The organism is Aeromonas sp. Y289-2 (assembly GCF_027705925.1).
Taxonomy (GTDB): Bacteria; Pseudomonadota; Gammaproteobacteria; order Enterobacterales; family Aeromonadaceae; genus Aeromonas; species Aeromonas veronii.
The window spans coordinates 805204-862874 of record NZ_JAPDCH010000001.1; the positions used below are offsets into that span (position 1 = coordinate 805204).

Genomic DNA, 57671 nt, shown 5'->3' on the forward strand with positions numbered 1-57671 from the left:
GGTAGTCAGCTTTGAAGAACTCCCACGCCTGCTCGCTCACCTTGGCCAGCTTGCCGGCACGGTTTTCTAGCGCGGCCTGCTGCTGTTTTGGCACCAGCACGGCCAGCCAGTCGCTATCGTCAAAGCCTTTTACGGCTGAGCAGTGGCGGCGCAGGGTCGGCATGGCGATCCCGAACTCGTCAGAGATATGCTGATAGGCCTGCATCAGGGTGCTACCACTGGCAACCAGGGCATGGACGGCCTGCACGGCCTTGACCCGTTCCTTGGCGGTGGCGTGCGCCTTGTCGTTGGCCTTCTTCCAGTTGGCCCACAGCTGCTCTTTGCAGTAGCGCGGGGCCTTTGGCTTTGGCAGTTCCAGCGTCATGCCGCCGACCTTGACCTTGCCAGACTTGCGCAGCAGGGCGGCTTGGACGACAGGGGGCAGAATGCTGATGTGGTATTCGAACGCCTTGGAGCCTGCTTTTTTGCGCTTCTTGTCTTCATCGCAAGAGCACAGGCGATCAAGTTTTGCCCTTGTTTTGTGGACGTCAGTTGGCATCACTGAAATGCCAACGCAGTCTTTTGCAGTTACCCATTCCATAACCTGCTCCTTTACGCGCACTTGCTTTCGTAACGGGATGGCCAGATCTGGTCAGGTGTTTTGCCAATTGCTTCGGCAACAATGCGCTCGTACTTCGGGCATCTGAAGCGGAAAACATTGCGAAGAGTTGAAGGAGCAAGGTCATTTTCTCTGGCCAGTTGAGCCAGATTCGTCCCTGCTTTTGCCAGCGCGCATTTCACATCCGCGCTATGCCAATCTGTATTGCCTTGAATCATTTTGATACCCTCCGAAACTACACCACTGCGCAACTTTCTAGTGTTGCGTTAACGTGTAACACATCATTGATCAGAAAAATTCGCAGCGCAACCCCTTTGCGAATTTTTCTATCAGTAAGCGCGCAGATAAATAAACAATGGTATTCGAAATGAAATCAGGCACTTACGAAGAAAAATCCCAAGAGTGCGAGAAAAATCCCGAAGGGATTTTTCTTGGTATGCGAAAAATTCCATTTGCCGAGAGGTTGAAGGAAGCGATCGGAGAAGAGACGGTGCGCAGTTTTTCGCGCAAATGCGGATTATCTGAGGCGACACTGAGGGATTATTTGAAGGGAGCAAGCTATCCGACCATTGACAGGCTCCAGAAGATAGCCAGCACGGCCATGATGCCGATGACTTGGTTTATTGATGAGGCATTCGCTGTAAACGAAATGCCTGCTTCATACATGGCTGATACTGGATTTTCAGACGAGTTCGCGCTGATTCCTGGATACAGGGTGCAGGTATCGGCAGGCCACGGCAGCCTGACGCAGGGCGAGCTGGAGCCGTGCAGGCATTTGGCATTCAGGCGTAAGTGGCTGAGATGGCGCGGGTTTGACGAGAAAGAGCTGGCGATCGTCTGGAGCAAAGGCGACAGCATGGAGCCCACCATCAGCAACAACGACACCCTGGTGGTGCACCTTGGCCGAACGCGGCCGGTGGATGGCCACATCTACGTGGTGCGCAACGATGACCAGCTATGGGTGAAGCGCCTGCAGGTGCTGCCGAGCGCCTGGCTGCTCCTGAGCGATAACAAGCACTACCAGCCTATCGAGGTACCAAAGGACGAGCAGCACACCTTCGAGGTGATCGGCCAGGTCGTTCACATTGCGCATGATGTAGGAGAGTGAGATGGAGAAGAGAATAGAGAGAGCAAAGCAACAATGGCAAAGAATTCAACGTACTAAGCGCGCATTTCCATACCTGATGTATACCCTTGGCCCAAGCAAGGTGCCTTGCCATCCTCAGTGGGATGGCGTGGTGCTGCCTGTTGATGATCCATGGTGGGAGACGCATTTCCCGCCAAATAGCGATGAGTGCAAATGCGGGGTGCGGCAGATCTCAAAGTATGAGTACCAGAAGCTGCTGGCATCAGGCAGTGTAAAGACCAAAGTTTAAAGCCCGTTTAAATGCCGATTCACAAAATCTCCAGTGATCAATCTACTAGGAATTTTCGGCTGATTTTGGATCAAGTGATCAATCTTGCGATCCACCATAACGAACACGGCCTGAAGAGTCTCAACAACTCTGCAGGCCGCGCCACTTCTGATTTGATCCCATTTTATCCCTGCTGATCCCACTTATTCCCTAACCTATGTCACCAGTGATCAATTCAATAGGTTCTATACATCCCACAACAAGGGGTGGATGCACGCCTGCGCTCACGATGGCCACACCGCCATCGGCATGGGGCTGGCCAGCAGCCTGATGGGGATGAAAGAGCAGCTGTGCGGCCGTATCAAGCTCTTCTTCCAGCCCGCCGAAGAGGGGTGCCGCGGTGGCAAGGCGCTGGCTGCCGGTGGCGCACTCGATGACGTGGATGCCCTGCTCTCACTCCATATCGGTATTCACGCTGGTAGCGGCGAGCTGGTGATCAACCCCACCGAGTTTCTCTGCTCCACCAAGTTCGACGTCCACTTTATGGGCACCGCCGCCCACGCGGGACTCGAACCCAATGCCGGCAGCAATGCGCTGGCAGCCGCCTGCATGGCCACCACCGCCATGCTCGGCATTCCCCGCCACCGCGACGGCATGACCCGCATCAACGTCGGCCAGCTTCACGCTGGCAGCGGCCGCAACGTCATCCCCGATCATGCAGAGCTACGCGGTGAGACCCGCGGCGCCGACAGCGCGCTCAACGACTACATGTTCAGTCAGGTACAGCGCATCGTCGAAGGTACCGCCCTCGCCCACGGTGTCACCTATCGCATCATCAAGCAGGGTGAGGCCATTGCCCTCGACAACAGCCCGGCACTGCAGGCCGAGCTGGCGGCGCTGGCCCGCAAGCAGGGGCTCGCCACCATCCAGACTCGCCGCTTTGGCGCCAGCGAAGATGCCGGTTTTCTGATGGAGCGGGTGCAAAAACAGGGGGGCGAAGCGGCTTACCTCATTCTGGGGGCCGATCTGGCGGCACCACACCATCACAACGAATTCGATTTCGATGAGCGGGTGATGCAAAGCGGGGTCGAGCTGCTGGCCGCCTGGGCACGCGCACGGCTGGGTGTGGCAGAAGCAACCCTCTCTTGATATCCCCTCGGCCAGCTCACCGGCTAACGGGATCAAAAAAAGGCGCCTCGGCGCCTTTTTTCTGCAAGAAAACCTGAGCGCTACTCGCGGTGCTTGCGATGCACATCGGGGCGACCACCGGTCACGCTATCTGCTCGCCCCTCCTCTTTGGCCTTCTCGGCGCGCTTTTTGCGCATCTCGCGGGGATCGGCGATGAGCGGGCGGTAGATCTCGATACGATCCCCGTCGTGCAGCGGTTCGCTCCCTTTCACCGGTCGGCTGTAGATGCCGAACTTGTTGACCGCCAGATCGATCTCGGGGTGCTTTTGAACGATGCCGGACTGCTCGATGGCCGCCAGCACGCAGGTCTCGGGCGCCACCCGCAGGGCAATCACCGTCTGCTGCTGTGGCAAGGCATAGACAACCTCGATATTGAGCTGGTCAGACACCGTAGACCTCCTTCGCCCGGTTGGAGAAGGCGGAGACCATGGAGCTCACCAGATCGCGGAATACCTGACCAAAGGCCACCTCGATAAGCTTGGAGGTGAACTCGAAATCGAGATCAAACTCCACCTTGCAGGCATCCACATCGAGCGGGGTAAAGGTCCACCAGCCCGCCAGCTTGCGGAACGGGCCATCCACCAGCTCCATCCTGATCTGGCGGTTCACATCCAGCTGATTGCGGGTAGTAAAGGTCTTGGCAATCCCCGCCTTGGCCACATCGACCGACGCCATCATGTAGTCATCGCCAGCCTCGTGGACACGGCTGCCGACACAGCCGGGCAAAAACTGCGGATAGGCATCCACATCGTTAACCAACTTGAACATCTGTTCTGCACTGAACATCACCAGGGCACTGCGCGTAATTCGGGGCATGGCTTTTCCTCATCCAATCGGCGCGATTTTATCACCATGTTTGGGGTTGTGGAGGTAAAACCTCAGCCAAACCGCTCAGAAAGCCACCACTTGACCTGCTGCGCGTTTTACAGCCGTCCCTGCCTACGTATAATACGAGCCTCCTAGTCATTGCCGGAAATCGCCCGTCATGAGCAAAAAAAACAGTAAAAACAAAGCCGGGTCCAGCACCATTGCACTCAACAGAACCGCGCGCCACGAATACTTCATCGAAGAGAAGATCGAAGCGGGTCTGTCCCTGCAAGGGTGGGAAGTCAAATCCCTGCGGGCGGGCAAGGCCAACATCAGCGAAGCCTATGTCATCTTCCGCGATGGCGAGGCCTATCTGTTCGGCTCCAGCTTCCTGCCACTGCAAGCGGCCTCCAGCCACGTGGTATGTGACCCGACCCGCACCCGCAAACTGCTGCTGAGCCGTCGTGAACTCGACAAGCTCGAAAGCCTGATTGCCCGTCAGGGCTACACCATAGTTCCCCTCGCCCTCTACTGGAAACAGTGCTGGGTCAAGGTCGAGATCGGCCTGGTGAAGGGCAAGAAAGAGCACGACAAGCGCGAAGATACCAAGGCCCGCGAATGGGATCGGGAAAAAGCTCGCATCATGAAGAACAAGCATCGCGGCTAACCTGCGACTGGCAGGATCAGAACGCCAGTTCACCTTCCCCCGGCGCAGCTGGCTCTTCAGGCTCAGCTGCGTACAATAAATCGGCAAACAGACTGGCTGCCAGAGGGAATGGGTATCAACGCCTTGCTATGACAGCATTTTTGCGTACAATCGCAATTAACAACTTGGGGCTGATTCTGGATTCGACAAGATTCACGAAACCCAAGGTGCATGCCGAGGTGCGGTAGGCCTCGTTAATAAACCGCAAAAAAATAGTCGCAAACGACGAAAACTACGCACTAGCAGCTTAATAACCTGCATAGAGCCCTTCTACCCTAGCTTGCCTGTGTCCTAGGGAATCGGAAGGTCATCCTTCACAGGATCGTGTGGAAGTCCTGCTCGGGGCGGAAGCATTAAAACCAATCGAGCTAGTCAATTCGTGGCGTGTCTCTCCGCAGCGGGTTGGCGAATGTAAAGAGTGACTAAGCATGTAGTGCCAAGGATGTAGTAATTTTGGACGGGGGTTCAAATCCCCCCAGCTCCACCAAATACCGGTCCAACAGTGACCAACGAAGTCCAAGAAACCCGCATAGCATAAGGCTTTGCGGGTTTTTTGTTGTCTTACGCTGTCCAATGGGGTGCGTTGCCATCCAGCCCTTTTAGGCATATCGTTAGGCATATCGTTTTGTATGCCTTCCGGAGCGTATGCCTATGCCTCGTATCACCCGTCCCTTATCCCCAACCGAGATCAAAGCAGCGAAGCCCAAAGAGAAGGAATACACCCTCTGCGACGGGGCTGGTCTGGAGCTCGTCATCAAGCCTAATGGCTCCAAGTTGTGGCGCCTGCGTTACTACCGCCCCCTAACTAAACAGAGAAACATGATCAGCTTTGGTTCCTGGCCGGAGATGTCGTTGGCTGAAGCGAGAGAAAAACGCTCCGAAGCCAAATCTCTGTTACTGCAAAGCATTGATCCCCAGCATCACCGTGATGAGCAAGCATCCGCCGCATTATCACAGAGCGAGCACACCTTTGAAGCCGTCGCCAAGCGCTGGTTTGATGTTAAGCGTCCTTCCGTCACCCCGGCCTATGCCGAGGATCTCTGGCGTTCGCTCGAAATGTATCTGTTCCCCGAGATTGGCACTGTGCCTGTTATGGAGATCAAGGCTCAGAGAGCCATCAAGATCATCGAGCCCATCGCCGCTGCTGGTAAACTCGAAACCGTGCGTCGTCTCACCCAGCGGGTGAACGAGATCATGACCTTCGCCGTCAACTCTGGTCTGATCGATGCCAACCCTTGCTCGGGGATAAGCAAGGTCTTTCAGCGGCCAGCCAAACAGCACATGCCCAGCATCAACCCCAACCAGTTGCCAGAACTGATGAACCGGCTTTCCAAGGCCAGCATCAATTTGCAGACCCGCTGCCTTATCGAATGGAGCCTGCATACCTTGGCTCGCCCCAGCGAGGCGGCCGGAGCCCGGTGGGCAGAGATCGATATGGAAAAGAAACTCTGGCGGATCCCACCAGAGAGAATGAAGAAGCGCAGAGGTCATGACGTGCCCTTGACGCCACAAACACTTGCCTACCTAGACCTCATGCGGCCAATCAGCGGTCATCGTGAATTTATCTTCCCAGGACTACGAAATCCCAAGACGCATACCAACGAACAGACAGCCAATGCCGCTTTGAAACGGATGGGATATGAAGGGACCTTAGTCGCTCACGGCCTGCGAGCCTTGGGCAGCACGACCCTTAACGAGAGAGGATTTGATCGAGATGTTATCGAAGCCGCTTTGGCGCACTCTGACAAAGATGAGGTGCGTAGCGCCTATAACCGCACGGATTATCTGGAACGACGTAGGGAAATGATGATCTGGTGGTCAGAGCACATTGATGCAGCAGCGAAAACTGGCTCTGCACTGACCTGGCTGCCATCCACAAAAGCAGGTTGAGCATAATTCGGTGAGGTCTCGCAGGAAGTCCTCACCGCCCAATTGCGCGGGTGTGTCCTGAAATGACTGCCCTTTGGCTCTAACCTAAAGAAAAAGAATTAATTGTGAACATTTCCTATCAGGTTACTACGCCCGAAATTACGTTCACCTTCTACTTTCGAACGCAATTTAAATAAATACCCGATCCTCACCAAGAAGTCATAAAAAATCTCATTGTGCAGATCTGCATCTCTGCGATCAAATCGATACTCTGCGTCAGGAGGGAAATGAACCAAAGACGCATAGTCAGGGTATGCAAGCCTCAATGCTCTGCACCAAGCTTTACGGATACGCGTAGCCATGTTATCCGCATCAAAATTAGAGTAATCACCAAGATAACCGTAGTCATCTCGGTTAAATAGTAGCACCACGTGATAATGAGGGTACTGGCTTGTTACTTGCTCCTTTACCCAGATATAACCCAAGAAGAATCGTTTACCAGTCTGACCCTTACGGTGACGTAACGCCTGAATCTGGCTTTTTAGTGAAGCAAAAAAGCGCGTAATAACCTCTTCCTCTTCTACGTCCGGTGGAAAGCCTGTCGGCATGTCCGGATCATCCATAACTGGTATATGAGGGAAACGCAGATCAACGCGTACAGCAAATACTCGTGGATGTTTATTCAAAAAGCTGGCGATCACCTCCACGGATGTTTTCAACTGCTCAAAGGATATTGAGCCATACTTGGCCTCAGCCACAACTCGCAAGTTGTCTAGCTCGTTGCCGATTAAATAATATCCGCCATTTGATTTCATATACGGCCCTATGATTTACATGGAACACCCATGCCAATTGGTTAGATGCTCAGGTGACAGTACTCATCGTCATTAATGAGAACCGCTGCGTAAAACTTTACGGTCAACTGATACCTTGCTCTCTTATCAAGCCACTAGGTTGATATACCAACCTGCATTTAGCACTCTGTGCTTTGCATATGCTGCGCTATGTCGATGTATACGGCTAATGGCTTGTATCTGACGTACAAGCCTGATGTACATCTGATTGGTATACACTTCGCGCATATATCTCATGCTCTCGTTGGTATACTCGTTGATACACTCTGACGGTGTATCACTCTCTCCCTCGATATATCTCCTACACCCCCTACCTTGGTATACACCTTGGTGTATATATTACTATTACCGAACTTAGCGACCTCCTAAATAACCGGGAAACATGTGATTATTTTAAATAAAACCACAGTAATACCGGTTATTAAGGAAAAAAGTTACTCTGAACTTAGCTTGCCCTCTGCTCTCTGGTTGGAGCCATAAAATCGCTCAGACTATTGCAAAGTGACCGTTATAGATATAGCTAGAGCTAGATTCTTATTTTCAGCTTAAATCCCGGTCACGATGCCGTTATTCTGGCTGATGTGGACGAACCAAGTTCTTTTGATTTTATAAACTCGGACCTTCCCCTTCATCTGCAAGCGCTCCAGCGTTCGAGTCAGACGCTGACTATCCCGGAGTCGATTCGGGCCATGCTGGCGAATATAATTCTTAGGGATATCGAGATAATTAAAGCGGCGATGGTTTGCTTGCAGCCAGGTTTCCAATTTCACTTCATCTTCCATCTCTTCTGGCAAAGCATCATCAGCCATCAGGTGAATAAATGAATCCAGATAGTAACTAGCCAACTGAATCGCCGCGTGCATAGTGTGCTCAGATATGACCACATTACCCGTTACAAACACCTCCAGCACACCCGCAATTCTGGCCACATGTTCGAGCTGTTTGGAGGCATAGTCACGATATTCACGCAATGAGCCCGTTTGGCCGCACATCAGTTCAATCCGGTTGTACTCGGCATGCCACTTGGCTGCCGCCTCAGGTGACAGTGTCAGACAAGTACGCACATCATCTTCTTCCCGACGTTGAAATGATTGATTCAAAAGCTCCAGGACTCGCGCATGGAACCATTCCAAATGTTTGCCAGAAACGGGGGGCGGCAAAACTTGTTGCGGACCGTGGAGCCGTGCGCCAATGGTTGATGTCGGCTGGCACAGCAGTGTTCTGGCAAAGAAACCAGAGGCCCGTGCATGTCGTCCCTGGCGGTTGACATACTCCTTGAACAAGCCGGGTTGCACCATCAACATAGCCCCAAAGCGGGCATCTTCGATACGAAACGTATCGCCGGTTGCACGGTCCACTTCAATCGGCTGGGCGCTCCACAGCGAGTTCAGGAGCGGCGTATCGTGGAGCAGTTCGCCATTGAGGATGCTGCCCGCTTCATCCGAGAGCAGAACCAAAGAGGGCCAGCCTTTACCCAACGCCAGCTTTACCGCCGCTCGGGTTGCATCGCTGACCAGCAGGCGCTTACGCAGTGGTGCTATCGGTTGACGGCCCAAACACTCTGCCAAGCGCTGTTCACTCTCTGTCTTGGCCCCCCCTTTGACCACCTCTCGCTGGAACGCCTTCTCCAATGTTTTTTGTTCGCTCTGCCACAGACGCATCGCGATATTGTATCGCTGCTTATCCTCCTGATACTGCTTCTCCAACACTCCTTCGAGGTCACGAACAGGCTTCATCAGCATCTTGTCTACCGTGGACTTGCGCTCCCCGGATTCAGCCAGCACCACCTGATACAACGACATTGGAATGCGCAATCCAGCCTTGGGAGAGACGTCATACAAGTCCTGACAGGATTGTGCCATCCCACCGAGCAACGAGGTGGCAATCAAGTCCGCTGATGCCTGGGTTTCCTGCTGGACATAACGAATGATCTTTTGTAATTCCTCAGGCATTACGTAGACAGGGAACACAGGTACAGGCTTTGTCCCAACATTCTGCGAAAGGGGGATTTTCGGCGTAATGGGTGCTACAGGTTGAAGAGAGTGGTAATAATTCATCATGCTTGGTCCTTGAGTACAGGGATCGGATTAGCTTGGGGGCGTGCGGCGATCCAAGCCATGACTTCGTTCAAACTCCAGCCCACTGAGGCTGCTCCGAGTTTGATGGGTCTGGGAAAACTCGGATCAAAGCGCTTGGACTTGGGGTTGAGGCGATCGTAGACAGTGGCCCGGCTAAGTGCGATCAGTTGGAGCAGCTCTTTAAGCCTGATAATCCTGTCACAGACTTCGGGCTTAGGTGCTGCACATTTATCTTTGGTACTCACCAACATCTTCTTTGGCTCTCCTATACAGGCCTGTGAATTGATGAAGTCAGAATAATTTTTCGCAACGCCTTTAGACACGAGGATCTGGTGGGGTACCAGATCCTCGTGTCTAAAAGTAATCATTTCATTTTTTAGGCCAAAGCGATCACATTCCCTGTGTCTTGCACAGATGTCCATGACTGGTTGTTTTTTGTTCAGCCATGTAATGCCACATCCTCTGGTGAGGCTCCTTATTTCGAGCACCTACCTAAACGCGCACATTCTAGATATCCAATGCTGGATATATTTGGTATTTTAGGACTAATTAATATTTTTTCATCAGAGGAGTTAAGTGTGAAAATTGTGGATACTATTAATGCATCTCAGTACCAGCATATACTCATTAACGTGTTAGACAGACTAGTCGATTTTTATATCACTCTATATGTCGCAAGGAAGAGCGATCATGAAGTAGTTTCTGTGCTTACCGCCATCAGAAATGGTACCGAAAGCTACCTTGTTGATTCGGGATTTACTCAGAAAGATCTAATTGATATAAATGCTGTTGACGAAGCCTTGGACATTTTCCAAGTTAACTATTCTTATAGCCGCCCTATATCTAAAAAACTGATCAATGCGAACCCTAGGCTAGACGCCATCAACAAAAAATTCGCAAGATATATGTATGAAATAAACTCTGGCAATTCAGTTGAGTTAGTTGAAGATGAACTAGTCATTCATAAACTTCAATCTGAACAACAATCTATCATGAAAGCTTTTATTTCTTCCCTTAAAGAATATCACCCGTGCCTTCACCTAATCAGAATTGTTGACATCGTTAATGCGCCTAAAATAGAAAAATTAATCCCCCTCATTAATAACGTTATTCAATCATGGAAAGAGCTCAACCATATTGGCAATGATAATAAAAAACATGATAATGAATGTATTGTTGAGGCAGCTATCGATAACATAATCAAACTCGCAGCCTTCTACCCTGAACGTCTCTATCCTGGGTTGCGCTATGCATTCCCTCAATACGAAGATGCAGAGAGTTACGATAGCCTTGCCATTTCGTTTAGCCATAAAACATCCACAAAAGATATGCAAAGCGCACTAAATGATATCAATTTTCAATTTGAAAGATTCAAGATGTACTACCATAATCACGAAATTAATTTCATCGATGAAATTCGCCTTGAAAGATTAAAGCCATTCATATCCAAACCTGTTAGGGATAATGAATACATAAAGCAATTAAATAGCATTGAGGGTACATTCCATGCTTTATTTGCATGGGAGAGGTGCCATTTAGATGGTTTATCTAAAGCAGGCGCGATTAATGAAGCTCACCTTTTACTCAATGAATCCAGAGACCTAACCATTCCGGCTGAAGATTATAAAAGAAAAGTAAGAGAAAGATTCAAAACCATTGAAGGTTACATTAAAGATAAAGAATCTTACATACACTCCTTAACCTAAGCGTTGAGATCAGCAAGGTTTAAAATCCAACATTCAAGAGTTTTTTAAACCTTGTCTGATACAGAGTCTACGCAGACTTCTACGCAGAAATATTACACCTACCCCAAGCCTACTCCTCATTGCTAATCCGCTACTAGTAGCAACTGTAGCGAATAATTTTACATGTCTAACACCTTGCTTTTTCTTTCTTAGTGTGACAGCACACCTTTATTTAGACTGCCACATCCAAAAAAATTCACACCTATATTCCCATCTTGATTTAACCAATGAATGGGATTTTAAACATGGCACACTTGATAGAAACCATGGCCTACACCGGCCAAACCCCTTGGCATGGGCTTGGTAATATATTGCCCCCGAAACAATCTCTCGATATCTGGCTGCAGGCAGCCGGGATGAATTGGACTATTGAGCAGAGTGACGTAATGTTTAACGTCGCCTCCGATGCACTCCATATTCGTCCTTATTCAGACAGCAAGGTTTTGTACCGCTCTGATAATCTGGAACCTCTGTCGGTTGTTTCACGGAGATATAATGTGGTCCAGCCTCATGAGGTGCTGCACTTTTATCAAGACTTGGTAGAAGTAGGCGGCTTTGAGTTGGAAACTGCAGGCTCACTCAAGGGTGGCCGAAAATTATGGGCGCTGGCTAAAACAGGTCAAGATATGAAGCTGAAAGGTGGCGACAGGGTAAAATCATACCTGCTGCTCGCCACCAGTTGTGATGGTACGTTGTGTACTACAGCACAATTCACCTCGCTACGAGTCGTCTGCAATAACACCCTGCAAATAGCACTACGGGATAATACCGGGGCGATCAAGGTTCCCCACTCCACTCAATTTAATGCTGCTACCGTCAAAGAGGCATTGGGCCTTGGTATGGCAAATTGGGATCGTTTCCAGCAAGAGATGGCATCGTTAAGCAATCGTCCGGTATCACCCGTGGAAGCCCTTAATTTCTTCGGTGAGCTACTCAATGATCCGGCTGGCGATGATGAGAATATTATTCTCAGCCGTCCCGCCCAAAAACTGCACGAGCTGTATATGGGCGCAGGCATGGGCTCAGAGCTTGCCAGTTCCCGCAATACCGCCTGGGGGCTGGTCAATGCGGTCACCGAATACGTGGATCACCACCGCCGTGCCCGCAGCCAAGATCACCGGCTTGATTCCGCTTGGTTCGGTCAGGGTGCCCAACTCAAATCCCAAGCCTTGAATCAGGCACTCACTCTACTGCAGTAATTCCGCTTCTCCATTCAAACCGCATAACGACCTCACCCGGACTGGCACAAGCCAATCCGGGCGTCGCCATTTATGCCGTCAACAAGGAATAGTCATGAAAGCAAAAGCCAAATACGGCCAAGCCCTGCGGCTGGCCTCTACTACCCAATTAACCCGCGAGCAGTGGCTCGCTATCCGCAAACTCGGCATTGGCTCCTCCGATGCCGCCGTGGCAGTGGGGCTCTCTCCCTACAAATGTCCGCTCAGCCTGTGGTTGGAGAAGACTGGTCGTAAGGAGCCGGAAGATATCTCCCACAAAGAAGCGGTGCTGTGGGGCATTGAGCTAGAGCCGGTCTTGGCGCAGGTCTATGCCAAACGCACCGGCTTTCGTGTACGCCGGGTCAATGCGGTGCTGCAACACCCCGAGCATCCTTTCATGCTCGCCAACCTCGACCGGGAGGTAATCGGCCATCCCGATGGGCCGGGCATTCTGGAGATCAAGACCGCCAGCTATCACAGCGCCCCCCAGTGGGAGGAAGGAGTGCCGGTGGCTTACCAGTGTCAGGTACTGCATCAACTGGCCGTCACCGGCCATGCCTGGGCCGAAGTGGCAGTGCTGATCGGCGGCCAGGATTTTCGGATTTATCGCATCGAGCGCGATGAGGAGAAGATCCAGGATCTCACCGAGCGGGAAGCGCAGTTCTGGCAGATGGTGCAACAAGATCAGCAACCTGAACCTGACGGCTCCAGCGATGCCGCCAATGCCCTGAGTTGGCTCTTTCCCCGCGATGATGGTCAGACGCTGGATCTCTCGGATTCTCCCGAGTTCAACCAGCTGTTTGGGGAGCTATTGCGATTGCGTCAGCAAAAGGAAGCCGTCGAGCGACAGGAGTCACAACTCAAGCAGCAGCTGCAAGCCACCTTGGGTGAAGCCACTGCCGGGTTGTTTGCCGATGGCAAGATCACCTGGAAGCGCAGCAAAGACCGGCTGGCACCGGATCTGGATAAGCTCGGTCAGGATCATCCCGACCTGCTCACCCGTTACGTCAAACCGGTACCCGGCGTGCGCCGTTTCACCATTCAACCCTTGAGGCAAACACCATGATCAAAGGACTGGCGATTACCCCGCCCGTGATCGGGCGGATCTGCATCGGCAAGCTGGTGCAAAAACAGGATAAGTGGGTACCGGAGAAGGACGACAGCTTCACCCTCACCACCCAGATACAGCAAAAGGGGGGATGGTTACTCCATCCCCTGCATCAACACTACTCATCGCAAAAGAGTAGCCAAGGGCAGGAGCAGACCAAGATCCGCGCCATTCCGGTAAGGGTGCTGTTCAACGATAGCGACTTGAATCTGCGGGCGGAATACAGTGTCTTTGACCGGCACACCGGCAGGCCGATCTGTGTCGGGAATGGGGAGTTGGCAAGACGTGTGGGGGCACAAGGCATGGAGGAGGTCAGCTGCTCTGGACCAGAGCGCTGCGCCTTTGCAGGCCAACAGGGTTGCAAGCTGTACGGGCGACTGAACCTGTTTGTGGAGGGGCAAGGGGATGAGCTGGGTAGCTTTATCTTCCGCACCACCGGCTACAACTCGGTGCGCACTCTGGCGGCGAGGCTGAAGTACCTAGAGGCTGTGAGCGGTGGCCATACCCGCTATCTGCCGCTCACCCTGCGGCTGCGAGCCAAGAGCACTACCCAGTCCTACCGCACACCGGTCTACTACGTGGATTTGACCTTGCGGGAAGAGACCAATCTGACAGAGGCGGTCAGACAGGCGCAGGAGGCCGCCCAGCGTGATCAAGAGGCGGGGCTCGCCATCGACCAGATGGAGCAGGCCGCGCGTGAATTGCTGCGTAACGGCCAATTTGAGGATATCGATGAAGAGGTGCCGATGCTGCTGGAGGAGTTCTATCCCGAAGCCAACAGCGACGAGACGGCGAATGGAAACGCAGGGTCAGAGGCGGCTACCTCGCGTAACGCCCCGCAAAGCCAAGCGACCAGAACACCGCAGAAGCCGCAACCACGAAGGAGCCCACTCACCAACAAATTGGGGAAAGGGAGCCCATCCCCTCCCCCAGTAAATGGCGGGTGATCAGCGGGGACGAGCCAATCGCTCTACCAACCGTTCTACCGTTTCCAGCAACAGGGTTCGGTCAGCATCATCGAGCCGAGCCAGTTGCAGGCTCAACACAATGCCCTGCTCGGTGGGGCAGTTACTTGTTTCGCGCAGAAAATCCGCCAGCTCACAACCAAACAGCTGATCGAGCTCCGCCAGCCGCACCACGGTCGGCACCACAATTCCTCGCTCCATTCGAGAGACGGCTTCCATCCCGATACTGAGGTGTTCAGCCACATGCTCTTGCGTGAATCCGGCCTGAGTTCGCTTGTGGCTAATCGCCTTGCCGACGCTCTTGACTAACAGCTCAAGGTTGATATCTGTCATGGGTCCTCCAGTCAACGTCATGGTTGACCATGGACCCATTGACGATAAGGACTCAAAAGATAAACTAACGATTCAATGAGTCCACTCAATAGCAATTTTGCAGATTTGACAGAGATGTGAGGCCCTCGGCCAATAAATCATCGTGACCAACTCGCAACAGGTGGGCTCCATAAGACGCTTTCACTACACAACCAAGGAAACAAAACATGGAAAGACTGACTTATGAAGACCTGGATACTGACAAGCTGGCCTCACTGATCCGTGCACGAAAATCTTTCGAAGTCGTTGGGCTGTCGGGGCGAATGAGCGCCGCTGTCACAAAACTTGAAAACACCATCGAACCTGCCGGGTTGAAATGTCGGGTCTATACCAAGGGCCGGATCGCCGCTGCAGGAGCCAGCATCTTTGGCGGTATTACCGGTCTGGCCGGGATCGCATCAGCCGTCACCATCGCGGCACATAATCTCGCCACTTACAATCCAGACTATGAAATCGTCAAGCACTTGGTGGATAACTCCCTCAGCGTGCTTTACCAAAAATAACCATTCTAATGGCTCATCTAAATCCTTGAGCCTTCAGGAGTCACAGGGATGAACAAACTCTTCATTACCTCAACAGCACTGCTGCTGTGCGGCAACGCCCTGGCCTATGGCGAGGCCGGACGCTGGAGCAGTGGCTGGGGTCAGGGCACCAGCGAATACACGGCGGTGGTCAACGAGCAGAACCATCTCTATATCGCCTGTAGTGACACCCGCAAGGTCAGCATGACGGCCACCGTGCAGGGCAAGGAGTTCGGCTCTTATGCTGGGCAGGCTTTCTCCATCATCGTCGATGGCAACCAATACGATGCGCCCTATGAGACCGAGTCCCGTGTCGGTGAGAACAATTTCTTCGACATGTGGGGCAAGCTACGTAAGGCCAAGTCGATCCGCATTTTGACGGCTGATGGCAAGCAGCTCGTACTGCCGACCCAAGAGGTCGCATCTGTGCTGCCAGCCACCAACACCCCCGAGTTTGACTGCTTGATGTGGGACCAATAGGTCACACCCATTCCCATCCAAGAGGAGGCATTTGCCTCCTCTTTTTATTTCTGCCATTCACCCACTCTTGAAGGAGACGCACTATGCCCCCCTGCATTCCCCCTGAATGCGAGCCGTTCGATCACCAAGGCTTTTGGCACAAACTCTGGGCCTTTGCCAAACGTGCCGGTCGGCCCTTTATCGAGACCAGCCTGTTGCTCTACTACACCAGCCAGAAGGATGATCTGCCGCTTTGGGCCAAACTGCTGATCTACAGTGCGCTGGCCTACTTTATATCGCCCATTGATGCGATCCCGGATGTGTTGCCGATGGGACTCGCCGATGACATCGCGGTACTGAGTGCAGCTCTCGCCAGCATTGCCGCCTTTATTGATGAACAGATCCGTGCCTGTGTGGCCAGAAAAATGCGCGAGCTGTTCGGCCAAAATTAACCCCCACAAGGAGTACACCATGACCATTCCCTTTTTCCGGGACGGCTTTGCCATGCCCGTTGCACAAGCATTGCTGGTTCTGCTCGACCAAGAAGTCGCTAAAACCGAGCTCAATCTTGAGCGCTTAACCCAACTGACTTTCAACTTTCGTAACCCCGGCTACAGTGCCGAGCAAGGCGGCGTGCACCCAGTCGAGATCCGCCTGATCCGTGGGCTCGATGGCTGGCTGTTCGATTACGTCACCGACTTTAGTTACCAAAGGCTTGGCCAGGATGCCGAGCTCTGCAAAGAGCTCGATTTCAACTTCCTCGATGGGGAACACACCATGTTGGGCTGGGGACCACTGCGGCTGGCAGAAGCGCGGGAGCTGTTCGATATCTGGCAGAGCAACTTCATTGCCTACTGCCGGTTGGAGTGTTTCAGCGTCACGGTCGCAGGAGATTAGGAGGACACGATGAGCCAAGAATTAGCGCTCTCCCACTACTCACGTCAGTGGCTGGGACGAGTAGCCACCAGTGCAAAGCTAACCCCCACTCACAGTGGCCAGCGCTGGCTGCTACACCTAACCCCAGATAGTCCACACATCCGCACAGTCACCTTACAAGTGCGCTGGTCTGGGGCGCAGTGGCAGTTGCTCACCCTCACCAATGCGGAGGACTCGCACACCATGAACCAACCTAGAGATGAGATCTGCATCGACCCCAAACGCAGTTGCTTCTGGCATTGTAAAGCAGGGCCAGTGCCGCTCACCGAGCAACCCCGCGTGCTGGCAAGCTTCTTGGCTGACCTGCAACGCATCTGCATCCATCGCGGCTATGCCGTGGAGAGTGACCCCATCCCTGACAAGGAGACCGAAGATGATTAACGCCGTGATCGCTATCGAGCTGGAGGCTTACCATTGAGCACAATGGCCAAATTGAAGTGGTGCATGACCAAGGCCAGCCGGTGAACGGTTATGCCCTCTACCTGCGCTATGAAAACGAACGGGGCGACGCCCTGGCACAATGGCTGTGCGACCACCCGGATCACCGCTGGCTAATCCAGTTCGGCACCCTGCTGGCGACCAGTTACCACGTTCCGTTGCACGACTACACCCCGCACACCTTGGCGGCCTGAACACTGCCAACCAAGCCTGCGATCACACCCCATTCAGTAACCCATTAACCAAATAGCTCGCCTACCCTGCTGCATCCAACGCGGTGGGGCGATGGCGTATGGAGCCTAATCATGTTGCATCACAAACTGATCGCCGGGGAGACCCCCGGCACCTATCTCCTCACCGCGCTGGTTAACGAAGATGGGCTGTTGACGATCGCCAGCCAGACTGATCTCCAGACATAGGCAAAGAGTACGGTTATTATCGATGAATATTTGTTACAGTAGGAATTGTAAGTGCGATAGAGGTCATAACCCTTTTTCGCCTTCATTACGGATTAAACATATTAAAGTATAAGTTAATATCAAAGGGATATAAAATGGGCAACACTAATAAAATTGACATGCTAAACCAAAAATTTCCTATGGTCGGTTTATCTGCTGATTGGATATTCCAGACATGGTTAATAAATGGAAGTAAAAACAATGGGACCGTTATCTTTGAAAATGAGGACAGAGAATGCTATGAAGTTATTGATTTCTATTATAAAAACGAAGACCGCCATGAAAGAATATTATATTCAGGGGGGTTAACAGATGTTATAAATTATTCCATCCACATCCTTAAAATTTCTTTTTAAAAACAACATAATTTTTCATACAGATGGAATTTTCAAAAATATTATAAATGCATAACCATTACAATAAATTCCAAGTTGCTATCAATCTGCCCAATTAATCGTGCGAAAACATGGCGAAAGCAACGATGTAAAGCCCCCAATATACATCAAGCTGGGCGAATACCTACCAGCTTAGCTCAGATAGATAATTTAACACTTGGTAGTAAGCAAGTCATAGCGATGTTGTCCCAAGAAAGCCTTCATAAGGCCATGGCACCGACGCCATGTATCATACGGAACCGATTGAACAGCCTTCTCCGGCATACATCCGATGTTACCAGCCCCCGCCATGAGCCTTACGCAAGGCTTTTTATCGACAAGAGCCACGCTTTGGCTTCCCGTTCACGCATCTTCCTGGTATCTTTGTTAGCTGATCAAAAACACAGTATTAGACCATGAACACCGTTTTATCACCTATCCCAATTATCGATTTATTTGCTGGTCCAGGAGGACTAGGCGAAGGTTTCTCTTCACTTAATGAAGGTTCTTCCTTCCAGATTATGGTCTCTGCAGAGAAGGATCCTGTTGCTCACCAGACTCTAAGACTCAGGGCTTACTATCGATTACTCAAAAGCAACTTTCCTGATGGGCTATCAGATTACTATCAGTTTTGCAATGGGAAATCACCTAATCCTTTCACTGAGAGAACCTATGAGTATTGGGAGCGAGCAAATCATGAAGCGATGTGTATTGCTATCGGTAGTGATAAGGGGAATGCAGCCCTTGACTCTGCAATTACAGCTGCATTAGGCAATAAGGATTTACCATGGGTCCTCATTGGCGGACCTCCATGTCAAGCATATTCTCTTGCTGGGCGCTCGAGGAATAAAGGTAACTCTAACTATATACCCGAAGATGATTCTAGGCACTTCCTATACTTGGAGTATTTAAGAATCATAAAAAACAATAAGCCAGATATTTTTGTCATGGAGAACGTGAAGGGTATTCTTTCATCAAAAATAAATGGTGGTTTAATTTTTCATCAAATCCTAAGAGATCTTGCAAATCCTAGCATGGCATTGGATAAAAAAGATAACGGCTTACGATATAATATCGTATCTCTTGTCAATGATGAAACATTCATGGATGGTGATGATCCACAAAAAATAGATGCAACTAATTTCATTATTCGCTCCGAAGACTATGGAATACCTCAGGCTCGTCATAGAGTAATTCTACTCGGTATCAGAGACGATCGTTTCAGCCATAATTTACCTAAGCTAAACAAAGAGAGTCGGATTACAGTTAATAATGCTATTGGTAATCTGCCCCCATTACGCAGTAAATTAAGTCGAGAAGAGGACTCTGCTGCTGCATGGGAACAAAAAATCCGAGAAGGATTAAAACTGCTTGCAAACAATGCAATTAAAGAGTCCAAACTCACTTCAGAGCTGATAGATAATATTCGTAAAACAGCTGATTTTCTTCAGAATGTTGATACAGGCTCTCTCCAATATCCAAGAGAGAAAAATGAAGGTACTACTGGTATTAGTGAACTTGACAAATGGTTCAATGATGATCGACTAAAAGTTTGGCTGAACCACGAAACCAGAGGTCATAGAATTGATGATTTGATTCGATACGGATTTGCTGCATGTTTTGCTAAAATAGAAGGAAGATCGCCAAAGGGGCACAAAGAATTTTGTCTTGACTCCTTAGCTCCAGCGCACAAGAATTGGGAAAGTGGGCATTTTTCGGATCGGTTCCGAGTTCAACTTTCTGATGCACCTTCTACAACAATTACAAGTCATATATCTAAAGATGGGCATTACTTCATTCATCCTGATCCGACACAGTGTCGCAGCCTCACAGTAAGAGAAGCTGCTCGTTTACAAACCTTTCCTGATAATTATTTTTTCCAAGGTGGACGAACTCAGCAATATCATCAAGTGGGTAATGCAGTGCCTCCCCTATTAGCAAACAAAATAGCTCGTTTGGTGTTAGACATTTTGCAAAAATCTTCTACTTATAGAAGCTGATATCTTAGATGTCTTATCTGTGTCAGAAGTATATAAGAAACCATAACACTATGGCTTGGTAAGCCCAAGCCATAGTGTAAGGATTAATAAGATAAATTTAATTAACCTATGCAATGTTAAATATTAGGAGCAATTTAATTCTGGAATATCTACTCTTGGCTGAGAGAATGGACGAGAGAACATAATCTCCCTACATTCAGGCCGCTTCGCCCACTCTGAAATCATTCGCCCGTTTGCAGTCGCATGAAGCTGTGCATTCACCTCGTCTGACCATATTTCAATCTGTTCGAGAAGTTGCGGCGATACAGTCTGGGTGGACCAAATACGCTCCAGACTCAGTCGCTCACCAAGCTTCAGGGACACAAGAGAGACTGTATATGCAATCACGTTCGCTTGGAATGCGGCAAAGCGTGGGCGTATTCTACGCTGCGCTTCCTTGAATAAAATGACTTGAGCAATGATGCTCTTGTACTCAGCAACATCAGTCAGCCCCCTAGCCTCGCCAGCTGCATTAATAATATCCATGAACGCTTTGAAGTTCTTTTGGCCCCCTAGACTCACCAAGTCTGGTCGCTGCATCCAAGCACTTTGATATTTTGCAAGATCCGTTTTAGTAATCTTGCGAGTTGATGGTATACCTTCCTGTATACGCTTGATACCAGCTGGTGTTTTACCTTCACGTTCAAGCATCACTTTGTAGCTGCCTGTGGCCCGCTCATAGAACCACCGACTAACTCCATCAGGGCAATATGTAGCCATAGCAAGTTTTTCGAGCTCTACGTGATAAGGCATATTTGCAGACAAATCAGACAGTTGAACTTTATTCTGACTATTGGCATAGCGTGATATATCTGAAATCAGACGTTCTTCCTGCTCTGAACCTACATTTTTCAACACGATGATTTTAGCGGGAACTCTGACCTGAGAGAGATTAATATCTGGAAATTTTTTCTTCGTGAAGAACATCGATGCTGTCGTCTGACCACCATTCACGATCTGCATGCCTTTAAGCCCGAAAATACCGAGGCTGCCATCCTCGGTACGTCCCAAGCTGGCCTCATCAGCAATAATGACAACCCCATTATTGTAGGCCATAAACCGTTCAGGCTGCTTGCGTAAAGTCTCTGCAATCCCTTTATTGACCCCGCCAACTTGGCTCAGAAACGAACGGACATTGGCTTCAAGAATACGTGCACCATATTTTTCATACAAAAATCGTAGGGCTTCACCGGGAATAGCTGTCATTGCATAATCATATTCCCCCATCTGGTCCGGAACCCAGATACAGGGCAGAGGGCCGCCAGATATATCTTGGAAATTGACAATGAGTTCATCTCGTGGACGCCCCTCCTGCCAGTGATTAAACAAACGCTGGATATCCATAACTTCAAGCTTTACAATCTTACCGGATATTGTACGCGGTTGATATGTACGAACTTTTGCACGCCTGTCGGTCAAAACAAAGACTCGGATCTGCTCAAGGTCAGGATAAACCTGCTTAATTGTGAGCACTAGAGCATATGCCGGATGGGACTCGTCCATTTCCTTGGCTAGTTTGCCCTCCACACACATCGAAAGAAAGCGCAGGCATTGTTCGGCTGCTTTCTGTGCTTCGGCATTAGGAATATCGACAATTTCATCTAGGCCTTCGTAGTCGCTCACATACAGATCTAGCTGTTCATTGTCTTCAGAAACAGCGAAACCACTCAACCTCACATTTCCTGAACCTAATCCACTTCCAACTCTGGCATCGTATGCACACACTTCAGGATCAAAAGTCATCCCGATATCGGCCATATGTCTTGTAACGATCTCAGTAAAAAGTAGCTCCGGGAATGCTGCTTCTCCGCCCTCAATTCCTCTTTCGACAGTTTCATCACGAACCTGTTGTTGCGTTTGACGTAAAAAATCAACCAATTCCATTCAATTCATCCCAATCATTTCAATTACTGCGTCAGCTAGGCACTCTTTAGCATCAATCGCATCCAGCTCTATCTCATACTTTGCACGGACCACACCAACCGGAACATTCCCGCCAGTAAGCCTCGGAAAAGTTTCATCGATAAGCATGTAACGTGTACTCACTTCGACAAACTGTCTTGTATACAAATCGGCGTGCGCATCGAGGTAACCCGCATGCAGTAAGGCAAAACCGAAAACAACTGCTGTGGCCTCATCCATCTGCTCTTTTAACGATGCAATACGAACAGGCAGAGAAACCCCTGACGGATCAACTGAAAATCGGCAAGCACAAAGAAACAGAGGTTTGCGAACACTGTCATCTAACTGCTCAAGCGACAGAATAGAGGCGGAAAATCCGTCTCTTGCCAATGTACTTTTGACTTCAATAGCCCCATGTCCAAGCTGAAAATCTTGCAAGCCATCCATCGGGCCAGTCCAGCCTTCCACAACACTTTCAGCCGAGCAGCCTGCAGCTAGCAATGTGGACATGCACTGTAATTCACCAACTAGACCCAACTCCGCTTCGGGGCCGAGCATGGTAGCTCCTTTCTTCATGAAGCTCATCCACGCACGCAAACGCTTCATGAATATATTCAATAGTTGGCGCCCATCTAGAATTGAGCTACCCAACAAAACTGCAACAAGATCTGTCACGACCGTAGCAAACAGATCAAGGTTTCCTCCTGGCTGGCGTACCAATGCCAACCACTCTTCATTATTATTCCCTAGCTTAATTTTTTTGACCTTGAATCCAGTGGCCGCAGGTAGTCCATGTAATGAACCAATATCTCCATTGCCAAACCGGACTAACAAACCTTCCTCATTCCCAGGAAAACAACGGCCAGCTCGCAAAGTACACACACCTTCCGGCACAAGCAAAATCGTTCTCCATACGTCCTCGTTCGACACACCTGATAACGCGCGCCATGTCCCGAGGATGTCTTCCTTACTCAGCAGATCCAAACTCTTGCTCCCAGAAAATATGTCCGACCTTGTAGTCGACCTTGATCCCACTGTTGTTGCTGGGAAAACTGATCCCGAATGCCACGACAGGCTCATGACCCTCAGGTAAACCTGCATCCACTGGATTCAGCAAATAAATCAGCAATAATCCCGTTTCCGGGGAGGCAGGAATTCTCTCCGCACCGAATCCACGTATCTTTCTCAGGGCTGGCCCATTTGGAGTCACAGGTTCCTTCTTGCCATCCGGTCTAGCGGGGTCGGCATGCCAGAGTCTTTTCGTTTCATCGAGCGCAGCAAGCCAAGCTACTTCGTCAAGATCCAGCGCCTCATCTCGCGGAGACAGCAGTCGACCAATTGCGTAGCGACCGGCGGCCTGCTGTCGATTAGCCCGTTGGGTTAGCGGTACAACAAGGTCTTCGATCTGCCAAGCGCCCTTGTCAATGCTTCCGCCAACTACAGCCACGTTCCAGTTCAGCAGATAACCATCAAGCGCCATTGAGTCGATGAACTCACACAGCATCTGGCTGTTCACCTTGTACGCGCTAGGGTGAGTTGTATAACCGGCAAGAAACGACGTCACCTCAGCATGGGATACATTTGACCAATACGCTCCAGTCCAGCGATCGCGTCCATCCCCACGTTTCCTCTCCGGTATGGTTGAAGGCTTTCCGATCACAGAAACAAAACTCTGGAACGAATCGAAGTTTGCACGAACAATCACAGACTCTTTGTGCATTGACACTGTTTCGACCACATGCCCACTAAAGGAAAGTCGCAATGTCTTTGCAGATCGCATTTTCAAGGGAGAAGTCACCATCAGTACAGGATGCGATACGACCTTGAGACCGTAATCACGTGGTGTCCCACCACTGGCAACCATCATGTCGAACTCTTCACGCAGCTCTTCTGAGGCATCCGCAATATGCTCAAACCACTCGACTAGATCCGCTGTCGTGTAGAGACGGCAAAGATCAAGGTAACCAGGCCGATAACCAAACCACCTTCCCATTTGCATCAAAGTGTCATACATTTTTGATGCACGCAGGAAATAGCTTACACATAGTCCCTCTAAGGTCAGCCCCCGTGCGAGCTTATCACCACCAATTGCAATAACCTTGAGTCCCTTGCCAGAATCTGCGTAATCCAGTGCGTCCTTGGCCGTACCATTAATCATCCTGACAGAAAGTTCCGAAACAATATCCGGTATCTGCTCAACAATTTGCTCCCACGAATAATCGTACCGGCTGACCATATCAGGTATTTGTGCATGCAATTCGGTGGAAACAGGCAAGAAGTCCTTTTGCCAGAGTTCGGCAAGGCGCCCCAAAAATCCTTCATGGCCGATTTGACGTTCTACTCGTTGCAACTGTTGTCGAATATACTGGTCTACTACAGCATGTACCGCCGCCTGAGTCTGATTAAATCTTGTTACGTGAATAAGCATTGAACTATGGGAATCACCCTGTCCCCGCAGTTTTCTCAATGCACACGTAAGTACAAATGAATCTATCGCCCGTACCAACGACTCAGGCATGCCAAATTCATTGTCGATTTTGGGATTGTGTCCATTCTTGTGAGATATCGGCATCCAGCCAGCCTTGCCATCGTCAGAACAGTGGTCATCAACCTTGCGTACAAGAGGCAATGCATCCGCACGAGTTCCACCATTGTTGATTCCAAACAGGCGAGTTGGCCCTACATAACTGGATGGTGCGCCGAGATTGACAATAAATGCGGCCGGAAAGAGATCTGGCCCCTCTTTCGGGGTGGCATTTCGCTCATGAATGAAAATGTTCGCAAACGGTGTAGCTGTATAGCCAACATAGGCCTTACGCTGAAAAGCGTGCAGTATCTTACGAATAAGTCCATTAATGGCTTTAGGCTGATGCTCCTCGTCAGGCAGTCCATTCTCGCCAAAAATTTGTTCACCCGTATCAACAGAAGCATTGTCTGCCTCATCATCGATGACCAGCAAGGGAAGATGTGTCACGATCTTGCGACCGGACTCTGCCTCGACGGTGTTGGCTACATGATTGACGATCCACTTGTGCAGACGTTCAAGGACTTTCTTATTCTTCTTGACAACAAACAACCACGGTCGCTCTTCCGGAGAAATCCCGAGATTCTTCGCGGCGGCCATGCTGAAGTCACCTTTTTCGGAACGTGTTGTTGCGTAGTGCGGGCGAATCGCAGGATCCCGGTCAATCAGACCGACACCGATCGGCCGGGGTTCGTTACTGGAAGAGTGTGTCTCATACCCCAGAAACCCCTCATCAAGACGCATCTGAGTCTGAGAGCGCAAGTTGTTGTGCATTCCAGCCAGAACAATGATGACCTTGTAACCAGCATCGGCCGCCTTGCAGATCAACCCGGTATAGTTGCCCGTTTTTCCTGATTGCACATGACCGACTACGAGACCTCGGCGATCCCAAGCACCTTCGCGGCAAGGGTCCTCCAGCATGGACAACACCTGATCGGATGTTTCATCCAGATTGGCAACCGCACTTGCTGATAGTCGTGTCTCCTGCATTTCACGATAACGCTGCCAGTAACGCCATTCCTTCTTACGTTGTGCGGTCAGCCAAGCAACGTGATCCGACTCATCACCGAGCATGCCCCCCGTCCCAACCCATTCGCTATGGCGGCGGATCAGCTCGTTAATAACGGACTCACGATCCAGATCTTCAGTCCAACGAGGATTCAGCGCGAGCACGAGGTTTATTTTTTCAGAGATCAGACTGTGAGGAATAGACTGAGCATCCTCTGCCAGCAGCAATTCCTGAACGATTTTGACCACACTGATCTTGTTTGCTTCACCTATTAAAGACACACGGCATTCCTTGTTTATAGCTGTTCAGGCAAGCTGGCAACCAGCTCTGGATATTGATTGAACGGCTCGCTTCTCGATAGCCGTTCGCGCGCCATGCTCGAGGACATACCTTTCACGCCTACCATATTTCGATAAAGCACCTCGAGCACCGATTTCACTTCTGCGGGTGGCTCCCCGGCAAAGCCGGTGCACGGAGCCTCTTTATTCTCGGCGGTGTCCAGCCAGATTCGCTGGACAGGAACTGTTTCTTCCAAGACGCGCAGCATGGCCTTTATCTGAGGCAGCAAAACACCGGCATCATCCAATACCGAACGGACCACCGGATGGTCCGTATCAATCCGGTAACGCATACCGCCAGCAAAGTGCTCTGCTTTCCAAGATTGTGCAACCTCACCCCCCCCAGGCATTTTCGGTGCGATTCCGCGATGCACGAATGCTTTGCGGGCTCTGGAACGTGTATCTTCGGCATATCCAATCAACCAGCTTCGCAATGCAACGGGGGGCCTAGCCGTAGACTTGCGAATATCGATTTTCCAGTCGGCATCAGCTGTGTTAGGAATATCAAGGCGAATACGCGCCAGACGGTGCGCCTCGTCTTTTGTCCACGATCGCCCTTGGCCAAGCCCCAGCCAGCTGCCTGCAACCAGAAGACGCTCATTGCGATAGACATAGAACCCTTGCTGCGCCGTCCAGCCGTCAGGTCCTTCTGCAGTCTCGAACTCGGACGGTGATAACTTATCCTTATGCGGTAACACATTGCATTGCAGCTTGACTGCCGCATTTCCTGGCGGTGATACGGAAGGTGATTGCCATGGTTTGCCAGGATGCCCCACAAGGAACGGGTCCCATGGTTTCACCGGCTGACCATTGATACGCAACAACAAACGTCGGGGATGCTCCAGATAACGATGAAAAACCATGCCAAGGTGCCGGTCTACCGCATCGATCAGATCCAGAAACTCTTGCTCTCCAACTCCTTTAGTCACAATGCGATCCATCGCCTCCCACAGAACGAGAGTACCCCGCCCAGCGTCCTTGAGAGGAGCCAAATATCCTTCTGAACCTTCAGCTGGACCTTCAAGCAAGTACCAACCATCATTCTTTCCAGCGGCAAGCACATCTAGATCCCAGCGCAGGCATTGCAAACCATCCGGCCCACAAGCAGCCACGGTCAGGCAACGGCACTGTGAAAACGAAGCTGTCTTCAAGCCGAGGCCGAAACGCCCTAGGTCATCTGCACTGCGCTCATCGAGAGGGCTCCTCTCCCCAAGCCGCATTGCTTTGTCGATTTCAGCTGCGCTCATACCGCGGCCATCGTCCTGAATTTCAATCCGGCTCTGCTCATTGTTCCAAACAAAGCGCAAGTCAACTGTTGCGGCACCAGCTGCAATGCTGTTATCGATGATGTCTGCCAGCGCGGTCGCAGTGTTGTAACCTAACCCGCGCAAGGCTTCGATCATTGCGGCTGCACGAGGTGGGGCATGTCGCATATTCTGTACTTTCATATTCATCGGCCTTCATCAATATCATCATGCAGATCGTTTTCATCCCAAAACATAGCCAGCACCATACGTCGATTCGGATGGCGCAGTTTGCGCAGGGCCTTGGCTTCGATCTGGCGAATCCGTTCCCGTGTGACATCGAACATTATGCCGACCTGTTCCAGAGTGAAGTCATCCCCTAACCCTATGCCAAAGCGATATTTGATAATCTGATGTTCACGCTCTGACAACTCGGATAGAGCAGCTCTGATTGCATTCGCTAGTTCGTCATTTTCTACACAATGGAAACCATCAGACTCGTTCCCAGCGAGTAATTCCGGACTGTCAATTTCATCAAAGCCACTAAGGAAAATTACTTCACGATCGGCAACTTGTTTTACCTTGCAAACTTCATTGACGCTCATATCGAGCGACACAGCTAACTCGCTATCGCTTACACCACCAAGGGATTTTCCCTCCAGCTCACGAATACCGCGTTGCACTTTGTTGATTTTTTCCACTAAATGAACCGGCACCCGCACCAAACGAAGCTGATCAGCAATGCAGCGGGTAATGGCCTGACGAATCCACCAAGTAGCATAAGTAGAAAATTTGAAGCCAAGTTGAACTTCAAATTTCTCGGCAGCTTTCATCAGGCCGATATTGCCCTCTTGGATCAGGTCTTCTAGGTATATGCCGCTATTGCTATATTTGCTGGCAATGCTCATTACCAGTCGCAGATTGGCATTAACTAGGTCATGGCGGGCTTTCTCGAAAATCCGAATATGCTCTAACGCCAGCTCAGGCTGGAGCTCCGGATCAAACAAATGCAATTTCTTGATCAAAGCGGCCAGTAACGATGCGGAAGGGCGAGGGATCATTTCATCGGTCTTACCAGAAATGTCTCCAGCACGTAAAATATTCACATAATCTTCAAAGCTTCCGGAAAAACGACCTTCTTCATCAGTTATCTCGATCTGCTCCAGATCTACGGCTTCATCCTCATCTAGCTCATCAGCACTTACCTCTTGTTGCGGCTGCACATCCTCAAAACAGTCCACCCAAGCGCTATCGGGCAAGGCAGCCAGATACCGTGCAAGAGCCTTGATGGCGGAGTCCATACGGGTCCCAAGCAATATTTCCCCATCTTTGGAAATCAAGCCGACTGCACGTGCATCCTGCGAATACGTTCTCAGAGTGCTTGAATTGAATGTATGCACCTCTGACAATGATTCACTTAGGTACGCCTCCAACCTCTCGAATGCCTCATCCAGCAGAACCGCAAGCTCCTCATTCACCACACCTTCCGCTGTGAAACTGTCCTGATTGGCTTCTTCAACCTTGATACCATAATCTTCAAGTATCTGAAGAGTAGCGGGAAGTAATGCATCAGCAACAGGGCCCGCATCAAGCTGGCAAGCCTCAGCGACCTTGTCAAAAGTGACCCACCCACGTTGAAAACCCTCGACAAAGAGTGCTCTCAGAAACTCCTGCTCCTCGGAGCCCCGGATGACTGCAGGTTTCACCTCTGGCAGCTCAAGCTCCACATCCTCCCAAGATTCGTCAGTATTCAAAGCACGGTGTCTGGATATACGACGATGGGTTTGCGTCACGGAAATCAGGAGGGACACATCTGATTTTGGCGTTACCACTTCCTCCTCTGCCTTCCAGCCAGAATCATCTTCTTCATGTAAATGAGCTGAGTCATTTTTCTCCTCCAGCTCAGTAACAGGAACATCTGAAAAAGGAAGGCGCAAACGAACAAAATCATGTGGCCCGGCTTGTGCAATATCATCAAACTGCGCACTTGTATCTGCATCAACCCATGCAGAATCTTCCGAAGGGGGGAAATCAATTAGACCATCAGATGCTTCATTCCAACTGGAATTAACTCTCTGTTGTTCTATACCAATCACATCTGGCTGGCTCAGTAATACATCCGGAACGATCGGCGTAACCCCCTTACCAGGATTATCTGATAAGGCAATCCACTGACAGGAATCACCTTCAATATCAGTGGACCTAGCTATATCTTCATCCCCTGAATCTCCATAATCAGATGGGCCTGTATCCGCTGAAGAAACACCAGAACTTCCGGCAGAAAATACATCTTGGTGAGTCTGAGATACGGCTTGGACGCCCATGAAATAACCCAAGGATGTGGACTCAGCAGCTCTTTCATCCCTTAGAACTACAGCTTTATCATCACCAACTATTTCATGCCGATGAATGTCTTCAGGCGTCACTACAACTTCAAATAACGAAGAACCAGCTGGTTCATCTTGAGCGCGATGCAGCATGCATCCGAGCACGTCATAACCCATCTCCGCAGCTATGCTAGATGCTGTTTTACCTTCATTGCTAACCAGTGCTGGATTGGCCCCCGCATCAAGCAACAGCTCGCACAACTCTTGGCTTCCTTTTTCCGCAGCGAGCATCAACGGTGTCCTCCCCTGATCATCTCTAGCATCAAGCATGGAGCGGTTACGTATCTGTAGTTCCACTGCAGCCTTGGCACCGGATTTGATTGCAAAACGCAACATCGCACTGATTCTGGGGGGTGATTGATTTTCAAGCATGATAAAGCTACTCGGCGGGAGTGAATCTAGTAGCCAGCACCGAACTAACTACTTCATGTTGGGCATCTGATTGCCTATGACCGACTGTCACTCTGAACTATGTTCTGGTCTGATATACAGTCTGTGGGATCGTGCATGGGTAAAAGCTAAGTCCAATTGCAAAATGGTTACAGCCTATTTTATTTATCAAAGCCCATGGTAACAGACTCAATGTGAACACGTTCTGTTTACCTAGCCTTTTTCTCACGATTTGGTCTGTGATGAATGTGCCTAAAAGGCCTTTTGTGATCTGAAATGTCGGTCACAAATGCAATAATTTAATCAAAAATTCGATTAGAGGCCATTGATTTAGAACATTATTTCTAACACTGCTGACAGAAAAGTCAATTTGTAGGTCAGTGTGATGCTTAGTGCCATGAACCACTAACAAACGAATGTCGACGTTGCTTCTCAAATCGATGTAGCTTGAATGGAACTAACTAACAACGTGGCATCCGCATTACTGATTCTTTTGTTATCTATTGGCACTATGGTACGCCATCACTGGCATGCGGGACTTGCGCTGGTTCAAAGGTGGTGCGCTATAATACCTGTATATAAATACAGGTATTGTTGCCATGAAGCTGTTAACCCCAGACCCATCACCCGCCGAGGTGACCATCCCGCTGTTCTTGCACCGCGCCTCTTGCGGCTTTCCCAGCCCTGCCAGCGACTATCTGGAAGGGAAGTTAGACCTCAACACCCACTGCGTGGCGCACCCTGCTGCAACCTTCTATCTGCGTGCCGAGGGGGAGAGCATGACCGGGGTCGGCATCTTTCCCGGTGACTTGCTGGTGGTCGATAAGAGCCTCACCCCGCGCCATGGTGATGTGGTGATTGCACTACTCGATGGCAGCTTCACGGTAAAGACCTTGCAGCTCAAGCCGAGGCTGCGGCTGCTGCCCGCCAATCCGGCGTTCGCGCCTATCGACCCTTGCATGAGCCTCTCCCTGGAGCTGTTCGGAGTGGTCACCCATGTGATTGGCAATCTGAGGCAGCGTGATGGCCATAGCGCTCGTTGATGTAAACAACTTCTACGCCAGCTGTGAGCGGTTGTTTCGCCCTGAGCTGCGTGGCCGCCCAATCGTGGTGCTCTCCAACAACGATGGATGCGTGGTGTCGCGCAGCCCCGAGGCCAAGGCGATGGGCATCAAGATGGCCGGGCCCTACTTCAAGATCCGCGAGCAGTTCGAGGCGCATGGCGGTGTGGCGTTCAGCTCCAACTACGCGCTCTATGGCGATATGTCTGGCCGGGTAATGAGCACGTTGGAGACCATGGCCCCCGAGCTGGAGGTCTACTCCATCGATGAAGCATTCCTGTCACTGTCGGAGTCGTTTGCCGGGGACCTGACAGCCTATGGGCAACAGATCCGGCAGCGAGTGTGGCAGTGGACCGGCCTAACGGTAGGAGTCGGGATTGGCCCCACCAAGACCCTCGCCAAGCTGGCCAACTATGCAGCCAAGAAGTGGCCTGCCACGGGCGGCGTCGTGGACTTGCGTGACGAGCTGCGCCGTGCCCGGCTGATGGCTATCACCCCGGTGGATGAGGTGTGGGGCATAGGACGGCGCTTGGGCGCTAAGTTGGTGGCACAAGGCATCAACACCGTTGCTGACCTGGTGGCTAGCGACGCCAAAGGGTTACGCGCTCAATACGGCGTGGTGGTCGAGCGGATCGTACAGGAGCTGCGTGGCCTGCCTTGCGCAGAGCTGACCGTTGAACCGGCGGCGAAGCTGCAGATCCTCTCGAGCCGTTCCTTTGGTGAGCGCGTGACTGACCGTGGAGAAATGGCCCAAGCGCTGTCAGGCTTTATGGCTCGCGCAGCCGAGAAGCTGCGAGCCGAGGGGATGTATTGCCAGCGGGTGCACCTGTTCGTGCGAACCAGCCCCTTTGACGAACGAGCCCCTTACTACAGTGAGCAGGCTGGCGTCCGGCTGGTCTGCCCTAGCGATGATACCCGGTTGCTGCTGCAGCAAGTGAACGTGCTGCTACCGCAGATTTGGCGCGATGGTTACCGCTATCAGAAGGGTGGGGTCATGCTGAGTGAGTTCACCCCCAAGGGGCAGCAACAGGCTGACCTGTTTGCCCCGTCCTCCACTCAATCGGACGCGCTGATGGCCGTGATGGACCAGATCAAAGCCAAGGGATTGGGGCGCGTAGGCTTTGCCAGCCAAGGCACGGGGTCGCCTGAGTGGATGATGAGACAAGAGCACCTGAGCCCCTGTTACACCACCCGCTGGGAGGACCTGCCGGTGGCGAGGTAAAAGCCACCGAAGGTTGAACAGTCTATTCAAAGCTCGCTGGACAAGTAAATTTTGGACGGGGAATTTTTTTCCAAACGAGGAGCTGATACAACAGAGAGCGCCAACTTTCGCAAGAGTCAGTTACCTTTTGAGAAAGGTGAGAGTTAAAATTTCCTCCACGGCCAATTAACCACATATGACCATTCCAGCCCAGATAACACTATGTTATTGCAGAAGTTCTGATGTTAGGCATACGGTTAGGCATATTGAAATTTTCTGAATTGGCGATTTTTATTTTAAATCAAGAAATTAACTATCCAGTTCAACCTCCCCCAGCCCACCAAACGTTTGGAAAGGGCCACCTCGCAAGAGGTGGCCCTTTTTATTTGTCCATGTTGTTTACCGATATCAAACTGGTTGGATTTTTTTCCAAAATCCCCCTTGAACTAACCTTTGGCAAAAAATCAGGCGCATCACCGCGCAGGCTTTATCATCAGGTTGCCATCCCGGTACTAGCCGGACTCACAGCCGCACAGTGGCATGTCGTGGCCCAATATTGAGTAAATTGAAGTTGGCCGCTGCATTTTAATGCACTTACAATATGCGCCCAATTCTGTTGGATTCCTTCTGATGCTCCGCCAATGTGATCGTCTATTCCTGTTTCTCCTGCTACTGCTCTGGGGCGTGGCGGCGCACGCCATTACCAGTCTGAATGAAGATGAGTTTGATCTGTCTGAACGCGCCTGGCTGTCATCACACCAGGAGTTGGTCATCGGCATGCCGATGATGGGTGACCCTCCATACAGCTATAAGGATGCAGATCAACGCTTTACCGGCCCAGTCCCCGACATTGCGCAGCAGATTGCCAGAACGCTCGGGTTGACCCTGCGCTACAAGGTTTACCCCTCCTACGTGGATGCGCTAACCGGGCTTGGCCACGGCGCAATCGACATACTGGTGAACGACCAGCCAAGCGAACAATGGCGATCCAATATTGTCTCCCTCCCGTTTTTGCTCTCCATGCCGCGCGGCGTGCTGCTCAACAATGGCAAAATGAAGTTGTCACGACAGGATGCCCATGGTTTGCACTGGCTCTGTGTCACGGGAGTCAATGCTTGCAGTGAATTGAAAAAACTGGGATTTCCCCATGTGACCGAGGCAGAGAGTCGCGGCGAAGCAGCCTTTATGCTCAAAAAGCACATGGCTGACGCCTATCTTGCCGACATGCCGTCACTGGTGATGGTGAAAGATCAGCACCCCAAGGCTGGCTTCACCATTGCCACTCCGGAATGGGTAAGCGGCACGTCTCTCTCCATCAATATGCACAAGAGCGACCCGGCACTGGTCAGCCTGGTGAGCAAGGCATTCAACGAGATACCGGTTGAAGATCGTCGTCATATGCTGGCAGCTACCACGACTAGCCAACATGCGGACTCAGGAGCGGTTAAGGCTGTCCCGTTTACCCCTGAGGAGCAGGAGTGGCTCAACCAGCATCCTGAGCTAACTTACGGCGTCTCTCCGGACTGGACCTCCATGAGCGAATTCAATTACCGGGGCAGGCTGGTCGGTTATGTGGCAGACCTGATGGCGCTGATGCAGCAAGTCTCCGGGCTGAAGTTCTCTCTGGTTCGCACCAATAGCTGGGGGGAAACCCAGAATATGCTGAAGCTGCGGCAGATCGACTTTATTCCGGCCATCTCCCCCAACCACGACCGCGGCCAGTTTGCGCTGTTCACCCCCGGCTATCTGTTTGTCGATCGGGTCGTTATTGCCCCCAAACGCAGTGCCGATATCACCGATCTCTCACTGCTGCGAGGGAAACGGGTCGGCATGGTGCATGGCTCGCTGGATAAAGATCTACTGACCCACATCGGCGCCCATCCGGTAGAGGTCAACAATGACAACCGCTTGCTGGAGCTGCTGGACACGGGCGATGCCGACTACGTGATGGTCACCCTGCCATCCATCAACAAGCGGGTGAGCGAACGCTATCAGGTGGTCTATGCCGGCAAAGACTTGCGCCTGCCGGTCGCCATGGCCACGCGCAAAGATCCCATGCTGCAGCGGATCCTTACCAAGGTGCTTTATTCGATACCGCCGGAGGAGCTCAATAAAGTGGAGAGACGCTGGCTCTCCATGAGCGTGCAGACCGGTATCAATAACGAAACAGTGCTGTTCTGGTTCGTAATGAGCGGCGCGGCAGCCACCCTGCTGTTTACCCTGTTCTGGGCCTGGAACCGTACCCTGAAACGGGAGATCGTGCAGCGTCAACGGGCCGAGAAGACGCTCAATGAACAGTTGGTGTTCGTCCAGACCCTGCTCGACTCCCTGCCCAATATGGTGGCGCTGCGGGATCGCGATCATCGCCTGACCCTCAGCAACCGGGCATACCGCGAGCTGTTTGTCGGTGATGGGGAAGAAGGTGATCGCTGGGGCTATATGACCGAGGACGAGCGGCAACAGATGCTGCGCGAGGAGCGTGCGGTCTGGGAAACCGGCGAGATCTTCCAAGGATCGGGTTATACCCAGCGCGAGGGGGCTGCTCCCCTGCACGTGGTCTACGTCAAGTTGCCCTATCGCGCAGCAGACGGCGCGATTCAGGGGGTGCTGACGGTATTGACCGATGTCAGTGCCCTCAAGGCCGCCGAAAACAAGGTTCGGGAAGTGGAGGGCAGGCTGCGGGATATCACCGACAGCATGCCGGGTCTGGTTTATCAATATCTCTGGCAAGGGGCCGGCAAGGGGCAATTCCTCTATCTGTCCCAAGGAGCCAGCGACATTCTCGGGATGACCCACCAAGAGTTGATGGCAGCCGAGTCTGGCGGCGTGATCCTCGGCTTGAACGACGAGGCGTTGGCAACCTTTATCGATAAGGTGGCCAAACATGCGCAAACCCTTGAGCCGCTCGATATGGAGGTGCTGGTGCCCTCTGTTCAGGGGGAGCGCTATATCCAGATCCGCGGCAACTTTGTGGCGCAACAGGGCCATGATCGCCTGCTCAACGGCGTGGTGCAGGACATCACCGCCATCAAGCAACAGGAGCATGAGCTGCGTGAGGCGCGCGCCGCGGCCGAGCAGGCGATGCAGGCTCGCAGCCTTTTTCTGGCCACCATGAGCCATGAGCTGAGAACCCCCATCTCGGGCATGCACGGCATGCTGGAGCTGCTGCGCATGAGCGAGCTCAATGATGACCAGCGCTATCTGCTGCGCAATGTGGAGAGCTCGGCCAACCACCTGCTCTATCTGGTCAACGATATCCTCGACTTTTCCAAAATCGAGGCGGGTCAGCTGCACCTCAATCGCCAATCCTGCCGTCTACAACCCGTGGTGTGCGATGTGATCCGCGGCCATGCCGCACTGGCCTACAGCAAGGGGCTGAAGGTCACACTCCAGTGGGAGGATCAACTCCCCGACCTGGCCGATATCGATCCGGTCAGAGTGGGCCAGGTGGTCTCCAATCTGCTCAACAATGCGGTGAAGTTCACCGAGCAGGGCGCCATTTCGATCCAGGCCAGCTATCACGACCAGCAGCTGGTTATCGCGGTGACGGATACCGGCATCGGCATCGCCGAAGAGAAGCAAGCACTGCTCTTTACCCCGTTCGAGCAGGTGGAATCCGATATCAATCGCCGCTTTGGTGGCACCGGTCTGGGCCTGGCCATCTGTGATCAGCTGGTGAAGAAGATGGGCGGCACCCTGACGGTCAAGAGCCAGCTCGGTGAAGGAGCCTGTTTCCGCTTCAGCATCCCGCTGCTCAATGGCCTGTGGGAACCACCCGCGCTGGCGGGCAGCGAATGGTGGTGGCTGGGTAGCGATGCCGCCTTGCAGGCCACCATGGCACGGCTCGGCGCCCGGTTGAGCCCCCTCGAGATCCACCAGCTCACCGCCGATCTCGACGGCCTGCTGTTGGCGGAAGAGGCCGCACTGGAGTCCAGTCTGGGGAGCGATTGGCACACCTTGCTGCAGTCCGGCACTCTCAAGGGGGTCATCCTCTCCCCCCGCGAAGCGTTGCGGGGGCGCATGGGCTCGGAGAACTGGTGGCGCCTCGGCCAATCCCCCCTCTATCCGGATCTGTTGGTCGAAAGCTGCCGCGAGCTGATCACCGGGCGAGCCGTGACCACCCATGCCGCCAGCATCGAAAAACTGGGCGGGCGAGTACTGGTCGCCGATGACCATCTGGTCAATCGCGCCCTGCTGACCCGTCAGCTGGCGATTCTGGGGGTGGAGTGCGAGGTAGTGGAAGATGGCGAGAAGGCATTGCGCGCCTGGCAAACCCGGGATTTCGCCCTGCTGATCACCGACTGCCACATGCCGCACATGGATGGCTACACCCTGACCCGCCGCCTGCGGGAACAAGGGGAGCAGGCCCCCATCATCGGCGTCACCGCCGATACCTCGGAGGAGGCGGCAGCCAATATGACGGCAGCCGGCATGAACGGCATGCTGTGCAAACCCTATTCGCTGGAGTCACTGCGCCAGATGCTGCTGCGGTGGTTGCCCGCGACTACGATCACAGAGAGAGTGCCCACACGACAGGCCATCAATCTCGACATGATCGGTCGCTGGCAAGATCTGTTTGGCGATGAAGGGATTGCCAAAAGCATGGCAAGGGAGTATCTGGCCTCCAACCGGAAAGATTGCCACGCTATGATGAGCGCGCTCTCCTCCGATGATAGCCAGGAGCTGGTGGAGATCGCCCACCGCATCAAAGGGGCAGCCAGAATGGTCGGGGAGCTCTCCCTGGCCGAGCAGGCGGCGCAACTGGAATCGGCGGCCCGCCTCAAACAGTTGAGCGAGCTCGCGCTGCTGACACAGAGAGTGGAAGAACAGATGAACAATATTGAACGTGAAATGGGATTGTGGCTCGATGAGTAGAACGGCAGACGAGTTGGTCATCATGGTGGTCGAGGATCACGGGTTTCAACGCAAGACCCTGATGCACCAGATCCGGGCGCTCGGTTATCAGCAACTGCTGGAGGCCGCAGACGGCATCGAAGCCCTGGCGCTGTGCCAGAGCCACACTGTCGACATCCTGTTCTGCGATCTGCGGATGCCCGGCATGGATGGCATGGCGCTGCTACGCCGCCTCTCGCTGGGTGGCTTTCGGGGCGGCATCATCCTCTCCAGCGCGCTGGAAGATGACGTGGTGGAGGCCGTGCTGCGCATGAGCGCGGCCTATGGCCTCCATGTGCTGGGTCGCATCGAGAAACCCTCCAGCCCGCAGCGGCTGCGCCAGTTGATCGACTCCTGGGCACCCAAGTCGGCTCCCTCGGGCAAGGACGATGGCCTCGTCCTCTCGGTGGACGAGCTCAAACGCGCCCTCGACAACGACCAGTTGCTGCCCTGGTATCAACCCAAGGTCGGCTTTGCGTCCGGCCAGTGGGTGGGGATGGAGGCGCTGGCCCGCTGGCAGCATCCGGAATACGGGCTGATCTCCCCCGGCATGTTTATCCCGCTGGCGGAAAATAACGGCCTTATCGATCAGCTGACCGATGTCATCATCAACAAGTCGCTGCAGGATTGCCATCTGTGGGGACAGACCGGTCTCTCCCTCAATCTGTCGATGAACCTCTCAACCACCTCGCTGATCGAGGGGGATCTCTGCCACTTCCTGATCAACCAGTGCCAGCGTTGGGGCGTCAATCCCGAGCTGATCACCCTGGAGGTGACCGAAAGCTCGTTTGTCGAGGATATCGGCAAGGCACTGGAGGTGCTGACACGACTGCGGATGCACGGCTTTGGCCTCTCCATCGATGACTTCGGCACCGGCTACTCCTCGATGCAACAGCTGGCGCTGCTGCCCTTTACCGAGCTCAAACTTGATCGCTCGTTTGTCGATCGCTGCTATGCCGACCCCTCCCGTCTGGCCATCATCGAATCGAGCATCGAGCTGGCACGCAAGCTGGGGCTGAAATCAGTCGCCGAAGGGGTGGAAGATGTGCAGACCTGGCAACTGCTGGCCAAGCTGGGGTGCGATATCTGTCAGGGCTTCTTCACCGCCCGCCCTATGCCGCGCAGCGAACTGCAGCACTGGCACCAGATCTGGCAAGCCCGACTACCGACCCTGATATCCGGCTGATCTCCTACGACCAACCCTTCGGGCCAACAGGGCACCGACCGGCAACGTGAATGGCCGCCTTCAAAAGGTGGCCATTTTCTTTGTGTCAGGCTCGCCACTCACGCATGCCCGCCCCCTCTCCAGCAACCGTCCATCCATACGAGTCCCACCCCCTTTGCTCTGCATGCACCGCATGCCTTGAGTCACCATTTATGCAAAATAAGTTGCATCACAAATGGTGCTACTGGCGGATCACGCCTACCGCTAGCGAGAGCAGCCTCTCTTCTACCAGACGCATCAACTGACAATAAGACAATGAATCGCCTGCTGTAACAGGAATGGTTCTCAACGATGCGCCGTGCCGATGAGGTGGACAAGACAACCTGAAATCGCTTTCCCTTTTGAACAATAAGCTGTCTAAAATCAAATAAAGTTGTAAATAATCTTTGTTATGGTGAGCGTATAGCAAGCGGCCTCCCTGTCGCTTCCCCTGCTGGCTCCGCCAGATGCAGCATTTTCTGCGCCTTGAAAGCGAGTTTATGACGCCATGATCACCATCACCCTCGATGGGGCTCAGTTGACGGTTGACCCGACCAGAACCCTGCTCCAGATAGCCAAACAGCACCAGATCGACATCCCCTCCCTGTGCGGTGACAACACCAGCGGCCCCAAGACGCCGTGCGATCTCTGCGTGGTCGAGATTGCCGGTCTCGGCATCCGCCGCGCCTGCGAGACGCGCCCCGAGGCAGGGATGGTGATCACCAGCCAAAGCGATACCCTGCGCGCACACCGCCAGCAGGCACTCGGCCGCATCCTTTCGGATCACTACGCCGATTGCGAAGCCCCCTGCCAGCGCGCCTGTCCGGCCGGCGTGGACATTCAATCCTATCTGCATCACATCGCCATGGGGGATCACGAAGCGGCCATGGCCGTCATCAAGCAAACCCTGCCAATGCCCCTCTCCATCGGCCGGGTCTGCCCTGCTTTCTGTGAGGCACAGTGCCGCCGCGCGCTGGTGGATGAGCCGCTGGCCATTCGTCAGCTCAAGCGTCACGCCGCCGATCTCGATCTGGCCGAGATTGCCCCCTATCAACCGGCAAAGAAGCCCGCCAAGGGCAAGCGGGTTGCCATTATCGGCAGCGGCCCGGGCGGCCTCACCTGCGGTTACTATCTGGGTTACGAGGGGTTCGAGGTCGATCTGTTCGAGGCGATGCCCGAAGCGGGTGGCTGGCTGCGCTACGGCATCCCCGAATACCGGCTGCCCAAGGCGATCCTCGATCAGGAGATCGACCTGATGTGCCAGAGTGGCATGCGGATCCACACCAGGCAGCGACTGGGCCACCAGCTCACCCTCTCGGCGCTGTGCCGCGACTATGATGCGGTCTGTCTGGCGGTTGGCGCTTCCAAGGCGGTGCCGATGGATTACCCGGGCAGCACCCTGGCCGGTTGTTATCTCGGGGTCGATTACCTCAAGGATCGGATGCTGGCCAAGCGGCTCACCACCGGCAAGAGGGTTGCGGTGATCGGGGGTGGTAATACCGCGATCGACTGCGCCCGCACGGCGGTCAGGCTGGGCGCTGAAGCCACCCTTATCTATCGCCGCACCCGCGCCGAGATGCCCGCCGAAGCCTACGAAATCGACGAAGCGGAGCACGAAGGGGTGCGCTTTTTGATGCTCACCAATCCGGTAGAGAATCTGGCCGATGAGGCTGGTCGCGTCTGTCAGGTGCGCCTCGAGAAGATGGCTCTCGGCGAGCCGGACGCCTCCGGTCGCCGCCGCCCGGAGCCCACCGGTGAGTTCTTCCTTGAAGAGTTTGATACCGTGATTGCGGCAGTGTCGCAGCAGCCGGATCTCAGCTTTATGGAAGGGGAGCCCCTCACCCTCCCCTTCACCCGCTGGCAGACGCTGGAGTCCCACCCCGAGACCATGCACAGCGGCCACGGCAACCTGTTCGCCATCGGCGATCTGCGCCGCGGGCCCGCCACCGCCATCGAGGCGGTCGCCGATGGCCGCAAGGCGGCGCTGGCCATCGATCAGTTCCTCCACGGTGACATGATCGACCCGGTGCGGCCCTTCAACGCCTGCAAGGCTCCCACACTCAAGCAGGTCGATCCCGCCCAGTTTGCTCACCTGAAAAAAGTCGCCCGCACCATCATGCCCCATCTGGCAGAGAAGGATCGCGAGGGCAGCTTTGCCGAGGTGGAGCGCGGGCTGAGTGATGCCGATGCCCGCAGCGAAGCCAGCCGCTGCCTCGAGTGCGGCTGTCAGGCCAACACCGATTGCGCGCTGCGCGACTACGCCACCGAATACAAGGTCGAGCAGAGCGCCCTCGATACCAGTCAGTGCCAGAAGTTTGCAGTGGATAACAGCAGCGAATTTATCGTCTTTGATGCCAACCGCTGCATTGGCTGCGGCCAGTGCGTGCAGACCTGTGGTGAGCAGGCGGTACAGGGTGTGCTGCGCTTTGCCAAAAACAACGATGGTACCCTCTCGCACCGGCCGCAGTTCGACACGGGACTCTCGATGGGCGACTCCCACTGCGTGCAGTGCGGCGCCTGCGTACAAGTCTGCCCCACCGGCGCCCTGGTGGATGCCCGCGACAAGTCACAGGGGCGCACCGAACTGCTCACGCCGGTCAATACCATCTGCACCTACTGCGGGGTCGGCTGCGGCGTTACCCTCTATGTCGATGAGGCGCGCAACCGCATCCGCTATGTGGAGGGGAATCGCAACTCGCCGGTCAATCAGGGGCTGCTCTGCGTCAAGGGGCGCTTCGGCTTTGACTTTATTCAGAGCGAGGAGCGCCTCACCACGCCGCTTGTCCGCAAAGATGGCAAGCTGGTGCCCGCCAGCTGGCAGGAGGCCATCGCCCTGGTCGCCGAGCGTTTCACCGCCCTGCGCCAGCGCTATGGCAGCGATGCACTGGCGGGTTTCTCGTCGGCCAAAACCACCAACGAAGAGAACTACCTGTTTCAGAAGTTCATGCGCCGGGAGCTGGGCACCAACAACGTGGATCACTGCGCGCGGCTCTGCCACGCCTCCACCGTCACCGGGCTGGAGGCGTCGCTCGGCAGCGGCGCCATGACCAACGACATCCCGAGCATTGATCACTCGGATCTCATCTTCATCATCGGCTCCGACACCTCGGCGGCCCACCCCATCATCGGCTCCCATATCAAGCGGGCCATCACCATGGGCAAGGCGCGGCTGGTAGTGGCCGATCCCAAGCGGATCGAGATGGCGGATCATGCCAGCCTCTATCTGGCTCACCGACCCGGCACCGACGTGATGCTGCTCAACGGCCTGATGCAGCAGATTATCCAGAACGGCTGGCACGACAAGGCCTATATCGCCGCACGAGTAGAAGGGTTCGAGGCGCTGCAAGCGGAGGTGCTCTCCCCCGCTTATGCACCGGACAAGGTGGCCCTTGTCACCGGCGTACCGGCCGAGCAGGTGATCGAGCTCGCGCGCCTTATCGGCACAGCCGAACGCACCGCCATCTACTACTCGATGGGGATCACCCAGCACACAACCGGCCACGACAACGTGCGGGCCATTGCCAACCTGCAACTGCTGTGCGGCAACATCGGCATCGAAGGGGGCGGCATCAACCCGCTGCGGGGCCAATCCAACGTGCAGGGCGCCTGTGACATGGGGGCGCTGCCCAACTGCCTGCCCGGCTATCAGAAGGTGGCCAACCCCGAGGTACATGCCCGCTTCGCAGCAGCCTGGCAGCAGCCGGACTTACCGCGCACACCGGGCCTTACCCTCACCGAGACCATAGATGCCGCCTGTGCAGGCAGCATCAAGGGGCTCTACGTGATGGGAGAGAACCCGGTGCTGAGCGATCCGGATCAGCACCATGTCATCGAGGGGCTCAAGCAGTTGGAGTTTCTGGTGGTGCAGGATATCTTCCTCTCCGAAACTGCCCAGCTGGCCGATGTGGTGCTCCCCTCCTGCTCCTTTGCCGAGAAGAGCGGCCACTTCACCAACACCGAGCGGCGAGTTCAGCGCATCTCCCCCGCCCTCAAGGCACCGGGTGAGGCGCGGGAGGATTGGTGGATCATCCAGCAGATCGCCAACGCCATGGGCGGCGACTGGCGCTATCAACACCCGCAGGAGATCACCGCCGAGATCTGCCGGGTCACCCCGCAATACGCCGGCATCCAGTGGGACAAGGTGGGTGCACAAGGGCTACAGTGGCCCTGCAACGATGCGGCGCCCGAAGGCACTCGCCTGCTCCACGGCAAGCAGTTCACCCGCGGCAAGGGGGAGATGGTCGCGACCCCGTTCCGCTATGCCGCCGAACTGCCCGACGAGACCTATCCCATCGTGCTCACTACCGGCCGCCTGCTGGAGCAGTTCCACACCGGTACCATGACCCGCAAGACCAAGGGGCTCGACAAGCTGGCTGGCCCGCGGGTGATGATGAGCGTGGTGGATGCGCAGCGGTTGGGGATCAGCAACAGCGAGCAGGTGAAGGTCACCAGCCGCCGCGGCCATATCGAGCTGCCCGCCTTCGTGACCAAACGGATGCAGCCTGGCGTGGTCTTTATCCCGTTCCACTTTGCCGAAGCCCCGGCCAACCGGCTCACCATCAATGCCACCGACCCCCACGCCAAGATCCCCGAGTTCAAGGTAGCTGCGGTGCGCATCGACAAGCTGACCAGCCAACACACCTCGACACCACAGCCAGAGATGGAGATAGCCTGACCGGAGATCAGGTAACACGCAGGATAATCCGCAATAAAAAGAGCCACCCGACGGGTGGCTCATTGCGTTCACCAATACCACAAGCCAGAGCATTATCAGTCCCCGGACGCTACTGTCAGGGTCATACCGATACTCATACGGTCACCTCTGGCGAGTAGCCGCAAACCGGGGTGACCGGCCAGGTGGTGGGCATTGGCGGCGTGACTCTGGGGCTCCAGACAGACGAAGCCACTCCCCTCATCGGGCTGATAGAGCATCAGGAAGGCACACTCGCTTGAAACCAGCAGCCGCTGCTGGCGGGCAGGATGGTCAAGCTCGGCCTGACCGCGCCAGCCGCCGTAACAGTGGTTGAGCCACCCTTGTGGGCGAGCCCACTGACGAAAGTCGTGGTGGGGCGCCAGCCTGCTCGACCAGTCGATCGGCAGATGATCCCCCCCCTCTTGCCAGACGCCGCTCGCCAGAAAACGGATGCGGGTCTGCTCGTCGCGCCAGAAGAAGGGATGAAAACCGGCGCCGTAGAGACAGGGCGCCTCCCCCAGATGCGTCAGACTGATACGTGCGATCAGGCTCACACCCTGCAGTCGATAGTCAATCTCGGCCAGATAGTGAAACGGGCCGCACTGGCTGGCAAGCTGCAGCGTCACTGAGCTGGCAGAGCCCGCCACCCGCTGCGATGGCTGCAACCAGCCATCGCCATGCAGTAAGAAGTCGGGATCTAGGGGACTTTCTGGCAAGCCATGCTCCTTCCCCCACAACTCAAAACAGTTGCCTGCCACCCGGTTGGCCAGCGGCACCATGGGAAAGAGGGCGCTTTCGCCGGGATGCCAGGGCTGCGCCGGGTCCGTATCGCGCAACAGCGGGCGCCCCTGCTCATCCTCCAGCCCCAGCAGACAGGCCCCTTGTGTTGAAACCCGCATCCGAAGATGCGGGTTGCCCAATGTGTAAACCGTCATGCCGAGGCGCTCGCCTTGGTCGGCGTCAGTTCAACCTTGCCCTGGGCCAGCTGGGCTTCCAGCGCCTCCAGCGTCACCCCTTTGGTCTCGGGCACCTTGCGATAGATAAAGATGAGACCGGCAAAACAGATAAGGCCATAGAGCAGGAAGCTGCCCGCAGCCCCCAACCCGGCATTGAGCAGCGGGAAGGTGTAGGTCAGCACGAAGCAGGCGATCCAGAGCGCCAGCGTACCGGCCGACATCGCCAGCCCACGCACCCGATTCGGGAAGATCTCCGAGAGCAGCACCCAGGTAACCGGCGCCAGGGTCAAGGCATAGATGGCGATGGCCGCCAATACCAGCAGCAACACTGGCAGCCCCAGTACGCCTGTGGCGTAGGCCGCCGCCATCATGCCGTAGATAATGGTCAGGCCCGCCGAGCCAATCAGCATCAGCTTGCGGCGGCCAATCTTGTCCACCATGGGCAGCGCGATCAGGGTAAACAGCAAGTTGATAAGACCGGTGGCGACGATGGATTTGAGGGTGCTGTTGATGTCAAACCCGGCGGAGGCAAAGATCTCCTGCGCATAGTTGAAGATGACGTTGATGCCGCACCACTGCTGGAACACCGCCAGCACAATCCCGATGATGAGGATCGGCCGCACCGAGGGTTTGCCCAGCTCCGCCAGCGAGACCTTGTGGGTCTCGCCCACCAGGGTCTGACGGATATCGGCCAGGGTCTGCTTGGCATAGGCATCCCCGCCAATCTTGCCGAGCATGCGGGAGGCTTTCTCATACTGACCATCTTTGGCCAACCAGCGTGGCGACTCCGGCACGAAGAACATCAACACCAGAAACGCCAGCGCAGGTACCAGCTCGGCACCGAACATCCAGCGCCAGCCGGACTGTCCATTCCAGGTCGCCAGAATATCGGCCTGAGTCGCATTGCTTGCCACCGGGTCGGCGATCATCAGATTCACCAGCTGAGCCGCCAGTACCCCGATGACTATGGTGAGCTGGTTGATGGCCACGAACTTGCCGCGCTTGTTGGCCGGGCTGATCTCGGCGATGTACATGGGCGAGAGCGCAGAGGCCAGACCGATGCCAATCCCACCGATGATGCGATAAACCACAAACAGATCGAAGTTGCTGGCCGCAGCCGTGCCCCACGCCGAGATGGTGAAGAGGATGGCTGCCAGGATCAGCGGCTTCTTGCGACCGAAGCGGTCGGCTGACCAGCCGGAGATGGCGGCCCCCAGCACGCAGCCCACCAGCGCCGAGCTCATGGCCCAGCCGGACTGGGCCGGATCCGTGATGGCAAAATAGGCCTCATAGAAGGGCTTGGCCCCGCCAATCACCACCCAGTCATAACCAAACAGCAGGCCACCGCAGGCGGCCACCAAACAGATCATCCAGATGTAGCTCATATTGAGCCCATTCGTATCCAATTGATTTTTCGTGCGTTCCATGACTCATCCTTTCTATCTTGTCGATTGTAGGGTGCAGTGGCGCCCCTCACCGTGGCGGGGCGCCGGTTTTTGTTATGAGAGTTATGAGTGGAGTGACAGCTCGCGGCAGATCAGGGCAAAGAGGTGTCCCTTGTCGTGAGCCGGGTTAAGGGTGAGCAGCTCTCGCAAGGTCTGTTCACAACCATCCCGCTGACCCAGCCCCAACAGACCGAGTGCTCTGACCAGCAGACAGTGCTGGCGATGTTTGTGCTGCGGGTCGTCATCCAGCACGATGAGATCCGGCAGTGAGACGGCGAAGAAGTCCGCCTCGACCGACTCGCCCATCGCCTGCTCGGCCCAGCCGACCATTCCTTCAAAGAGACGCTGCGCCTCCACAACCCGACCAAGACGTGCCAGCGCCATACCCTGATAGAAGAGATAATCCACCGGCTGATCGTTGTAGTAGCGGCTGGCCCCGAGCGATCCTTGGCCGAGGCAGGCCTGTTGCAGGCACTGGGCCGCCAGACTCTGGTTGTCACAGGCCAGATGGCAGAGCGCCAACAGGTAATGGATATCGTTGTCGGTCTGTCCTACCAGACGTCCCTCCCCCAGATTGAGGGGGTAGTGCAACGCCTGTTGCAGCAACGGAATAGCCTGCTCGTGGCGCCCCTGAATCATCAACGCCAACGCCCGGCGTTGCTGATTGATGAGGTACTGACCGGTCACCTTGCCCTCGCCCCCCTCCCAGGGGTGGAATTCGCGCAGCCGCAAGATCTCTGCCGCCGCCTCCAGCTGGCCGGTGATGTGATAGAGACTGAGCAGTTCAGCGGTCAGGTCGTCACGCTTGAGGACCACCTCACGATGCGCCTCCAGCAGCACCAACCGCTCGCTTGGCGCCATGGCGCAGCGCTTGTGCAGCTGATCCAGTTCAAACAACAAGCGGGCATCATCCGGCTTGAGGGCAAAGGACCGGCTCAGGCACTGCTCGGCTGCCACCGGATCGCCGCTCTTGTTGAAGTGATAGATGCCAAGGTTGCGCCATGCCGGGGCAAACCCGGGCGCCTGCTCGCACACCTGCTGCCACAGTGCGATAGCTTGCGGGTAGCTGCGCTTGCTGTAGTGGAAGCAGCCCAGCAGGTAGCTGGCAAACCAGCTGTGGGGCAGTTGCGCCAGCATGGCCACCTCGCCAAGGGTATTGGGGAAGCGCACCTTGCGGCCAAAGGCCTGCTCGGCCCGCGCCAGCAGGGCATCCTGCGCCTCACCTTCCGGCAACAATGCAGCCTGGAACAGCAGCGGCAGGGTCTCCTCCACCTGCAGTGTTGAGAGCAGTTGCTGCGCCAGCTCGGGACGTCCCAATGCCAGCAGATTGCTCGCCAGGAAGCAGAGATTCACCCCGCGCCCGTTGCACAGGGTGCGCAGCGCCTCGAGATCGGTCGGCTGCTCGCTTGCCAGCCAGCGCAGGAAGGCCAGTTGATAGTGAAGTGGATAACGAACGCGCTGCTCGTCGATATAGGCGATGGCTGCCTCCCGCTGGCCAGACTCCAGCAGCGCCAACCCTTTGAGGGCGATAGCGCCGTAGTGGGTGCCGTTGACGGCAAGACTCTTCTCGACAAATTGCAGTGCCTGCGCGGGATCCCGGCGCACCATGGCGATGCGGGCCAGCCCGAAGAAGCCACTGTCGCGGCAGTTACCGCTCCAGGTCGCCTTGTAAAAGTCATCGAAGGCGGCATCGAACTGCCCCAAACGCTCCTCGATATGGCCACGCAGCAAGCTCGCCTTGCCACACTGGGGGTTCTTGTTGAGGCGATGGGCACGGACCAGCGCCTGATTGACGTAGGTCAGCGCCTGCTCATAGTTGGCGCGGTTGTACTCCAGCGTTGCCAGCGCCAGGTTGCAGCGATAGTCGCCGCCATCCAGCTCCAGTGCCCGCAGGTAGTAATCAAAGGGCGAACGGCTGGCGTGCAGATACTGCTCAAGATGCTGGCCGATGAAGTAGAGCTCGTCGACCGAGTCGAGATTGACGGCGGGCTCCGGCGCGGTGGCAGGATCAGGCAGGGCTTCGCCTGCGGGCTGATGCTCGAGATAGCTCAGGATCGGCTGGCCCTGCTCATCCAGCAGGCGTACCTGCAAGCGTCCCTCGCTGGTGATGGTGAACGGCTCAAGCCAGGCCTGACCCGGCTGCAGATCTAGCGTCTGGGTGAACAGCACGCCACTCTCATCACTCACTTCGAAACGGGCGTGGCACAGCGGCGCGATCGCGTAGGCACCGCACAACAGACCGTCCTCGCTACGCTCCAGCTTGATGGCGGCGCGGGTGTTGGCGTTTTGCAGAGTACCGAGGGTGTTGTAGGGCAGGAAGTTCTGCACAAACACCTTCTCCTCCCCCGCATCCAGCCAGGTAAAGTCAGGCTGGTTGTCGGTATAGACCCCGGTCATCAGCTCGATGTAGGGGCCGTTGTCATCGGTCAGGTTGCGATCCCAGGCCAGACCGAAGTCACAGTTGCCCCAGCTCCACTGCTTCTTGCCCGGCGAAACGTGGTGATCCGCCACGTGCAACAGGCCGCCCTGCTCGTCATGGCAGTAGGCACCGACAAAGTCGTAGTCAGACGTGTCCGCCATATAGGAGGTGGGTACCGGAATATTGCGGTAACGGGAGATATCGACTCCGGCGGAGTAGTCCACCTTGTAGTAGGTGCCGCGGGCGATGGGGAAGGCACTGACGTCGCGCTTGCCGTGGTCATAGACGGCGGTCACATCGGGCGGGAAGACGCTCTGGTGGGCATCGCCCCCTTTCACCGCCGGGTTGGACCACCAGAGGAAGTGGCGCGGCGTGTCGTTGCCGTTGAACACCTTGCCAGTGATCTCGATGAGCGCCTTATCGGGATAGAGGGTAAACCCCGCCATCACCTGCAGACCACGCATCGGCTCCACCTCGCCGAGCCAGACGGTCTTGGCGCCGCCCTCCCGCTCCGTAATGGTGAAGTCCACCGGCATGAAAGTGGTGGGTCTGTGGTGCTGCGGCCAGTTGAACTCGATGCCGCCGGAAATCCAGGGCCCCACCAGCCCCACCAGCGCCGGTTTGATCACCTCGTTGTAATAGACGAAGTCGCGATTCATCACCTTGTCGTAGGCACGGTGGATACGCCCCCCCAGCTCCGGCAGCAGCATCACCTTGATAAAGTCGTTCTCCAGCCAGACCGCCTGATAGGACTTCATCTGCTTCTGGCCGGTGAGGGTGTCGATCACCCCATAGGGATAGACAGCCCCCGAGGAGCCCTGATAGACCCGCTTCTCGAGAAACATGGGGTTGGGATCTTCGGCGCCTACCTCGTAGGTCGGCAGTGAGATGGTCTCTACCCAGACCTTGACATCAGCTCTCATTAATCTCGCCTCACTCAACATTTGTTAGTAAAGTTTTCAGTGAGACCAGATTAGAATGGTTAAACCTGCATTAATTGCTGAAAGATCACGCAATACAGTAAGCGGAGTTTAGTGAAGCGATGAGCATAGGGTTGAACAACCAAAAGGTCCGCCACCACAACAAGCAGGTGCTGCTTGCCCTGCTCTATCAGTTAAAAGAGGCGAGCAAGTCCACCCTGGCGCGCCACTGCGAGCTCTCCATTCCGGCGGTCAGCAAGATCCTTGACGAGTTGGTGGCCGATGGCGCCATCAGCCACAGCGATCAGAACCTCTCCCAGCGCGGCATCAATGGCGGCAGCTACCGCATTGCCAGCGGCCAGGGGGCCATTCTTTGCCTCAATATCAGCCCCACCCATCTGGAGAGCATCCTGGTGGATAACCTGATCACCCCGCTGGATGAGTTCAGCGACCAGAAGATTGCCCCACAAACCCCCGATGAGCTGCTGCACCTGATTGAAGCGCACTACTACCAGCACAAGCGCCGCCACAAGGGACTGGCGATCCGGCTGGCCTTGGCGGTACACGGTCAGGTCAACCCGGCGACCGGGGTATCACAAACCATGCCGCAAGCACCCTGGCACGCACCGGTCGAGCTCAAGTACCTGCTGGAGGAGCGGCTGGGTTGCGAGGTGATGGTGGATAACGACTGCATCATGCTGGCGCTGGCCCAGAAGTGGCAGGACCGGGAAGGGAACGGGGATTTTTGCGTCATCAACATCGATTACGGTATCGGCTCGGCCTTTATCATCAACGACCAGATCTACCGGGGCGCCCTGTTTGGCAGCGGCCAGATAGGGCACACCATCATCAATCCGGACGGCAGCGCCTGTGCATGCGGCCGCTATGGCTGCCTGGAGACAGTCGCCTCGCTGTTTGCCATTAAGAAACGGGCCCGGGTCTTTCTCAAACAACAAGCCAGTGCCGACAACCCAGCGCAGACTGGTGTAGAGCTGGATACCGCCCAACTGCTCACGCTCTACCATCAGGGGGATGCCATGATCCGCGCCCTGGTGGACGAAGGGGCCCGCGCCATTGGCCTGAGCCTCTACAACTTCCTCAATATCCTCAACATCAACCGCATCTGGCTCTATGGCCGCAGCTGCCACTTTGGTGAAACCTGGCTGCAAACGATCGTCAGTCAAACCGGCGCCAACCCGTTCGACTGCAGCGATGCGGTCAACGCCACCCATATCCGTTTCGGCCAGCTCAGCCGCGCCCAGCAGGTGATGGGGATTGGCTATCTCTATGTGGAGCGAGCCTTGGCAAAAGCCATGTAAAAAGGGCAGGTTTCACAAATGAAACCTGCCCTCACGATCTGGTGCCGATAAGGGGAATCGAACTCCTGACCTTCGCATTACGAATGCGCTGCTCTACCAACTGAGCTATACCGGCTTGTTGCTCTCCACATTCATGAAAAATGGCCGGCAAGTCAATTGAGCCAGCTCGATTTTATGAGTTGGCTCATGGTGTTAGAGCCCGATTTACAGATCGACAAACTCGGGGATATGGGCGCGGCCGCGGCTCTCGAGGAAATCGAGCAGGGCCCGGGGAGAGCGCACCAGGATCCGCTCTTGCGGGAAGCCCGCTTCGGTCACCAGTCGGTGGCAATGGTCAAAATCGCCGAGGCTGAAGGCGACGTGGGAGTCGGATCCGAAGGTAAGATAGGCTCCCAGATCTCGCGCGGCTTCAACGATGGCACGGCAATTACCTTCGCTACCCGGGCGCGAGTGAATGAAGGAGGAGTTGTTGATCTCCAGCGCTACCCGATAGTCGGCCGCCGCCTTGACCACTGCCTGAATGTCGATGGGAAATGAGGGGTTGCCCGGGTGGCTGATCATGTCGACCCGGCCACTCTTGATGGCGTTGATCATCGCCTGGGTGTGGGTTGCCTGATCGCAGGGAGGGAATACCTGCTCATGAAAGCCCGCCATGATCATGTCCAGACGCGACTCGTAACGCTCGGGAAAATCGATCTCCCCCTCCAGGTTTTTGATGTTGGCCTCGATACCCCGCAGAATCCCTACCCCATCCACCACTCTTGGCAATATCGGCAAGTTGGCAAAGTGCCAGACATGAGGGGCATCGGCCATCTCGGGCCCGTGATCCGTGGTGGCAAACAGCTTGATCCCCTTGGCCCTGGCTATCGGCAGATAGTCGTGGATGGTGCTGTAGGCATGGGTGCTGGCAATGGTGTGAGTGTGGGTATCGACCGGGTACTTCATCTTCTCTCCCCTCATATTTTGAAAGGGCAGCATAGCAAAGAGCGGCAGCTTGGGCCACGCCAGTGCTTGCCACACTTTGTCACAAAATACCGCGAAGCTGACACAGTCTGAGGGGCTCTGGCTGGCATACTGCCCCCGTCGATACATGCCTGAACTCGCATCGACAGTTTGCTGTCAGGATGACGCGAACTCACTTTCCCCACCGTCGCGCCCTGCGGCGGTTTTTTTTGCCTGCAAACCGCAAACCGGTAACAGACGCGCAAAAAAAAGGCCCAACTAGCATGGTGCAGGTTGGGCGAGACTTAATGTTTAATTGCAGTGGCATAGATATAGAGTCTCGCGCTGTGGAGTTAGTTCCGACCTTTTTGCGCTTTTTCACAAAAAACATTCTGCTAACACCCGTTCACAATCTCTTGACACCCCGCGTTATGAAACGTACTTTTTAAACATTCGTTTAAGTGAGGTGTCCAGTGAGTAAAATCGATACCAAAAACCGTATTCTCGACGCCGCTGAAGTGCTGTTTGCCGAGCGGGGATTTGCCGATACCTCTTTGCGTCTGATCACCAGCGAGGCCGATGTCAATCTGGCTTCCGTGAACTATCACTTCGGCTCCAAGAAGGAGCTGATCCAGGCGGTGCTCGACCGCTATTTGAGTCTGTTCATGCCCGATCTGGATGCCCGCCTGCGGGTGCTGATGGAGCAAGAGCAGCTGACCCTGCTGCAACTCTTTGAAAGCTTTGTCGAACCGCTGATGAAGCTCTCGGCCGTGCGGGCCAACGGCCCGGCCATCTTCATGCAGTTGCTGGGGCGCGGCTATATCGACAGCCAGGGTCACCTGCGCCGCTTTATCACTGCCCACTATGGCCCCATTTTGCAGCGGATCACCCAGGCGATCTCCAAGGCCAACCCGGCCCTCTCGCCAGCGGATCTCTTCTGGCGCCTGCACTTCACCCTGGGCACCGTCGTCTTCACCATGGCCTCTGCCGATGCCCTGCGCGACATCGCCCTGGCCGATTTTGGCCAGCAGCTCGATGTCGAGGGGCTGGTTCGCAACGTCATTCCTTATCTGGCGTCCGGAGTCGGGGCACCAGTGGAGTCGACCAGGCTCTCCCTGGCCGTGTAACAACCAACAATAAATCAACGGAAACAGTGAAATAGAAGGAACTTCGGTATGATCACATTGCTTGTCCTGCTGGTGCTGGCGATAGCCGTTGTGCTCGGCGTACCCTCCATCCGTAAAAAGGTGGTAACCCGTCCGGTGTTCGGCATCTTCAAAAAGATACTGCCGCCCTTGTCAGCTACCGAGCGGGAGGCCATGGAAGCCGGCTCCGTCTGGTGGGATGGCGAGTTGTTCCGCGGCAACCCCGACTGGAAAAAACTACACGGCTACGGCAAGGCCGAGCTGACCGCAGAGGAGCAGGCCTTTATCGACAATCAGGTCGAAACCCTGCTCGCCATGGTTGACGACTTCAAGATCGTCAACGAAACCAAAGACCTGCCGGAGCCGGTCTGGGACTATCTGAAGAAGGAAGGCTTCTTCTCCCTGATCATCCCGAAATCCTACGGCGGCCGCGAATTCTCGGCGATTGCCAACTCCACCATCGTTACCCGCATTGCCACCAAGAGCCTGAGCGTGGCGGTCACCGTCATGGTGCCGAACTCCCTTGGCCCGGGCGAGCTGCTGATGCACTACGGCACCCAGGCCCAGAAAGATTTCTGGCTGCCGGGGCTGGCCAACGGCAAAGAGGTGCCCTGCTTCGCCCTGACCGGGCCGGAAGCGGGATCCGATGCGGGCGCCATTCCTGACAAGGGGATCGTCTGCAAAGAGATGCACAAGGGTGAAGAGGTGCTGGGTATTCGCCTCAACTGGAACAAGCGCTACATCACCCTGGCGCCGCGCGCCACCGTGCTGGGGCTGGCGTTCAAACTCTATGACCCGGAAAAACTGCTGGGTGACAAGGAAGAGCTGGGCATCACCTGCGCGCTTATCCCCACCAGCCACCCGGGCGTGCGCGTCGGCGATCGCCACTACCCCATGGGGCTGGCGTTCCTGAACGGCCCGACCTTCGGCAAAGATGTGTTCATTCCGCTCGACTGGATCATCGGCGGCCCGGATTACGCCGGCCGTGGCTGGCGCATGCTGGTGGAGTGCCTCTCCGCCGGGCGCGGCATCTCGCTGCCTGCCCTTGGCACTGCCTGTGGTCACATGGCGAGCCGCACCGTGGGCGCCTACTCCTATGTGCGCAAGCAGTTCGGCATGTCCATCGGCAAGTTTGAAGGTGTGCAAGAAGCGCTGGCCCGCATCGGTGGCCTCACCTATCAGCTGGAAGGGGCCCGTCGCATGACCGCAGGTTCGCTGGACTTGGGTCAGGCGCCGGCCATCGTCACCGCGATTTCCAAGTACCACATGACCGAGATGGCGCGTCAGATCATGGATGACTCCATGGACATCCACGCCGGTCGTGCCATCCAGCTGGGCCCGAAAAACTACACCGGCTACGCCTACATGGGGATTCCGGTCGCCATCACGGTGGAAGGGGCCAACATCCTGACCCGCAACCTGATGATCTTCGGGCAAGGGGCCACCCGCTGCCACCCGTACGTGTTTGCCGAGCTGGAAGCGGCGGCTGATACCGACGTGGAGCGCGGTCTCGAGAAGTTTGACGCCCTGCTGATGAAACACATCGCCTTTGGCGCTGGCAACTTCTTCGGTTCCCTGTTCCAGGGGCTGACCCTTGGCCAGTTCAACAGCGCGCCAGTGGCCGGTGAAACCGCCCGTTACTACAAGCAGCTCTCCCGCATGAGTAAAGGGCTGGCGCTGTGCGCCGACGTCTCCATGCTGATGCTGGGTGGCGATCTCAAGCGCAAGGAGATGATCTCCGCCCGTCTGGGTGATGTGCTGAGCCACCTCTATCTGGCCTCCGCCACCCTCAAGCACTACGAGGATCAGGGCCGCATGGTCTCCGATCTGCCGTTCGTGCAGTACGCGGTAGAGCGCAACCTCTACCTGATTGGCAAGGCGTTCGAGGGCTTCTTCCAGAACTTCCCGAACAAGGTGGTGGGTGCCGTACTCAAGCGCGTGGTGTTCCCGTTCGGCGTCGGTTACAAAATGCCGGCCGACGATCGTTGCCACGCCATCTGTCTGGCCATGATGAAGCCGGGCGAGTTCCGCGACCGTCTGACGGCACTGTGCTACGTCGGCAAGGACGAGGCGGATCCGGTCGGTCTGATGGAGCGTGCCTTCCAGGCCATGGTCGCCGTGCAGCCCTACGAGAAGAAGCTGGTGCAGGCCCAGAAAGAGGGCAAACTGCCCCGCAAACTGGCGCTGCCGGAACTGGTGGAAGCCGCTTTGGCCAAATCGGTGCTGAGCAAGGACGAGGCAGACAAGCTGCTGGCCGCCGATGCCCTGCGCTACGAAGCCATTCAGGTAGACAACTTCGCACCGGGCGAACTGGAAGGCTTCTCCCAGCAAGCAAACAAGCAGCCAAACAAGGTCGAGCACGCCGCCTGATCCCTTGGCAAACCAGTACCAAACCGGCCCTCGTGGCCGGTTTTTTTGTTTGTTAACCATGCATTTACAAGCCGGGAGAATTCCAGTTAAATGCTTGAGTCCCTGTTGCAGGGGCTTTGGAAGCAAGGCCAGCGGAATGGCCGATAACAACAACTCAGGAAGAGTGAATGAACCTCGCCAAAACGGCGATCGAGCGCCCCATCTGGGTGGCGGTCTCGATCGTGCTGATTTTCCTGCTGGGCCTGCTCAGCATCCGGGGACTGCCGATCCAGCTGTTCCCCGACATCGACCGTCCACACCTCAACATCTCGGTGAGCTGGCGTTCAGCCTCTCCCCAGGAGATGGAGTCGGAGATCACCGACCCCATCGAACAGGAGATGCAGGGGGTGCAGGGGCTCAAGAGCCTTGTCAGCAACAGCTATCCCGGCTTTACCGAAATCGACATGGAGTTTGCCCTCGGCACCGACATGCAACGGGCCCAACTCGATGTGATTTCGCGGCTGAACCGGGTCTCGGGATTGCCGGACAAGATCGGCGGCCCCTACGTCAACAACTACAGCAGCAACGATACCCTCACCTTCTTCTTCATCCAGCAGCTGCCCGGTGCCAAAGGGGTGATCGATGATCATCAGGCGTTGATCGAGGCGCGGGTCAAACCCGAGCTGGAACGCATCGAAGGGGTCTCGACAGTCGCAGTCGAGGGGATCAACGAGCGCCAGATCCAGATCCGCTTCGACCCCTATCGCGCCGCCGAGCTGGGGGTGGAGATCCCGGTGCTGGCCAGCCGGGCCACCACCGGCTGGGACGTGTCGGCCGGCACCCTCGACATCGGTCGCTGGGAGTACAAGCTGCGCTTTGCCGGTCGCTACGATGTCGAGACGCTGGGGGACAAGGTGGTGGACTGGCGCGGTGGCCTGCCTATCTATCTGCGGGATGTGGCGGAAGTAAGGGTGGCTAGGGAAGAGAACCCGGTGCTGCGGATCCAGAACGGCAATACCGCCATCGCCGCCCAGATCTTCAAGGAGAGCGGTGCCAATGCCCTGGCCTCCCTTGAGGCGATCAAGGCCCGGGTGAACGAGCTCAACCGCGAGATGCTGGAGCCGATCGGGCTGCACATGGAGCAGTCGTTCGATGCCTCCCTCTACATCAATCGCGCCGTCAGCATGGTCACCGCCAACCTGGGGCTCGGGGTGCTGCTCTCCTGTGCCATCCTCTGGCTCTTCCTGCGCCAGCTCAAGGCGACCCTGATGATTGCCCTCGCCATCCCCATCAGCATCATGCTCACCTTCTGCCTGCTCAAGGTGATGGATCGCACCCTCAACATCATCTCGCTGGCGGGCATCGCCTTTGCCGTCGGCATGGTGCTCGACGCCGCCATCGTGGTGCTGGAGAGCATCTACCGGCGCCACGAGCGGGGGGATTTGAGCAAGGCGGAGGCGGCGCTCGAAGGCACCCGTCAGGTGTGGACGGCGCTGGTCGCCTCCACCCTCACCACAGTCGCCGTCTTCCTGCCGGTGTTGCTGCTCAACGATGTGGAGGGTCAGCTGTTTGCCGATCTGGCGCTGACCATCGCCTGCGCCGTGACAGTCTCCATGCTGGTCGCTGTCATCGTGCTGCCTGCGGTGGCGGCGCGCTGGATGGGACACGAAACACTGAAAGACCCCTATGAGTCGCTTTGGCAGCGCACTACCCGTCACGTGATCCGCTGGACCTCGACCTCACGCCAGCGCTGGACGGTCATCACCCTGATGATGAGCCTGCCGACCCTGGCCACCTGGGCGCTGCTGCCGAAGATGGACTATCTGCCGGACGTGAAACGGGACGCGGTGGATGTCTGGATGAACTTCACCCCTGGGGTCAACCTCAAGGCCCAGCGCGAAGAGGTGATCGATACCCTGATCGCCCGCCTTGCCCCCTACATGAAGGGGGAGAAAGAGCCTGCCCTCAAGAACTACTACATCTTGCGCTACCCGGGGGGCGCCCAGATTGGCGTGCGCCCCAAAGACGAAAACCGCATCAAGGAGCTGGAGAGCCTGTTGATGAAACAGCTGCTGGTGGGTATTCCCGACACCCGGGTGTTCGGCGGTCAGGGGTCGCTGTTTGGCGGCTTTGACAGCGAGAACGGCGTCTCCCTGCTGCTGCAGGGGGGCAACCTGCCCGAGCTCTATCAGGCGGCCCGTGCCAGCATGGAGATCCTCAGCAAGGACTTGCCGGGAGCACAAATCCGGCCCGAGCCGAGTCTCGACTTCACCGCCCCCGAGCTCAAACTGGTGCCGCAAGATCGGCGTCTCGCCGAAGTGGGTTGGGATCGCACGCCCCTGCCCACCATCATCCAGACCTTTGGCGACGGCTTGCGGGTTGGCGAGTATTTCGACGGCGAAGATCGGCTCGACATCATGCTGATGGGACAGAGCTCCGCCAATCCGGACGAGCTGAAGGCAGTGCCGCTGGCCACCCCCTCCGGGCGCATCGTCCCCCTTGGCGAGCTGCTGCGGGTGGAACACGACATGGGCCCGGCCAGCATCTTCCGGGCCGATGGGCGGCGCAGCATCAGCCTGCAGATAGCGCCCCCGGCGGGCATGACCATGGAGCAGGTGATCGACACCCTGAAAAACCGCAGTTTTGCCGCCATCCGCCCCCTGCTGCCCGCCGGTGGCGAGCTGCGCATTGCCGGCAACGCCGACAGCCTGCAACAGGCGCTCGACAATCTGGGGACCATCTTCCTGTTCGCCGTGGTGATCCTGCTGGTGCTGCTGTGGGGGGTGTTTGCCTCCCTCAAGGATGCCCTGCTGGTGCTGCTCACCCTGCCCCTTGCCTCGGTTGGCGGCGTGCTGGCGCTGCAACTGAGCGGGCTGCTGGTGCCGCTGCCGATGGATCTGCTTACCATCATCGGCTTTGTCATCCTGCTGGGACTGGTGGTCAACAACGCCATCCTGCTGGTGCATCAGACCCGCACCGCCGAGCGGGGCGGCATGAGCCGCCAGCTGGCGGTGGCCGATGCCCTGCAAAGCCGGATGCGCCCCATCGCCATGACCAGCCTCACCAGCATCTTCGGCATGCTGCCGCTGATGCTGAGCCCGAGCGAAGGGAGCGAAATTTACCGCGGGCTCGCCACCGTCATTGTCGGCGGCATGAGTTGCAGCACCCTGTTTACCCTGATCCTGTTGCCTGCCTTCCTGCGTCTCGGGGAGCAGGTGGCGATCCCACAACCCCTGCGCCAGC

General features: G+C 55.3%; 43 protein-coding genes, 1 tRNA gene, 1 other RNA gene and 1 pseudogene (2 of these 46 only partly in view). 28 read left to right on the top strand and 18 right to left on the bottom strand.

The window, feature by feature from the left end; all coding sequences use genetic code 11:
- Together OKC43_RS03605 and OKC43_RS03610 are read right to left on the bottom strand one after the other, a co-directional pair.
- Positions 1-580, bottom strand: partial view of a transposase domain-containing protein gene (locus tag OKC43_RS03605; protein ID WP_270803924.1) — the beginning only. 1439 nt of this gene lie to the left of the window's left edge; 580 of the gene's 2019 nt are visible here — the first part of the coding sequence; the start codon lies at positions 578-580; its stop codon lies beyond the left edge, outside the window.
- An 11-nt stretch (positions 581-591) separates the two neighbouring features.
- Positions 592-816, bottom strand: a complete 225-nt coding sequence (locus tag OKC43_RS03610) for a helix-turn-helix domain-containing protein (protein WP_082044036.1) — start codon at positions 814-816, stop codon at positions 592-594.
- A 149-nt stretch (positions 817-965) separates the two neighbouring features.
- Here OKC43_RS03610 and OKC43_RS03615 point away from each other — a divergent pair, with 149 nt between their 5' ends.
- From OKC43_RS03615 to OKC43_RS03625, 3 genes and pseudogenes are all read left to right on the top strand, one after another.
- A complete protein-coding gene (locus OKC43_RS03615; RefSeq protein WP_270803925.1) occupies positions 966-1706 on the top strand; it encodes a LexA family transcriptional regulator in 741 nt (246 codons plus the stop codon).
- Position 1707: 1 nt separating this feature from the next.
- Positions 1708-1974, top strand: a complete 267-nt coding sequence (locus tag OKC43_RS03620; RefSeq protein ID WP_270803926.1) for a phage head morphogenesis protein — start codon at positions 1708-1710, stop codon at positions 1972-1974.
- A gap of 231 nt (positions 1975-2205) precedes the next feature.
- A pseudogene (locus tag OKC43_RS03625) lies at positions 2206-3102 on the top strand (amidohydrolase); the annotation flags it as partial.
- An 80-nt stretch (positions 3103-3182) separates the two neighbouring features.
- On the opposite strand, the gene OKC43_RS03630 reads toward OKC43_RS03625, so the two are convergent.
- Both OKC43_RS03630 and OKC43_RS03635 read right to left on the bottom strand, forming a co-directional pair.
- Positions 3183-3530: an RnfH family protein gene (locus tag OKC43_RS03630; RefSeq protein ID WP_005353535.1), complete on the bottom strand. Its 348-nt coding sequence runs from the start codon at positions 3528-3530 to the stop codon at positions 3183-3185.
- A complete protein-coding gene (locus OKC43_RS03635) occupies positions 3523-3957 on the bottom strand; it encodes an SRPBCC family protein (protein ID WP_005334496.1) in 435 nt (144 codons plus the stop codon). Before OKC43_RS03635 ends, OKC43_RS03630 begins: the two co-directional genes overlap by 8 nt.
- A 169-nt stretch (positions 3958-4126) precedes the next feature.
- Here OKC43_RS03635 and smpB point away from each other — a divergent pair, with 169 nt between their 5' ends.
- The 3 genes from smpB (at position 4127) to OKC43_RS03650 (ending at position 6544) form a co-directional block, all read left to right on the top strand.
- Positions 4127-4615 (top strand): SsrA-binding protein SmpB, encoded by a 489-nt coding sequence (gene smpB, locus OKC43_RS03640; RefSeq protein WP_005334498.1) that lies wholly within the window; start codon positions 4127-4129, stop codon positions 4613-4615.
- 166 nt (positions 4616-4781) lie between these two features.
- Positions 4782-5141: a transfer-messenger RNA gene (ssrA, locus tag OKC43_RS03645) on the top strand.
- Between the two features lie 164 nt (positions 5142-5305).
- Positions 5306-6544 carry an integrase domain-containing protein gene (locus OKC43_RS03650; RefSeq protein WP_010634539.1) on the top strand — a complete coding sequence of 413 codons (1239 nt, stop codon included), beginning with the start codon at positions 5306-5308 and terminating at the stop codon, positions 6542-6544.
- A 98-nt stretch (positions 6545-6642) separates the two neighbouring features.
- On the opposite strand, the gene OKC43_RS03655 is transcribed toward OKC43_RS03650, so the two are convergent.
- From OKC43_RS03655 to OKC43_RS03665, 3 genes are all read right to left on the bottom strand, one after another.
- The gene (locus tag OKC43_RS03655) at positions 6643-7338 is read right to left on the bottom strand and encodes an inovirus Gp2 family protein (RefSeq protein ID WP_270803927.1); all 696 of its coding nucleotides are present in this window, start codon (positions 7336-7338) and stop codon (positions 6643-6645) included.
- Positions 7339-7922: 584 nt separating this feature from the next.
- The gene (locus tag OKC43_RS03660) at positions 7923-9437 is read right to left on the bottom strand and encodes a YfjI family protein (protein ID WP_017779593.1); all 1515 of its coding nucleotides are present in this window, start codon (positions 9435-9437) and stop codon (positions 7923-7925) included.
- Complete coding sequence (locus OKC43_RS03665; RefSeq protein WP_234928711.1) at positions 9434-9877, bottom strand: helix-turn-helix transcriptional regulator; 444 nt, start codon at positions 9875-9877, stop codon at positions 9434-9436. The genes OKC43_RS03660 and OKC43_RS03665 overlap by 4 nt, the downstream gene beginning before the upstream one ends.
- 96 nt (positions 9878-9973) lie before the next feature.
- On the opposite strand from OKC43_RS03665, the gene OKC43_RS03670 reads away from it, so the two are divergent.
- From OKC43_RS03670 to OKC43_RS03685, 4 genes are all read left to right on the top strand, one after another.
- The gene (locus OKC43_RS03670; protein ID WP_270803928.1) at positions 9974-11161 is read left to right on the top strand and encodes a hypothetical protein; all 1188 of its coding nucleotides are present in this window, start codon (positions 9974-9976) and stop codon (positions 11159-11161) included.
- 284 nt (positions 11162-11445) lie between these two features.
- Positions 11446-12399, top strand: a complete 954-nt coding sequence (locus OKC43_RS03675; RefSeq protein ID WP_010634545.1) for a DUF932 domain-containing protein — start codon at positions 11446-11448, stop codon at positions 12397-12399.
- A 94-nt stretch (positions 12400-12493) separates the two neighbouring features.
- Positions 12494-13483, top strand: a complete 990-nt coding sequence (locus OKC43_RS03680) for a YqaJ viral recombinase family nuclease (RefSeq protein ID WP_017779596.1) — start codon at positions 12494-12496, stop codon at positions 13481-13483.
- Entirely contained in the window at positions 13480-14472 is a 993-nt protein-coding gene (locus OKC43_RS03685; RefSeq protein WP_010634547.1) for a recombination directionality factor, read from the top strand. The genes OKC43_RS03680 and OKC43_RS03685 overlap by 4 nt, the downstream gene beginning before the upstream one ends.
- On the opposite strand, the gene OKC43_RS03690 is transcribed toward OKC43_RS03685, so the two are convergent.
- A complete protein-coding gene (locus tag OKC43_RS03690; RefSeq protein WP_017779597.1) occupies positions 14473-14823 on the bottom strand; it encodes a helix-turn-helix domain-containing protein in 351 nt (116 codons plus the stop codon).
- A gap of 206 nt (positions 14824-15029) precedes the next feature.
- Here OKC43_RS03690 and OKC43_RS03695 point away from each other — a divergent pair, with 206 nt between their 5' ends.
- The 8 genes from OKC43_RS03695 to OKC43_RS03730 all read left to right on the top strand — a co-directional run bounded on the left by OKC43_RS03695 (position 15030) and on the right by OKC43_RS03730 (position 20048).
- Complete coding sequence (locus OKC43_RS03695; protein ID WP_010634549.1) at positions 15030-15365, top strand: hypothetical protein; 336 nt, start codon at positions 15030-15032, stop codon at positions 15363-15365.
- Positions 15366-15413: 48 nt separating this feature from the next.
- On the top strand, positions 15414-15863 hold the full coding sequence (locus OKC43_RS03700) for a hypothetical protein (protein WP_010634550.1): 450 nt from the start codon (positions 15414-15416) through the stop codon (positions 15861-15863).
- 83 nt (positions 15864-15946) lie between these two features.
- The gene (locus tag OKC43_RS03705; protein WP_010634551.1) at positions 15947-16294 is read left to right on the top strand and encodes a YkvA family protein; all 348 of its coding nucleotides are present in this window, start codon (positions 15947-15949) and stop codon (positions 16292-16294) included.
- Between the two features lie 19 nt (positions 16295-16313).
- Positions 16314-16739 carry a DUF2787 domain-containing protein gene (locus tag OKC43_RS03710; RefSeq protein ID WP_017779598.1) on the top strand — a complete coding sequence of 142 codons (426 nt, stop codon included), beginning with the start codon at positions 16314-16316 and terminating at the stop codon, positions 16737-16739.
- A 9-nt stretch (positions 16740-16748) separates the two neighbouring features.
- Entirely contained in the window at positions 16749-17159 is a 411-nt protein-coding gene (locus OKC43_RS03715; protein WP_043147374.1) for a hypothetical protein, read from the top strand.
- 56 nt (positions 17160-17215) lie between these two features.
- Entirely contained in the window at positions 17216-17410 is a 195-nt protein-coding gene (locus tag OKC43_RS03720; RefSeq protein ID WP_270808798.1) for a hypothetical protein, read from the top strand.
- 359 nt (positions 17411-17769) lie between these two features.
- Complete coding sequence (locus tag OKC43_RS03725; protein WP_270808799.1) at positions 17770-18030, top strand: hypothetical protein; 261 nt, start codon at positions 17770-17772, stop codon at positions 18028-18030.
- 434 nt (positions 18031-18464) lie between these two features.
- On the top strand, positions 18465-20048 hold the full coding sequence (locus OKC43_RS03730) for a DNA cytosine methyltransferase (protein WP_080631862.1): 1584 nt from the start codon (positions 18465-18467) through the stop codon (positions 20046-20048).
- Between the two features lie 123 nt (positions 20049-20171).
- Here OKC43_RS03730 and mzaE read toward each other — a convergent pair whose 3' ends face one another.
- The 5 genes from mzaE to OKC43_RS03755 are packed head-to-tail and all read right to left on the bottom strand — an operon-like array spanning position 20172 to position 29863.
- A complete protein-coding gene (gene mzaE / locus OKC43_RS03735) occupies positions 20172-21971 on the bottom strand; it encodes an MZA anti-phage system associated AIPR family protein MzaE (protein WP_026141337.1) in 1800 nt (599 codons plus the stop codon).
- Positions 21972-22973: an MZA anti-phage system associated PD-(D/E)XK motif protein MzaD gene (gene mzaD / locus OKC43_RS03740; protein ID WP_026141338.1), complete on the bottom strand. Its 1002-nt coding sequence runs from the start codon at positions 22971-22973 to the stop codon at positions 21972-21974.
- Complete coding sequence (mzaC, locus tag OKC43_RS03745; RefSeq protein ID WP_017779606.1) at positions 22957-25803, bottom strand: MZA anti-phage system associated Z1 domain-containing protein MzaC; 2847 nt, start codon at positions 25801-25803, stop codon at positions 22957-22959. Before mzaC ends, mzaD begins: the two co-directional genes overlap by 17 nt.
- A 14-nt stretch (positions 25804-25817) precedes the next feature.
- Positions 25818-27314 carry an MZA anti-phage system associated ATPase MzaB gene (mzaB, locus tag OKC43_RS03750; RefSeq protein ID WP_164673742.1) on the bottom strand — a complete coding sequence of 499 codons (1497 nt, stop codon included), beginning with the start codon at positions 27312-27314 and terminating at the stop codon, positions 25818-25820.
- A complete protein-coding gene (locus OKC43_RS03755) occupies positions 27311-29863 on the bottom strand; it encodes a sigma-70 family RNA polymerase sigma factor (protein WP_080631864.1) in 2553 nt (850 codons plus the stop codon). The genes mzaB and OKC43_RS03755 overlap by 4 nt, the downstream gene beginning before the upstream one ends.
- Before the next feature lie 617 nt (positions 29864-30480).
- Between OKC43_RS03755 and umuD the strand changes: the two genes are divergently transcribed.
- From umuD to fdhF, 6 genes are all read left to right on the top strand, one after another.
- On the top strand, positions 30481-30924 hold the full coding sequence (gene umuD, locus OKC43_RS03760) for a translesion error-prone DNA polymerase V autoproteolytic subunit (protein ID WP_270803929.1): 444 nt from the start codon (positions 30481-30483) through the stop codon (positions 30922-30924).
- Positions 30905-32164 (top strand): translesion error-prone DNA polymerase V subunit UmuC, encoded by a 1260-nt coding sequence (gene umuC, locus OKC43_RS03765; RefSeq protein WP_270803930.1) that lies wholly within the window; start codon positions 30905-30907, stop codon positions 32162-32164. Before umuD ends, umuC begins: the two co-directional genes overlap by 20 nt.
- A 245-nt stretch (positions 32165-32409) precedes the next feature.
- Positions 32410-32703 carry a hypothetical protein gene (locus tag OKC43_RS03770; protein ID WP_270803931.1) on the top strand — a complete coding sequence of 98 codons (294 nt, stop codon included), beginning with the start codon at positions 32410-32412 and terminating at the stop codon, positions 32701-32703.
- Between the two features lie 70 nt (positions 32704-32773).
- Complete coding sequence (locus OKC43_RS03775; protein WP_270803932.1) at positions 32774-37018, top strand: ATP-binding protein; 4245 nt, start codon at positions 32774-32776, stop codon at positions 37016-37018.
- Positions 37011-38222 carry an EAL domain-containing response regulator gene (locus OKC43_RS03780; protein WP_005353540.1) on the top strand — a complete coding sequence of 404 codons (1212 nt, stop codon included), beginning with the start codon at positions 37011-37013 and terminating at the stop codon, positions 38220-38222. The genes OKC43_RS03775 and OKC43_RS03780 overlap by 8 nt, the downstream gene beginning before the upstream one ends.
- A gap of 526 nt (positions 38223-38748) precedes the next feature.
- Entirely contained in the window at positions 38749-42915 is a 4167-nt protein-coding gene (gene fdhF / locus OKC43_RS03785; RefSeq protein WP_270803933.1) for a formate dehydrogenase subunit alpha, read from the top strand.
- A gap of 95 nt (positions 42916-43010) precedes the next feature.
- On the opposite strand, the gene OKC43_RS03790 is transcribed toward fdhF, so the two are convergent.
- The 3 genes from OKC43_RS03790 to OKC43_RS03800 form a co-directional block, all read right to left on the bottom strand.
- Entirely contained in the window at positions 43011-43868 is an 858-nt protein-coding gene (locus OKC43_RS03790) for an aldose 1-epimerase (protein ID WP_270803934.1), read from the bottom strand.
- Complete coding sequence (locus tag OKC43_RS03795) at positions 43865-45316, bottom strand: sugar porter family MFS transporter (protein ID WP_033136275.1); 1452 nt, start codon at positions 45314-45316, stop codon at positions 43865-43867. The genes OKC43_RS03790 and OKC43_RS03795 overlap by 4 nt, the downstream gene beginning before the upstream one ends.
- 81 nt (positions 45317-45397) lie before the next feature.
- The gene (locus tag OKC43_RS03800) at positions 45398-48676 is read right to left on the bottom strand and encodes a DUF5107 domain-containing protein (protein WP_270803935.1); all 3279 of its coding nucleotides are present in this window, start codon (positions 48674-48676) and stop codon (positions 45398-45400) included.
- A 131-nt stretch (positions 48677-48807) separates the two neighbouring features.
- On the opposite strand from OKC43_RS03800, the gene OKC43_RS03805 reads away from it, so the two are divergent.
- On the top strand, positions 48808-49992 hold the full coding sequence (locus OKC43_RS03805; RefSeq protein ID WP_270803936.1) for an ROK family transcriptional regulator: 1185 nt from the start codon (positions 48808-48810) through the stop codon (positions 49990-49992).
- A 39-nt stretch (positions 49993-50031) separates the two neighbouring features.
- Here OKC43_RS03805 and OKC43_RS03810 read toward each other — a convergent pair.
- A tRNA-Thr gene (locus tag OKC43_RS03810) sits at positions 50032-50107 on the bottom strand.
- A gap of 89 nt (positions 50108-50196) precedes the next feature.
- Positions 50197-50937 carry a phosphatase gene (locus OKC43_RS03815; protein ID WP_041202200.1) on the bottom strand — a complete coding sequence of 247 codons (741 nt, stop codon included), beginning with the start codon at positions 50935-50937 and terminating at the stop codon, positions 50197-50199.
- A gap of 470 nt (positions 50938-51407) precedes the next feature.
- Here OKC43_RS03815 and OKC43_RS03820 point away from each other — a divergent pair, with 470 nt between their 5' ends.
- The 3 genes from OKC43_RS03820 to OKC43_RS03830 all read left to right on the top strand — a co-directional run.
- Complete coding sequence (locus OKC43_RS03820) at positions 51408-52061, top strand: TetR/AcrR family transcriptional regulator (protein ID WP_005334507.1); 654 nt, start codon at positions 51408-51410, stop codon at positions 52059-52061.
- A 48-nt stretch (positions 52062-52109) separates the two neighbouring features.
- Complete coding sequence (locus tag OKC43_RS03825) at positions 52110-54449, top strand: acyl-CoA dehydrogenase (protein WP_270803937.1); 2340 nt, start codon at positions 52110-52112, stop codon at positions 54447-54449.
- 167 nt (positions 54450-54616) lie between these two features.
- Positions 54617-57671, top strand: partial view of an efflux RND transporter permease subunit gene (locus tag OKC43_RS03830; protein ID WP_270803938.1) — the 5' portion only. Its footprint extends 8 nt past the window's final position; only the first 3055 of its 3063 coding nucleotides appear in the window; the start codon lies at positions 54617-54619; the stop codon falls past the right edge of the window.

Excerpts from the sequence above, each read along its gene's own strand:
- OKC43_RS03610 (WP_082044036.1), bottom strand. The coding sequence starts at position 816 with ATGATTCAAGGCAATACAGATTGGCATAGCGCGGATGTGAAATGCGCG.
- OKC43_RS03615 (WP_270803925.1), top strand. The coding sequence starts at position 966 with ATGAAATCAGGCACTTACGAAGAAAAATCCCAAGAGTGCGAGAAAAAT.
- OKC43_RS03620 (WP_270803926.1), top strand. The coding sequence starts at position 1,708 with ATGGAGAAGAGAATAGAGAGAGCAAAGCAACAATGGCAAAGAATTCAA.
- OKC43_RS03635 (WP_005334496.1), bottom strand. The coding sequence starts at position 3,957 with ATGCCCCGAATTACGCGCAGTGCCCTGGTGATGTTCAGTGCAGAACAG.
- smpB (WP_005334498.1), top strand. The coding sequence starts at position 4,127 with ATGAGCAAAAAAAACAGTAAAAACAAAGCCGGGTCCAGCACCATTGCA.
- OKC43_RS03650 (WP_010634539.1), top strand. The coding sequence starts at position 5,306 with ATGCCTCGTATCACCCGTCCCTTATCCCCAACCGAGATCAAAGCAGCG.
- OKC43_RS03655 (WP_270803927.1), bottom strand. The coding sequence starts at position 7,338 with ATGAAATCAAATGGCGGATATTATTTAATCGGCAACGAGCTAGACAAC.
- OKC43_RS03660 (WP_017779593.1), bottom strand. The coding sequence starts at position 9,437 with ATGATGAATTATTACCACTCTCTTCAACCTGTAGCACCCATTACGCCG.
- OKC43_RS03665 (WP_234928711.1), bottom strand. The coding sequence starts at position 9,877 with ATGGACATCTGTGCAAGACACAGGGAATGTGATCGCTTTGGCCTAAAA.
- OKC43_RS03670 (WP_270803928.1), top strand. The coding sequence starts at position 9,974 with ATGCTGGATATATTTGGTATTTTAGGACTAATTAATATTTTTTCATCA.
- OKC43_RS03675 (WP_010634545.1), top strand. The coding sequence starts at position 11,446 with ATGGCACACTTGATAGAAACCATGGCCTACACCGGCCAAACCCCTTGG.
- OKC43_RS03680 (WP_017779596.1), top strand. The coding sequence starts at position 12,494 with ATGAAAGCAAAAGCCAAATACGGCCAAGCCCTGCGGCTGGCCTCTACT.
- OKC43_RS03685 (WP_010634547.1), top strand. The coding sequence starts at position 13,480 with ATGATCAAAGGACTGGCGATTACCCCGCCCGTGATCGGGCGGATCTGC.
- OKC43_RS03690 (WP_017779597.1), bottom strand. The coding sequence starts at position 14,823 with ATGACAGATATCAACCTTGAGCTGTTAGTCAAGAGCGTCGGCAAGGCG.
- OKC43_RS03695 (WP_010634549.1), top strand. The coding sequence starts at position 15,030 with ATGGAAAGACTGACTTATGAAGACCTGGATACTGACAAGCTGGCCTCA.
- OKC43_RS03700 (WP_010634550.1), top strand. The coding sequence starts at position 15,414 with ATGAACAAACTCTTCATTACCTCAACAGCACTGCTGCTGTGCGGCAAC.
- OKC43_RS03705 (WP_010634551.1), top strand. The coding sequence starts at position 15,947 with ATGCCCCCCTGCATTCCCCCTGAATGCGAGCCGTTCGATCACCAAGGC.
- OKC43_RS03710 (WP_017779598.1), top strand. The coding sequence starts at position 16,314 with ATGACCATTCCCTTTTTCCGGGACGGCTTTGCCATGCCCGTTGCACAA.
- OKC43_RS03715 (WP_043147374.1), top strand. The coding sequence starts at position 16,749 with ATGAGCCAAGAATTAGCGCTCTCCCACTACTCACGTCAGTGGCTGGGA.
- OKC43_RS03725 (WP_270808799.1), top strand. The coding sequence starts at position 17,770 with ATGGGCAACACTAATAAAATTGACATGCTAAACCAAAAATTTCCTATG.
- OKC43_RS03730 (WP_080631862.1), top strand. The coding sequence starts at position 18,465 with ATGAACACCGTTTTATCACCTATCCCAATTATCGATTTATTTGCTGGT.
- mzaE (WP_026141337.1), bottom strand. The coding sequence starts at position 21,971 with ATGGAATTGGTTGATTTTTTACGTCAAACGCAACAACAGGTTCGTGAT.
- mzaB (WP_164673742.1), bottom strand. The coding sequence starts at position 27,314 with ATGAATATGAAAGTACAGAATATGCGACATGCCCCACCTCGTGCAGCC.
- OKC43_RS03755 (WP_080631864.1), bottom strand. The coding sequence starts at position 29,863 with ATGCTTGAAAATCAATCACCCCCCAGAATCAGTGCGATGTTGCGTTTT.
- umuD (WP_270803929.1), top strand. The coding sequence starts at position 30,481 with ATGAAGCTGTTAACCCCAGACCCATCACCCGCCGAGGTGACCATCCCG.
- umuC (WP_270803930.1), top strand. The coding sequence starts at position 30,905 with ATGGCCATAGCGCTCGTTGATGTAAACAACTTCTACGCCAGCTGTGAG.
- OKC43_RS03775 (WP_270803932.1), top strand. The coding sequence starts at position 32,774 with ATGCTCCGCCAATGTGATCGTCTATTCCTGTTTCTCCTGCTACTGCTC.
- OKC43_RS03780 (WP_005353540.1), top strand. The coding sequence starts at position 37,011 with ATGAGTAGAACGGCAGACGAGTTGGTCATCATGGTGGTCGAGGATCAC.
- fdhF (WP_270803933.1), top strand. The coding sequence starts at position 38,749 with ATGATCACCATCACCCTCGATGGGGCTCAGTTGACGGTTGACCCGACC.
- OKC43_RS03790 (WP_270803934.1), bottom strand. The coding sequence starts at position 43,868 with ATGACGGTTTACACATTGGGCAACCCGCATCTTCGGATGCGGGTTTCA.
- OKC43_RS03795 (WP_033136275.1), bottom strand. The coding sequence starts at position 45,316 with ATGGAACGCACGAAAAATCAATTGGATACGAATGGGCTCAATATGAGC.
- OKC43_RS03800 (WP_270803935.1), bottom strand. The coding sequence starts at position 48,676 with ATGAGAGCTGATGTCAAGGTCTGGGTAGAGACCATCTCACTGCCGACC.
- OKC43_RS03815 (WP_041202200.1), bottom strand. The coding sequence starts at position 50,937 with ATGAAGTACCCGGTCGATACCCACACTCACACCATTGCCAGCACCCAT.
- OKC43_RS03825 (WP_270803937.1), top strand. The coding sequence starts at position 52,110 with ATGATCACATTGCTTGTCCTGCTGGTGCTGGCGATAGCCGTTGTGCTC.